Source organism: Pseudomonas sp. No.21, from assembly GCF_054558415.1.
Map to the genome: position 1 here is coordinate 54,765 of NZ_BAAJNO010000013.1, position 55,267 is coordinate 110,031.

Here is a 55,267-nt window from a genome sequence, read left to right on the forward strand (position 1 = left end):
TATTACTCGGACGACGCGCCGAACATCATCGGCGAGGACCAGGACACCCTCTACACCTGGGTCGGCTACGAGACCCGGCTGCCCCTGGAAGTGGGCCTGGAGCTGCGCTACGGGCGCATGGACTTCAAGGACCCGCTGTTCTGGTCGCGCAACGGCACCGGCAGCGAGTCGTACCGCGAGTGGGAAGCCAGGCTGACCCGCGACTTCCTCGGCGTCACCTGGGGCCTCGCCTACGTCGACACCGACCTCTCGGAAAACCAGTGCGCCAGCAACTACGGCTTCACCGACACCTGCAGCGCAACGGTGGTGGCAAGCGTCAGCAAGTCGTTCTAATGGCCCTGTAGGGGCGAATTCATTCGCCCAAGGCGCGCGCAGCGGGCCCGATGACAGCATGGGTTTCGCTGCGCTCTACCCATCCTACGAACCCGGTAGGGCGCAGGCTCTTTTGTAGCCCTGCGGACCAGCGGCCCCACACAAGGCGCAGCCCAGAGGCCTCGCCGAACTGTGCCGCCGATTTGAGCGCAAGGTGTCGATTGCGCCGCCGCCGGGGCGGCGTAAGCTGTGCCGCTCCTGCCTCGGAGCCACCCAATGAAACCCGCCGATCTCGTCCGCCTGTTGAGCCTCGCCGCCATCTGGGGCGCCAGCTTCCTGTTCATGCGCGTGCTGGTTCCGGTGATCGGCGCGCTGCCGACGGCGTTCTTCCGCGTGGCCATCTCGGCCATCGGCCTGGTGGCGATCCTGGCGCTGCTGCGGGTGACCTGGGACTTCCGCGGCAAGCTGGGCAAGATCCTGCTGATTGGCGTGGTCAGCTCGGGCATTCCCGCCGCCATGTACGCGCTCGCCGCCGAGGTGCTGCCGGCGGGCTACTCGGCCATCTTCAACGCCACCACGCCATTGATGGGCGTGCTGATCGGCGGGTTGTTCTTCGGCGAGAAGCTGACCCTGCCCAAGGCCGCCGGCGTGCTGCTGGGCCTGGCCGGCGTGGCGGTGCTGACCGGCGCCGGCCCGGTGGCCTTCGACGCCGACCTGCTGCGCGGTGCCCTGGCCTGCCTGATGGCGACCACCTGCTACGGCTTCGCCGGCTTCTTCACCAAGCGCTGGATCAACGATGCCGGTGGCCTCGACAGCGGCCTCTCGGCCTTCGGTGCCCAGGCCGGTGCGACGCTGTGCCTGCTGCCGATCTTCCTCGCCAGCAGCCACGCCATGCCCCTGGCACCCCTGGCCGAGCCGGGCATCTGGCTGGCGCTGGCCGGGCTGGGGCTGCTGTGCACCTCGTTCGCCTACGTCATCTACTTCCGCCTGATCGCCAACGTCGGCCCGGTGAAGACCATGACGGTGACCTTCCTCATCCCGCTGTTCGGGGTGTTCTGGGGCGCACTGCTGCTGGACGAGTCGCTGTCCTGGGCGCACCTGCAGGGCGGCGTACTGATCGCCCTGGCGCTGTGGCTGGTGCTGCGCCCGACGGTGGCGGCGGTGAAGGTGGAGCAGGCGTCTTAGGTGAGTGGGGCCCGACGCGGGTTGCACCCGCCCTACGCGTTGCCACTCCTGTAGGTCGGGTGAAACCCGACGCTGCGGTGTTGACTGATCGCGGATGAATCCGCTCCCACAAGAACAATGCCCATAAGAAAAACGCCCCGGCAAGCCGGGGCGTTGGTGTTTCAGCGCGGGGTCATTTGCCGGTCTTGACGGTGTTCCAGGTGCGGGTGCGCACGCGGTCGATCTTCAGCGGCATGGATTCCAGGGCGAACAGCTTGGCCATGACGTCGGCCGGCGGGTAGATCGCCGGGTCGGCCTTGATCTCGGCTTCCACCAGCGGTTCGGCGGCGTTGTTGCCGTTGGCGTAGTGCACGTAGTTGCTGACGCCGGCGATCACCTCGGGGCGCAGCAGGTAGTTCATGAAGGCGTAGCCGGCCTTCTCGTCGGGCGCGTCCACCGGCATGGCGATCATGTCGAACCACATCGGCGAGCCTTCCTTGGGCGTGGAGTACCTGATCTCGACGCCGTTGCCGGCCTCCTTGGCGCGGGTGGCGGCCTGGAGGATGTCGCCGGAGAAGCCGACGGCCACGCAGATCTCGCCGTTGGCCAGGTCACCCACGTACTTGGAGGAATGGAAGTAGCGCACGAAGGGGCGGACCTTGAGCAGCGCGGCCTCGGCGGTCTTGTAGTCCTCCGGCTTCTTGCTGTGGTGCGGCAGGCCCAGGTAGTTGAGGGTGATGGGCAGCAGCTCGGGGCCGTTGTCGAGGATGGCGACGCCGCACTTGGCGAGCTTCTCCATGTTCTCGGGCTTGAAGATCAGGTCCCAGGAATCCAGCGGTGCGTTGTCGCCGAGCACTTCCTTGACCTTGGCCGGGTTGTAGCCAATGCCGGTGCTGCCCCAGAGGTAGGGGAAGCCGTGCTCGTTGCCCGGGTCGTTGACTTCCAGGGCCTTGAGCAGCGCCGGGTTGAGGTTCTTCCAGTTGGGCAGCTGGCTCTTGTCGAGCTTCTTCAGCGCACCGGCCTGGATCTGCTTGGCCATGTAGTGGTTGGACGGGACGACGATGTCGTAGCCGGATTTGCCGGTCATCAGCTTGCCGTCGAGGGTCTCGTTGCTGTCGTAGACGTCGTAGGTGGCCTGGATCCCGGTCTCCTTGCTGAACGTGGCGACGGTGTCCGGCGCGATGTAGTCGGTCCAGTTGTAGATCTTCACCGTGTCGGCGGCCTGTGCAGCTCCGGACACGGCGAGGGTCAGGAGCAGAGGCGCGAAGGAACTTCTCATTGTCTTTGTTTCCTGGCTGCGAGTTGGGAATCGGGGCACGGCAAGCGTAGTCGATACCGGCGTTGCGCCAGCTTTACCGCGGTGGCCGGGCGAGACAATCACACCAAAGTCCCAGCGGACCCGCGAGGAAGAACGCCACTGGCGAAAACCGCCGATCCGGCCTTTGCCCACCGGGGCGGTGTCTACACTTGCGCGGTAACCAGGGACCGGCGCCCATGGCCCGGTCCGGCCTCGCAAGGAACCCCGCATGCTCCAGTCCGTATCGCCGAAGAACGACCTGCCGCGCACACCCGGATCCGAGGAGCCGCCCAAGAGCGGCCTGTTCAGCCCCTTCACCATCACCGCGTTCCGCATCATCTGGATCGCCAACCTGTTCGCCAACCTGGGCACCTGGGCGCAGTCGGTGGCCGCCGCCTGGGTGGTGACCGAGGCCCACGCCAGCCCGCCGACGGTGGCGATGATCCAGGTCGCCGCCGCGTTGCCGCTGGTGCTGCTGTCGATCATGTCCGGGGTGCTGGCCGACAACCACGACCGGCGCAAGATCATGATGGCGGGCCTGGCCTTCGAGATGAGCGGCGCGACCTTCCTCACCGCCATGGCCTTCTTCGGCTACCTGGACCCGCTGCTGCTGATCGTCTCCATCCTGTGGATCTCCATCGGTGGCTCCATCACCATCCCGGCCTGGCAGGCGGCGGTGAACGAGCAGGTGCCAGCGAAGATGGTGGGCGATGCGGTGCTGCTCAACAGCGTCAACTACAACGTCGCGCGCGCCGCCGGCCCGGCCATCGGCGGGCTGATGCTCAGCGCGGTGGGGCCGGCCTGGGTCTTTCTGTTCAACTGCCTGTGCTACCTGGGGCTGATCTGGGCCATCTGGCGCTGGCGCCGCGTGCTGCCGGCGCGCAGCCTGCCGCCGGAGCGGCTGATGGAGGGCGTGGTCGCCGCGCTGCGCTTCACCCAGTACTCAAGCGTCACCCGCCTGGTGATGTTGCGCTCGTTCTCCTTCGGCATCTCCGCCTCCGCCGTGTGGGCGTTGCTGCCGCTGCTGGCGCACCGCAACCCGGACGGCGACGCGGCGGTTTACGGCTACATGCTCGGCGCCCTGGGCGTGGGGGCGATCCTCGGCAGCCTGGGGGTGAACCTGGCACGAAGACGCATCGGCACCAGCCGCCTGATCAGCTTCGGCGGGCTGCTGCTGGGCCTGGTGCTGCTGGCGCTGGGCTCGCTGGACAGCCTGTGGGTGATCTTCCCGGCGCTGGTGCTGGGCGGCGCCTGCTGGATCGCGGCGGTGGCCAGCTACAACTCGGCGGTGCAGATCCTGGTGCCGGACTGGGTCAAGGCGCGCGCCCTGGCGCTTTACCAGACGGCGCTCTACGGCGGCCTGGCGCTGGGCTCGTTCCTCTGGGGCCACCTGGCGGAAACCATGGGGGTGAAGGGCGCGCTGTTCGCCGCCGGCTGCCTGATGATCGCCTGCGCCTTCCTGCTCTATCAGTCGCGCCTGCCGGAGCTGGACGCCACCAGCATCGCCCATGCGGTGACCACCCTGCCCGGCCAGCCCACCTTCGTCTTCAACCCCGGCCGCGGCGCGGTGCTGGTGACCATCGAATACCGCATCCCGGTGGAGCGCACCCGCGACTTCGTCCGTGCCATGCAGATACTCCGCCGCCTTCGCCTGCGCAACGGCGCCGACCGCTGGGCGCTGTACCGCGACACCAGCGACCAGGAGAACTGGCAGGAAATCCTCCTGGTGGACAACTGGCTGCAGCACCTGCGCATGCTCGACCGCCTGACCATCGCCGACAAGGCGATCATCGACAACGTGACCATGCTCCACGAGGGCGAGGAGCCGCCACGGGTGAGGCACGGGGTCAGCTACGAGTCGGGGAGTTATGAAACCAAGGCAGCCAAGAGCTAGAAGCTGGAAGCTGGAAGGGAGACGCGCCTTGTAGGATGGCGTAGAGCGAAGCGAAACCCATGCTGCCAGCGACCGCCTCGCGCTCCCGGGCGAATGAATTCGCCCACACTAGGGGCGCATGCCCCCAGCGAGCCGGGGGCATGCTGGCAGGCCTTACTGCTGCAGTTCCTGCTCGGTGAACAGGCCGTCGAAGAGCATGGTGGAGAGGTAGCGCTCGCCGGAGTCGGGGAGGATGACGACGAGGGTCTTGCCCTGCATCTCCGGCTTCTCGGCCAGGCGCACGGCGACAGCCATGGCGGCGCCGCCGGAGATGCCGCAGAGGATGCCTTCCTCGCGCATCAGGCGCAGGGCCATCGCCTTGGATTCGTCGTCGGTGATCTGCTCGACGCGGTCGACGATGGACAGGTCGAGGTTCTTCGGCACGAAGCCCGCGCCGATGCCCTGGATCTTGTGCGGGCTGGGCTTGACCTCCTCGCCGGCCAGGGTCTGGCTGATCACCGGCGAGGTGACCGGCTCGACCGCCACCGAGAGGATCGGCTTGTTGCACTGCTGCTTGATGTAGCGCGACACGCCGGTGATGGTGCCGCCGGTGCCGACGCCCGCCACCAGCACGTCTACCGCGCCGTCGGTGTCGTTCCAGATTTCCGGGCCGGTGGTCTTCTCGTGGATGGCCGGGTTGGCCGGGTTCTCGAACTGTTGCAGCAGCAGGTACTGCTCGGGGTTGCCGGCGGCGATCTCGGCGGCCTTCTCGATGGCCCCTTTCATGCCCTTGGCCGGCTCGGTGAGCACCAGCTCGGCGCCGAGCGCCTTGAGCACCTTGCGACGCTCCAGGCTCATGGAGGACGGCATGGTGAGGATCAGCTTGTAGCCACGGGCGGCGGCGACGAAGGCCAGGCCGATGCCGGTGTTGCCGGAGGTGGGCTCCACCAGGGTCATGCCGGGGCGCAGGCGCCCATGCTCCTCGGCGTCCCAGATCATGTTCGCGCCGATGCGGCACTTCACCGAATAGGCCGGGTTGCGCCCCTCGACCTTGGCGAGGATGGTCACGCCCTTCGGGCCGAGCCGGTTGATCATCACCAGCGGGGTGTTGCCGATGGCCTTGGAGTTGTCTGCGTAGATACGGGTCATCGTCCTGTCCTTAGAGGTGGCGGGCGGTTGGAAGGCGACCAGCCTATGCCCGCGCGCCAGTGCAGTCCAGCCGAACTCATTGCAGTGGGCGGCAGTCCATGAAAGAGAATCGCCCCCGGCGGATGCCCCCATGAAAAGACGCTACAGCCTGCCCCTCGGGGCGCTCCTCACCCTCGTCCTGCTGCTGGTGGTGGCGCACTTCGCGCTGCCCTGGCTGATCCGTGACTACCTCAACGGCAAGCTCGCCGACATGGGCGAGTACCGCGGCCATATCGCCGATGTCGACCTGGCCTGGTGGCGCGGCGCCTATCGCATCAACGGCCTGTCCATCGTCAAGGCCGACGGCGCGATCCCGGTGCCGCTGCTGGACGCCCCGGGCATCGACCTGGCGGTGAGCTGGCACTCGCTCTGGTACGACCACAGCGTGGTGGCGCGGGTGATCTTCGAGGCGCCGGAGGTGAACTTCGTCGACGGCGGCAAGAACAGGCAGGACTCCCAGACCGGTGCCGGCACCGACTGGCGCGACCAGTTGAACAAGCTGCTGCCCATCACCCTCGACGAGGTGCGCGTGGTGAACGGCCGCATCGCCTTCCACAACTTCAGCTCGACGCCCAAGGTGGACATCGATGCCAGCGAGGTGAACGCCAGCCTCTACAACCTGACCAACGTCGCCGACGACAGCGGCGAGCGCGTGGCGCGCTTCGAGGGCCGCGCGCAGCTGCTCGGCCACGCGCCGCTGGAGGTGGAGGCGCGCTTCGACCCGTTCAAGAACTTCGAGGACTTCGAGCTGCGCCTACGCGCCCGCGACGTCGACCTGCCCCGGCTCAACGACTTCTCCCGCGCCTACGGCCGCTTCGACTTCAAGGCCGGCAGCGGCGACCTGGTGATCGAGGCCCGTGCCGATAACGCCCTGCTCAGCGGCTACATCAAGCCGCTGCTGCGCAACGTCGACGTGTTCGACTGGGAGCAGGACGTGGAGAACGACGACAAGGGCTTCCTCCGCTCCCTGTGGGAGGCCCTGGTCGGCGGCGGCGAGACGGTGCTGAAGAACCAGCAGCGCGACCAGTTCGCCACCCGCGTGGAACTCAGCGGCAACGTGCATCGCCAGGACATCAGCGCCTTCCAGGCCTTCCTGTCGATCCTGCGCAACGCCTTCATCGAAGCCTTCACCACCCGCTTCGAACGCCCGCCGCCGGAGAAGAACGACTGAGGGCGACAGCCGGGCGAGCCCCGGCGCCCCTCCCAGGGGGCGCATGGCTGTTGCCGAAGGTGACAGCCGCCCGCCTGCCAGGCCCGTGCTTGAGCCACCGCCCATCGCAGGTCGGGGTACGCGCCGGGCCGGGAGTGTCTAGGCTGGAAGGAGAGTGACCGCCCATTCAGTGACTGAATGCCCCGTCTGCGTTCACAGTGCGCCGGGCCGCGCGTTATAGTCGGCCTTTCCGTAAATACTGAAGGCCCCGGCCGAGCCGGGCGTTACCGTTCGAGGATTCCCTGATGAAGTTCGAAGGCACCCAGTCCTACGTCGCCACCGACGACCTCAAGCTTGCGGTCAACGCCGCCATCACCCTGCAACGCCCACTGCTGGTCAAGGGCGAGCCGGGCACCGGCAAGACCATGCTCGCCGAGCAACTGGCCGAGTCCTTCGGTGCCCGCCTGATCACCTGGCACATCAAATCCACCACCAAGGCGCACCAGGGCCTGTACGAGTACGACGCGGTCAGCCGCCTGCGCGACTCGCAGCTGAACTCCGAGAAGGTCCACGACGTTCGCAACTACATCAAGAAAGGCAAGCTGTGGGAGGCGTTCGAGTCCGAAGAGCGCGTGATCCTGCTGATCGACGAGATCGACAAGGCCGACATCGAATTCCCCAACGACCTGTTGCAGGAACTCGACAAGATGGAGTTCTACGTCTACGAGACCAACGAGACGATCAAGGCCAAGCAGCGCCCGATCATCATCATCACCTCCAACAACGAGAAGGAACTGCCGGACGCCTTCCTGCGCCGCTGCTTCTTCCACTACATCGCCTTCCCGGATCGCGAGACCCTGCAGAAGATCGTCGATGTGCACTACCCCAACATCAAGAAGGACCTGGTCGCCGAGGCGCTGGACGTGTTCTTCGACGTGCGCAAGGTGCCGGGCCTGAAGAAGAAGCCCTCCACCAGCGAGCTGGTCGACTGGCTGAAGCTGCTGATGGCCGACAACATCGGCGAAGCCGTGCTGCGCGAGCGCGACCCCACCAAGGCCATCCCGCCCCTGGCCGGCGCCCTGGTGAAGAACGAGCAGGACGTGCAGCTGCTGGAACGCCTGGCGTTCATGAGCCGTCGCGCCAGCCGCTGAGGCTGCGATGGACATCGAGCGGATCAGACGCAAGCGCCAGAAGAACGTTCAGGAGCAGTCCCTGCTCCGGCGTGAAGGCCTGCGACTGACCGCCGAGTACTACCGCAACCAGCCAGACGAATTGCCTCGCGTGCTCCTGCACCACCCGCAGGCACTGGGGATCGACTGGAGCCGCACCATCATGGTCGACCTGCATATAGAGCAATACGGCGGTCATTCAGTCAGCGGCCTGCTGCTGACCCAAGACTGCCGGTTCATTGAGTTCGACCTCGATACCAACGAGGACTACTCCAAGCTGGATGCCAAAGGCCGCAACCTTTGGCATGACGTGACAGAGCAGACCTCGACCTCCCGCCATAACCGCGGGACGGGTGTCAGCGACGGTGCCTGGGCCCTGGAAGTCCAACGCCAGCTCAACGGAGAGGCCAGCGACAATGCATAACGGCAGCTGCCTGTGCGGCGCGGTGAAGTACCAGATCGACGCGCCCATCGAATCCGCCACCCATTGCCATTGCAGCCAGTGCCGCAAGGGCCATGGCGCCGCGTTCGCCAGCTACGGCAACGTGCGCTGGAGCAGCTTCCGCTGGACCGCAGGCGAAGATCGGGTGACCCGCTATCACTCCAGCCCCGGCGTCACCCGCAGCTTCTGCCGGCAGTGCGGCGCCACCCTGCAGTGGTACAGCGACAAGGCCCACCCCAACTGGGTGTCGATCGCCCTGGGCACGCTGGACTCGCCCCTGGGCGAGATCCCGCAGAAACACATCTACCCCGAATCCAAGGCCGACTGGTACGCCATAGCCGACGGCCTGCCCCGGGAACCCCGTTCCTGAGGCCAACCAGCAAGAGGGCGCAGCCATGCTGCTCAACCTGTTCAACGAAATGCGCGCGGCCAAGGTGCCGGTCTCCGTCCGCGAGCTGCTGGACCTGATCAACGCGCTGAAGCACAACGTGGTGTTCGCCGACATGGACGAGTTCTACTTCCTGTCGCGCACCATCCTGGTCAAGGACGAACGCCATTTCGACAAGTTCGACCGGGCCTTCGGCGCCTACTTCAAGGGCCTGGAAAACCTCAACCAGCACATCGAGGCGCTGATCCCCGAGGAATGGCTGCGCAAGGAATTCGAGCGCATGCTGACCGACGAGGAGCGCGCGCAGATCCAGTCCCTCGGCGGCCTGGACAAGCTCATCGAAGAATTCAAGAAGCGCCTGGAAGAACAGAAGGAACGCCACGCCGGCGGCAACAAGTGGATCGGCACCGGCGGCACCAGCCCCTTCGGCTCCGGCGGCTTCAACCCCGAGGGCATCCGCGTCGGCGACGCCGGCAAGCGCCAGGGCAAGGCCGCCAAGGTGTGGGACCAGCGCGAGTACAAGAACCTCGACGACCAGGTGGAACTGGGCACCCGCAACATCAAGGTCGCCCTGCGCCGCCTGCGCAAGTTCGCCCGCCAGGGCGCCCAGGACGAACTCGACCTGGACGGCACCATCGACCACACCGCCCGCGACGCCGGCCTGCTCAACATCCAGATGCGCCCCGAGCGCCGCAACAGCGTGAAGCTCCTGCTGCTGCTGGATATCGGCGGCTCCATGGACGCCCACGTGAAGGTCTGCGAAGAACTCTTCTCCGCCTGCAAGACCGAGTTCAAGCACCTGGAGTACTTCTACTTCCACAACTGCGTGTACGAATCGGTGTGGAAGAACAACCTGCGCCGCACCTCCGAACGCACCTCCACCCTGGACCTGCTGCACAAGTACGGCGCGGACTACAAAGTGGTGTTCGTCGGCGACGCCGCCATGGCCCCCTACGAAATCACCCAGGCCGGCGGCAGCGTCGAACACTGGAACGAAGAGCCGGGCTACGTCTGGATCAAGCGCTTCATGGAGAAGTACAAGAAGCTCATCTGGATCAACCCCTACCCCAAGGACACCTGGAACTACACCGCCTCGACCAATATCGTGCGCGAGCTGATCGAGGACCAGATGTACCCGCTGACATTGAGCGGGCTGGAAGACGGGATGAAGTTCCTGTCGAAGTGACAAGAAAAACGGGCCCGGAAGGGCCCGTTTCATTTCCTGGATGCTCAGCTCCCGGCAGCCCTTCGGGGCCGCTTATTTTGGGTTCGGCCCTTCCTCGTAGATCACCTCGATCTCGCCGACGATATTGTCGTTGAGGGCCTCGAGGTCCTCGGCCGGGATCCACCATTCGGTATGGCGGCTGCCGCCGACCTGCTCGATCCGATACTTCTCGACGAACTCGCGCCGCACCCTGAAGCGGGTCACGTAACCCTTCTTGAAGTCCGTGACGTTCCACTTGTTGATCTCGATGGCGTAGGCCTCGTTGGTCACCGGGTAGAAGATCGGCTGCCCCGGCAGCCTGGGCGGCCAGCGCTTGAACCCGCTGGCGGCAACCAGGGCAAGCTCCTTCTCGCCGCAGGGGCGGTACATGGTAATAAAGTCATCCGTGGTCATTTTTTATCCTTCCTTGAACTATGAATCGCCATTGAGGCGCGGCAGATTCTGGGGCTTTTGCTCGCCTGGTAAGCCTTCATTTGGGTTGGTTGCGTAGTTTCGGCAGTATCAGAGCGCTTCAGCAAGCTACAACCTGCCCCGGGCTGAAGCCCGGGCTACGATCGAGGACCGGAGGCACCGGCTTGCATTGAGGGGCTGGAGGACAGGATGAAGTTCCTGTCAAATTGACGAGGAAATGGGTCGAAAGCGATCCGTTGAGTTTTGAGGCCAAGGATGCGCGAAATAAAACTTCCAATCTCCTTCGAGCGGATTCGCGGTTTCACCCGGATCGTCGATGGGGTATTCCACATCGTGAATTACGACGAAGTTATCCGGGTGACTCTCGGCGAACCTCCCTCTGCGCAAGACACCGATGACGACCCCTACGCGTTCGAAGATGACCACCACGAAGACTTCTACGGTGTAACCGACAAACGCCCTCACCTGGCAAATGGCACCCATGAGGTCAGCTATGACTTCATGCCCTCCCAGAACGAAACGACCGTAACCGTCAGAGCACCGAGTGGGACGCATGACATCGTGTTTCCGACGCGTTCCGGGGACTGGTTCGTGGCGACATTGGAGGACGAAGGGCGGTACCTGGTGATTGCAGAGCCTTGGTCCTTGCGTCTCTATGAGCTCCAGGAATAAATGCTCCGGGACATCGGAAAGCCAACATTGATGCCCCCGAACGTCATTGGACTCAGTGAATGATTACATTGATCAAAGAGCTGCCAGGCAGTTTGCTGGGCAAGCGCGAATGGTGGCAAGCCGGCTCATGGACAGTGTTGGTAGCCCATGGCAGTGGTCGCTGTGGGCTTTCTGTTTGCGACGCAGAACGACGTGATGTAACCGCGGCAATTGCACTTCAAATGCAGAACCATGTGGGGCAGCCCGTGCAACTAACCCAGACCATAGATGCCTGGATGATTACTTCTCCGCCAGAAGACATCATGTTCCTGCTTCAAACAATAGAAAGCATCACGACGCTCGACCGTTGAGGAATTGGGTATCTGCCCCCCTCATTTGGCAAAGCCGGTGCCGCCCCCTCCCCGCTCCGGGAGGGGGCTTGCCGTTAGAAGCGGTAGTCCACCGCCATCATCAGGTTCCGCGGTGCGCCGTAGTTGCTGTAGTAGCCGGCGTAGCTGTAGTACTCGCGATCCAGGGCGTTGCTGAGGTTGAGCGAGACGTCCATCTGCGGGGTGAGCGCGTAGCGGGTCATGAGGTTGACCAGGGCGTAACTGCCCTGGTCGAAGCTGCGCAGGTCGCTGCCCACCTTGTTTTGCCAGTTGACCCCGCCGCCCAGCGTGAGCGGGTTGAGGGCGCCGTCGAGGCGGTAGCTGGTGAAGGTCTTGAGGCTGTGACGGGGCAGCGCGGTGTTGATGTGCTGGTCGTCGGCGTTGGTGGTGACGACGTAGCCGGCCGAGGCTTGCCAGCCTTCGGCGAGCTGGCCGTCCAGGATCAATTCCAGGCCGCGCGCGGTGGTGTCCTGCTCGGCGCGGTAGACGTTGCTGCCCGGGTATTACGCCTGCTAGATGGCGAGGTTGTCCCGGTGCATTTCGAATAGCGCGACGCTGCTGTTGAGCTGGCCGCCGAGGTGGCTGCCCTTGAGGCCGACTTCGAAGCCTTCGCCTTCCATGGAGTCGAGCGGTTTGTTCTGTCCGTCGCGGACCCAGGACTCCTGCGGGTTGAAGATGCTGGTGTAGCTGGCGTAAGCGGCCCATTGCTCATCGAGGTTGTAGACCACGCCGATGTAGGGGATGAACACGCCGGTCTCCCGCGAGCGGGTGTCACTGGCAGTGCCCGCGTAGGGGCGGTCTTCGGTGTCGCGTTTCCAGTCCACCAGGCGCCCGCCGAGGATCAGGCTGAGGTCGTCGGTGACGTGGAAGCGGCCGATGAGGTAGCCGGCGTACCGGCTTGGGGTTATTGCCGCTGTAGTTTAAGAGGTTGGGGATGGCGCCATCCGGGGAGCTGGAGTAGTCGTAGCGCCAGCCGCCGTAGCTCGGGGTGTGCTCGCGGTAGCGCGACAGGGTGAGGTCGCCAATCAGCTCGTGCTCGCGGCCCAGCAGGCTGAAGGGGCTGGAGGAGGGAATGCGATTTAAGAAAGGGCCCGGAGGGCCCTTTCTCGTTACTTAAAACTTTAACTAGCCAGGCAGCTTAGGCAATCCCCACCCGCCCTTACCATCCAGAGACATTATCGACAGTAGATAGTTATCAATTTGTCTCAGCGAGAATTTCTCATTTTGCGTATCTGCCAAATGCCCTTGAAGTTGAATGACTCTCTCGCACCATGCGCCATAGTGAGAAACCTTTCCGAACATCCTCCATCCGCGATAACTCAATCCCAACGCATCCATTACCCAAGACCATCCTTCCCGGACGTAGGAATCAACTATTGGAAAGAAGTGCGGACGATGAAAATGCAAGTACTTGGAGGCTAGACTGCTATTCTCTCGGCCATTTGCCTTGGCTAATGCACCGGCCAGTTCAAGGTGAACCTCTACCGCAAAGGGAATGCGCTCAAGGGTAAGGCTTTCATCCAATGACAACTCAGAGAGCAGCGCTTCAAGCTTTGACTTCGAGATAGCATCTGCTGCCTCAATCACTACCACCAACGCTTGCCGCTCATCCTTCTGATCGCCATTGGTTTTTCTCCGTTCTACGGACGCTGAATATGTCCGACCAATCAACATCAGCTTCCCAATAATCTGAGAGCGATCCGTATTGCTAGGATTCTTCTCAACAGATTCGTAAAGCATTTGATTGAGGACATCAAAGGGAGGGCAACCAAATTCGTTGCCAAGCCACTCGACCTTAGGGGGATACCACGAAAGATTTTGACTCATTCAACTACCACCGACGAATCAGATACATAGACTGAAGATCATTCACCGGACTTTCGCCCACGCGAAAAATTCTCGTCCTTACGGCAGAACTCCAGGCTATCGGCAAGAATCCCTCTGATCCTTCTCAGATTTTCAGGTTTGTCGATTAGGATTTGATCCCCCGCCCCGACTTCCAGGCCAGCCCGATTTATTTCCGCCCGCTGCTGCTGATCAAGATCAACAATAAACTTCACCGAAGGTCTCTTTTTATCTCCCCAATAGCGAAGCAACCAACGGTTTGTCTTACCCTGATAAAGGCAGGAGTAATAGCCCTCGTTATCTTTCCCGACGACCTCTGCTTCTTCACCCAGCAACTCCTGAACAATCCGCAACACCTCGCGCTCAGCGGCGGTGGTAACGATATTGGGATTTTCCGGATCAACAATTTCACGACTATCGGCAGTTAGAACATCAGCTTCACTCTGAGCCTGCTGAAGAGTAGGTGCAGGAGCTGACGGAGCAGAAAGCCCGCTTACCACCATTTCGCTGACAGCGCGTTCAACAGCGGTACGTACCAAAGGAGTGATTAATTCAAGAAAACGAGCATTGAGTTGTCTATTAATATTTGACCGCCCAGCGACATAGCGAACAAAATCAATATCAACCTCGCGAAGACTTGAACTAATAGTCTTCTTGAAGGCATGAAGGTATATATTTTCTTCCGCTAGCGTACGAAGTTGATCCGGCTGAAATTCATCGTGCCGGAAATTGTAAAGATGAGCAAAATCATGAACTGGACCTTCCACCAAATCAATCTTCAGGAATGGCTTCTCATCCATTATATTTTTCTCCACCAAATCGGTGAAGAAACGCCACTCTTGACCATTGGTTATTACAGCCATTGTGACACTTGGAGTCGCATTAAAATAACGAGCCAGTTGCGGACAATGGTTATTGAGCTTTTCGGAGTGAGCCTTGGCCTCAATAAACATAACCGGAGTTCCATTGCTGAACAGCGCATAGTCCACCCGTTCAGATGCCTTTACACCGGGGAAGTCTGAGGCAAACTCTGCCCGTACCTTGGTTGGGTCGTAGGGACTGAAGCCCAAAATATCAAGCAGCGGTAGGATGAGCGCCTGCTTGGTTGTCTCTTCACCAGAACAATGCGGCGCAACTTTCTTGACGTGTTCAACGTGGGCATTAATGCGAGAAAGAAATTCTTGCATGCTGAGGTCCCTCTCATGTGGTGGCAGTTTGCCGACATTGCTCGTAACACCCGTCAGCGTCAAGTAGGACAAAGCGCCAGCTTTACCGTCCTCTTTCCTGGGCGATCTTTGAATCAGCCAACCTGAGAGCAAATACGAGGGCTGTGGCAATCAAGAAGTCAGGCGCCAAGCTGATCCGACTCTTCAGGACCTTGCAACCGGCCTTTTCCCGCCTCTCTCCCGAATCGGAGAGGAGTGCAAGTCATGAGCGCACGCAATGCTGATGCCAGTCGTGAGTGATGGGGCGGGGACAATGCCCCTTCAGAAGGCCGAGTGGAATCGGCGTGGAAGGGGTTGAGCGACATGGATGTCGCGAGAGCGCTGTCGGGCCAAGGAGGGCCCGTCAGCGCGTACCCCTGGAGCGACGATGTAGCGAGGGAACCCGACGCAGTCGGGCCGTATGCAGGGGCGAGTTTTTTGGTTCCTTTTCAACGACTGGAAAAGGGACTCGCCCGGGAGGGCGAAACAAAAAGTATCCGCAGAACTCGATAACCAGCTTGGCTTCTCCACCCCGTCGGCACGCCATACCCGGCCTGGGGCGTTGGCCATGCCCCTTGCCCTCCCTCCCCCACCTCCCTATCCTCCCCGCGTCGCGGTCAATCCCGTGGCCGGGTTTGGCGACCCGAGAGTTAGTAGGCGCGATGGCGCCGAGGTGCTTGCGAGAACGGCGAATGTTCTTGCAGGCCCCCGCACGCATGCAGTCATGCACTGCTCTGCGTTATGGCAGATCGCGCGGGGAGACCTCCGGGTCTGCCGGTGCCTACTAGCCGGTTCGCCAACCCCGCGTGGTCTGCCACCCTCGTTTGGCGACGTGGGGGGCAGCTCTTCCGACCTAGTAGGAGCTCCGCCATGCACGACGCATACATCCCCATCGTTTTCCAACGCCACAACCTTTTCCTGCGCACCGTGATGATCGACAACCAGCCCTGGCTGGTCGCGATCGATTTCGCCCGCCTCATCGGCGCGCTGCGCCCTAACCGGATGCCACGCCTGGTGGACCCGCACCAGCGCCGTGCCGTCGTGCTGCGGCATGCCAGCGGCGGCAGCGAAGAGGTGATTGCCATCAGCGAGGCCGGTGCGTACCGGCTGCTGTATCGCTTCGCCCATCCGGAACACCGCTGTATCAGTCGCTGGCTCAGCGAGGAAGTCGTACCAGCGCTGTACGACCGCCACCGCGACGCCGAGGCGACGCCCCGGAGGGCCCATATGAGCTGGGCCAATCAGCGGATCGGCATTCTGAAATGGCAGGGGGATATCTGGATCGCCCGGCAGGATCTGCCGGTCTTCCTCGCCAGCCGGGACGACCCGGCACTCAGCGATGAGCCGAGCTGGAGGCGGATGCCCTTCACCGATTGGTAATACCTGTAGGGTCGAATTCATTCGCCCAGGGAGCGCGGAGCGATCCCCCGTTGCAGCATGGGTTTCGCTTCGCTCTACCCATCCTACGAGCGGTGGGAGTGGATTGGCCCGACCACCGGCTCGCACAAACGCGCACTGGTTTCACAATGCCTTCGAGGCGTTCGGCTAAGGTGCCGCCATCCGCCCCACGGGGCTTAGCCAACAGATCGGACGACAGCATGGAAACCCTCCGCGACGGCATCGACGCCTATAACCAGACCTACCTCGAGATCAACGGGGAAGGGGACGAGCTCTACACCGAAGGCCCCGCGTCGGAGGAGGATATCGAGCAGCTGGCCGCCCTCACCGGCCCGCTGCCGGCAGAGCTGCAAGGCTTCTACCGCACACTCGGCGCGCTGAAGAACCAGACCGAATCCGAGTCCCACTGCTTCTGGATTCCCGCCCCCGCCGAGCTGGCGGACTGGCTGCAGGAGCAAGGCGGCTCGGCCGGGATCATCGACGTGATCCGCGCCCATTGGGGCGGGGACCGCCCGGAGTTCGACGCGGGCCGCCACTTCAGCGCGGAAGAGATCGCGGCGCTGAATGAGCGCTTCATCGGCTACGGCTGGTACAGGGTGGCGGACATCCTCGAAGGCGCCTATTTCCTGTTCTTCGACCGCGAGGGCCGCTTCGGCAGCCTCTACTACCACCAGGACGATTTCGCCGGCGCCAAGCAGGCGCTGAAGGAGATGCTGCGCGACGGCATCCCGGGCCAGCCGCTGGTGCAACTGCTGGGCGAGGCCCTGGAGGAAGTGCGCGCCAGCATGGAGGAGTTCGGCTGACGCCGACACCCCTCCCCGCTTCCGCCCCGTAGGGTGGGCCGGGCGGCGCTCCGCTTCAGCCAACCGCCCCCCTGCGCCACTCAGGCCATGTCGCTGCCGGCGAACTCTTCGCCGAGGAAGTCGATCAGCGAGCGCACCGAGGGCAACAGCCCGCGCCGCGACGGGAAGATGGCGTGGACGATGCCGCACTTGGGCGAGAAGCCCGGCAGCATTTCCACCAGCGTGCCGTTGGCCAGGTCCTCGCGTACCGCTACCCGTGGCAGGTGGGCGATGCCGACCCCGCCCAGCACGCCGTTGCGCAGCGCCATCAGGTCGTCGGTGACCATGCGCGGGCGATGCGGGATGGTCAGCCGCGCCCCATCCGGGCCGAACAGCTCCCATTGGTAGTCCCGCTGCGCGCCGCCCCAGTGCAGGCTCGGCAGGCGGCCCAGTTCCTCGGGCGCGAAGCCTGCCGGCAACCGGGTGAGGAAGTCCGGCCGGCCCACCAGGCACTGGGTGCTGTCGGCGAGCACCTTCATCACCATGTCGGTGTTTTCCAGCGGCGGGAAGCGCACCCGCAGGGCGATGTCGAAGCCCTCGTGGAGCAGGTCCACCCGGCGGTTGGTGCTCTCGATGAAGAGCTCAACCAGCGGGTACTTGAGCATGTAGCGGGTGAGCATCGGCCCGACCCAGGAGTTGAGCAACGTGGTCGGGCAGGCGATGCGCACCAGGCCGCGCGGCTCGCAGCGGTTGCGCTCGATCACCTCCGCCGCCCCTTCCGCCTCCACGCGCATGGCCACGCAGCGCTGGTAGTACTCCTGGCCGATTTCGGTGAGCGAGCAGTGCCGGCTGGTACGGTGGATGAGGCGCACGCCGAGGCGCTCCTCGAGCTGGGCGATGCGTCGGCTGAGCTTGGACTTGGGCATGTCCAGCGCGCGGCCGGCGGGGGCGAAGCCGCCGTGCTCCACCACCTGGGTGAAGTAGTAGAGGGTGTTCAGGTCTTCCACGCTCGTTCTCCATATAGAACGCTAGAGGCAATTTTCGCAGTCTAGCGGATCAAGGGTGCCAAATTTAATCTTTCCTCCATGCAGTCAGCCACTGCAGCGAAGCAGAGAACACCCGCGCCGAACCGGCACCCATTATCGAAAAGCGAGGAACGCACCATGACCCACTTCACCTACAACCGTCTCGATAAAGACAACGCCGTCGTCCTGCTGGTCGACCACCAGGCCGGCCTGCTGTCCCTGGTCCGCGACATCGAGCCGGACAAGTTCAAGAACAACGTCCTGGCCCTGGCCGACCTCGCCAAGTTCTTCAAGCTGCCGACCATCCTCACCACCAGCTTCGAAACCGGCCCCAACGGCCCGCTGGTACCGGAACTGAAGGCGCTGTTCCCGGACGCGCCCTACATCGCCCGCCCGGGCCAGATCAACGCCTGGGACAACGAGGACTTCGTCAAGGCGATCAAGGCCACCGGCAAGAAGCAGCTGATCATCGCCGGCGTGGTGACCGAGGTCTGCGTGGCCTTCCCGGCCCTCTCTGCCCTGGAGGAAGGCTTCGAAGTGTTCGTGGTGACCGACGCCTCCGGCACCTTCAATGAAATCACCCGCGATGCGGCGTGGAACCGCATGAGCCAGGCCGGTGCGCAGCTGATGAACTGGTTCGGCGTGGCCTGCGAGCTGCACCGCGACTGGCGCAACGACGTGGAAGGCCTGGCTGCCCTGTGCTCCAACCACATCCCGGACTACCGCAACCTGATGACCAGCTACGCGGCGCTGACCGGCAACAAGTAACGAGTCGGACGCAAGCTGAAACGAAAACGGGAGCCTCGCAGGGCTCCCGTTTTCGTGTGCGTCGCGGCCATTCGTGAAGCGCGTCATGCCCGCATTTCCGGCGAACGCTACGCTTTGCGCAAGGGTCATAGACATCAGGTAGGGCAACCGGCCAGCCTGGTCAGACGGGGGTCGCTTGAGGTCGATACTGTTCATCTTCTGGCTCTGCTGCTGCGCGACGCTGCAGGCCGAGCAGAGGGAAATCCTGCTCTACAGCTACCAGCAGAAACCGCCCTACGTGGTGGACGCCGGGCGCCGCAAGGGCCTGTATTTCGACCTGGCCGAACGCCTCGAAGCGCAGATGCCGGACTATCGTTTCACGGTGCAGGAAATCCCGCGTCGGCGGCTGGACCTGTTGCTGCAGCAGGGCCAGCTCGACGGGCTGGTGGTGGGCGTGAGCCCGGACTGGTTCGCCGACGCCTCCCGCTACCGCTGGAGCCATGCCTTCATCGACGACGGCAACCTGCTGGTCTCGCGCCGCGAGGGCAAGGTGAGCAGGCTGGGCATCGACGACCTCGAAGGCAGGCAACTGGGCCTGGTCGGTGGGCACGCCTACCCGGAGCTGCAGGCGCTGCTGAAGAGCGGCAAGGTCGCGCGGCAGAACGCCAACAGCGAGCTGGCCAACCTGGAGCGGCTGCTGCGTGGCTGGATCGACGCCACGGTGGTGGGCATGCGCACCCTGGACTACCAGGAGCGCCAGCAGCCCGGGCTGCGCGAACGAATCCATGTCGCCGAGCCGGTGCTCTACCACTACCAGCGCCAGCTGCTGGTGCCGGCCCGGTACGAGAAGCTGCTGCCGGCGCTGGACAAGGCCATCGATGCCCTGCCCCGCGACCCTGTCTGGCAGGCGCGGCAGGCGCACTACTTTCCCTAGTCGAGCGCGCCAGCCGGCGCCTTGGGTACAATGCCGCGCCCTCCTCCATCACGAACCCATGACCATGAGCGATGCCCCCCTCGAACTGCTGCAGACCGGCCCCGAGCAGGCCGAGCTGATCCGCAACCTGTATCAGTTCTACGCCTACGAGTCCTCGGATTGGGAGGAGGAAGACGTGGAGGCGGACGGGCGTTTCTACATTCACGAGGAGCACCTGGCGCGTTACTGGCAGGAACCGCAATGGAGCGCCAACCTGATCCTGGTGGATGGCTTCATCGCCGGCTTCCTGCTGATCGAGCGCAGCGAGTTGCCGGGCATCGACGCCCTGGAGCTGGCGGACCTGTTCATCCTCAAGCGCTACCGCAGGCAGGGCATCGGCCGCCTGCTGGCGACCCAGGTGCTGATGGAGGGCGACCACAACTGGCTGGTGCGCTTCTACCGCGAGGACCAACCCGCCCAGGCTTTCTGGAGCGCGGTGCTGGACGGCTTGCCGAAGCCGGTGCGCACCATCGACCCGGGTGATGACCCGCAGTTGCTGACCTACCTGGTGACCCGGGCGCTGCACTGAGGCCTGCTTTCCCGGGCTGGAGCCCGGGCTACGGGGCGAGTGGATGCCACACGTCGGTCAACTGCGTAGGGCGGATGAAACCCGCGTGGCTCTTGCATCGACGATATCGGATTGCACCCGACCTACCTGCACCGCGCCGTAGGTTGGTGCCGGGCGCAGCGAGGCCCAACGTGGCAATGCCCAATTTCGTGCTCCTCCGCCAACACCGCTGGTGGACGAAAAGAGCGCCGTCCAACCTATGCTCCGTGCTACGAAATGATGGGTTTCGCTCCGCTCTACCCATCCTACGAATGCGGCCCCGTAGGATGGGTAGAGCTTTGCGAAACCCATGCTGTGCAGCTGCACGAAGTGCCCGGCATGCCCCCTTTGCCGCTCGACCACCCGTCTCGCTTGCGGGGCCATGAGTGAACTAGGCGGGGTCGCGAACTGTCAGTTCGCTGTCGGCTTGAGCCGGGTGGATGGCGTGGCCATTCGCCACCCGGAAAGCGGAAGCAGCGCAGGCTTCACCCTCGATGATCGCGATGCTCGCCTGGCCGGCGCTTATCACGCCCGCACTTCGGGTTCCGTTCCATTGCCATGTGAAGATTGCCCCATGCCCCTGACCCGTCATCTGCTCGCCCGTGTTTCCTCGCTCTCCCCCCGCGCCCTCGGTGCCGGCCTGTTCAGTGGCCTGCTGTTGCTCGCCTCGCCCGCGCCGGCCGAGGAGAAGGCCGACAATGCGCGCTGGGTCAGCGACAGCCTGAGCACCTACGTGCGCAGCGGCCCGACCGACGGCTACCGCATCGTCGGCACCCTCGTCTCCGGGCAGAAAGTCGAGCTGCTCGGCACCCAGGGCGACTACAGCCAGGTGCGTGGCGAGAACGGCAGCGCGGTGTGGATTCCCACCCGCGACCTGCAACAGGTCCCTGGCCAGGCCGAGCGCCTGCCGCAACTGGAACAGAAGGTGAGCGAGCTGAGTGCGGAGCTGGAGGGCATCGACCAGACCTGGAAGACCCGCGTGCAAGGCATGCAGGAGACCATGGACTCGCGCAAGGCGCTGATCGACGAAGCCCAGGCCGCCCGCGCGACACTGGACAGCGAACTGAACCAGGCCCGCTCCGAGCTGCGCGAAGTGCAGGCGCAATTGGGCGACGAGAACAAGCAGGTGCTGATGCGCTACATGGTCTATGGCGGCAGCATCGCCGGCGCCGGCCTGCTCCTGGGCCTGATCCTGCCGACCATGCTGCGGGTCAAGCGCAAGCGCAGCGACCAGTGGGTGTGATGGCCACCGCCGCCCTGCCCGCCCGCCCCCTGTTGCTAGTGGATCCCCGCGTTCGCGGGGATGACGGTGAGGGGATGGGAGTGTTGCGGTTCACGGGCCCCACGAGCGCAGGGCAGTCGTAAAACGGGTGAAGCCCGCCCCGGTTCGCGATGCGCGTGACGATCATGCCCAGCACGCCCCACCGCTCACCTTCCCCGCGAACGCGGGGGCCCACCCAAAGAACGCCACCTAGGCGAAACGCAAGGTCACGCGGCGGTTGTGGCGGCTCTTCTTCTCGATCTTGTCGCACACCACCTGGCCGATCTCGCGGGTGTTGCGCACGTGGGTACCGCCACAGGGCTGGATGTCCACGCCGGGGATATCGACCACGCGCACCATGCCCTGCAGCACCGGCGGTGCCACGGCCTGGGTGCGGGTGATCTCCAGCACGGTGTTGTACTCGTTGGCCGGCAGCATGTGGGTGCGTACGTCGAGGGCGCCTTCGATCAGTTCGTTCAGCGCGTGGGTCAGGCGCTCCTTGTCCAGGGTCGACTCCGGCAGGTCGAAGTCCAGGCGGCCCTTGTCGGCGGCGATGCTGCAACCGGTGACCGGCGCATCGATGATCGAGCACAGGAGGTGCAGGCAAGTGTGCATCTTCATGTGCTGGTAGCGGCGCTCCCAGTCCAGGCAACCCTGCAGCTCGATACCGGCGGCGACCGGTGCGGCGCCCTCCTCCAGCTGGTGCCAGATCATCGAGCGCAACAGGGGGTCGCGCTGGGTGCCGACCACCGCAACCACCGAGCCATCGGGCAGCAGGAAGTGGCCCTGGTCACCCGGCTGGCCGCCGCCAGTGGGGTAGAACAGCGTCTGGTCCAGCGCCACGCCCTGGTCACTCACCGCGAGAACGCGGGCGGTGAAGGTGCGTTGGTAGGGCGCCTCGTCGAACAGGGCGCGGGTGTGCATGGCGAATACGGACATTTCAGCCTCCGATGCTCAGGAAGTAGGGTTGCAGCTGGGAACGCACCAGGGCGCTGAGCCCGGGCGGGTCGAGAAGGGTGATGTCGTGGTCGGGACCGATGATCCGCAGGTGCAGCGGGTAGCGCGGAGCCGGCAAGGCCAGGCCGATGCTGCGCAACCGGTACTGGCGGTGGTTGCGTTCCTGCACCGTGCACTCCAGGGCCATGCAGCCGAAGCGCCGGTGCTCGGCGTCCAGCACCAGCACCTCGCCACTCTCGGGCAGCTCGCCCACCAGGTGTACGCGCTCGTTGAGGGCGAAGGCACCGAGATAGCCGCAGTTGGACGACATCGACGCGCGCTGCATCTGCAACTGGTTGACGATGCTCACCTTGGTGTTGGCCGGCACGTCGCGGGTGATCACGCACGCGGGGCTGATGAATACGTTGTCGCCGATGCTGATGGGCCCGAGCAGGCGCGCCCCGGCGCCCACCTCCACCTGGTTGCCCAGGCGGGGATGGCGTTTGCCACCCGGGTTGTCGGCGATGCCCGAGGCACCGAGGGTGACGCCGCTGAGCAGGTAGCAGTCGTCGCCGATCTCGCAGGTCTCGCCGATCACCGTGCCGAAGCCGTGGTCGAGCACGAAGCGCTTGCCGATGCGGGCAGCCGGGTGGATCTCTGCGCCGGAGAGCAGCTTGCCGGTGCTGGCCAGCTTGTGCGCCATGGCCTCGCGCCCTTCCACTGCGCCCCGCATCCACACCTGGTGCGCCAGGCGATGGAACAGCACCGCCTTGAAGGAGGCGTAGGAGCCGAGCACGAGGTCGATGCGACCGGCCGTGGCGGGGTCGCGCCGGGCATAGGCCTGGAGGTCTTCGGCCACCTGCTGCACGGCCTCGTCCATGATGCCGTCCAGATGCGGCATGAGCAGGTCCAGGTCCGCCGGCTTGAGTGCATGCACCAACTGATCGAGCAGCTCGTCATAGAGCCGCAACCTGTCGAGATATCCCCACATCCTGTCGCCCTCCCCAGGCTCGTTATTCGAAATGCGGCAGGTAGCCGTCCACACCGTCGTAGATCAGGGTCAACACCCGGCTGCCGCGCGGCAGCTCGCCGGCCAGGCTGGCGATGGCCACCAGGTTGGCGGCCGAGGACAGCCCCAGGCTCACCGCGTCGCTGCGCATGGTGCGGCGCACACGCTCCAGGCAATCCGCCTTGGCCACCTTGAGCATGCCGTCGAGCACCCCGAGGTTGAGGATGCTCGGCACCAGGCCGATGGACAGGCCCTGGATCTCGTGCGGCGCATGGCGATCGGCGAGCAGGTCGCACTGCTCCGGCTCGACGCCGAACACCCGCAGCGAGGGCCAGCGGGCCTTGAGCATCTCGCCCAGGCCGGTGATGTGGCCGCCGGTGCCGATGCCCGCCACCAGGCAATCGAGGGGGCGATCGGCGAAGTCGCGGAGGATCTCCAGCGCAGTAGTGCGCCGGTGGGTCTCGGGGTTGGCCGCGTTGCGCTGCTGGTTGAGCATCACGTAGCCGGGGTTTTCCAGTTGCAGCTCCATGGCTTTCTCGCCATGGGAGTTGTTGCCCAGGCGGCTGTCGGAGAGCACCACCTCGGCGCCGTAGAGGCGCAGCACCTTCTGTTTCTCGGGGCTGTAGTTGTCGGGGATCACCAGGACCACGCGGTAGCCGAGGATGTTGCCGGCGATGGCCAGGCCGATGCCGGTGTTGCCACCGCTGGGCTCGATGATGGTCTGGCCGCTGCCGGGCACGAGGATGCCCCGGGCCTCGGCGTCGCGGACCATGCCCAGGGCGATGCGCGCCTTGTGGCTGCCGCCGGGGTTGAGCGACTCCAGCTTGGCGTACACCTCCAGCCCGGTCTCGGCACTGAAGGCGGCCAGGCGCACCACGGGGGTCTCGCCGATGGCCTGGAGCAGGGATTCGTGGATCATCGCGCGCCTCCTCAGTACAGCGGCATGTCGGTGTCGACATCCCGCGCCCAGGCCTTGATGCCGCCCTGCAGCACCTGGAGCTCGTTGAAGCCGGCGCCGAGCAGCAGCTGGGCCGCGCGCTCGGCGCGGGTGCCGCCGTAGCAGACGATGCACAGGGGGCGCTGGCGATCCAGCTCGTCGAGCCGGGCGTCCAGCTCGCCCAACGGCAGGTTCAGGCTGCCCGGCAGGCGGCACACTTCCAGCTCGTTGGCTTCACGCACGTCCAGCAGTTGCAGGTCGGCACCACGGGCGAGCAGTTGCTGCAGCTCCAGCGCGGTGATGCGGAAATCGGCCGGCAGCGAACTGGATGCGGGGATGCTGGATGTGCATGCCGAAACCTCCTCCTGCAGCGGCTGCATGCAGGTGCGGCCGGGCGAGCAGGAGGGGCAGTCGGCACGGCGCTTGAAGCGCACCTCGTTGAACTTCATCGCCAGGGCGTCGAAACGCATCAGCCGGCCCACCAGGGGCTCGCCGATGCCGAGGATCAGCTTCACCGCCTCGGTGGCCTGGAGCAGCCCGACCACACCGGGCAGCACGCCGATCACGCCGCCCGCGCTGCAGTTGGGCGCGAGTTCGGCCGGCGGGCTCTTGGGAAACAGGCAGCGGTAGCACGGGCCTTCCTTGTGGTTGAACACGCTGATCTGCCCGTCGAAGCGGTGCAGCGCGCCGTACACCAGCGGCCGGCCCAGCAGCACGCAGGCATCGTTGACCAGGTAGCGGGTGGCGAAGTTGTCGGTGCCGTCCACCACCAGGTCGTAGTCGCCCACCAGCTTGAGGGCGTTGTCGGGGGTCAGGGCGCAGTCATGGGCGTCGATGCGGATGTCGGGGTTGAGGTCCAGCAGGCGGCGGCGCGCCGACTCGACCTTGGGCAGGCCCAGGGTGCTGGTGCCGTGCACCACCTGGCGCTGCAGGTTGCTGGCCTCGACACGGTCGAAGTCCACCAGCCCGAGGGTGCCGATACCGGCAGCGGCGAGGTACAGGCTCACCGGGGAGCCCAGGCCGCCGGTGCCGATGATCAGCACCCGTGATTTCTTCAGGCGCAACTGCCCCTGTCGACCGACGTCGGGCAGGGTGATGTGGCGCACGTAGCGACGCACCTCGTCGTTGCTCAGCTCATCGCTGTCCAGGCCGCCGGATGTGGCCAGCATGATGTCCAGCTCGACGCCCGCCTCCAGCGGGCTGTCGCCATCCACCAGCTCGCCGTTGGCGCTGAGCAGGAAGTGCTCCTTGAACTGGTCGTTTCCATAGAACAGGTGGTCACGCAGGCCCGCATGGCGGCTGCATATATCCTCGACCAGCTCGCGTACCGTGGTGCCCTGCCCTTGCAGGCGGGCATCCGGCAATTTGGCGACGCGTGCCAGTACATCCGGGAAGATCACCGTATTCATAGCCAACTCCTTTTATGCAGGTCGTTATGGGGTGCCGGGGTATTCCCGGCTGCAGACGAAGGATTCCCCGCTCCATTCGAACAACTTGGCGCCATGGGCCTGGCCGGCACGCACATCCACCACCAGGTGGGCGACGGGATGGATGGGCTGGCCCATGAACAGCGCCTTGTCCTCGTCCTCGCGGCTGAAGTAGGCGCCTACGTCGGGGTGCGAGTGGTAGATCACCCGCACCGGGTTGTCGCTGCGCAGGCTGCGGTTGAGCAGCAGGGTGTCGGCCACCGCGAAGGTGAAGCCGGTGCTGGCATCACGCCGGAACACCTCGGGGCTGCGCTGGTTGAGCAGGTTCTGGATGTTGCTGCCCAGGTGTACCCGGCCATCGGCGAAGACGAAGCCACAGCACTCCTCGGGGTAGGTCTCGCAGGCGTGCCGGTAGATGGGCTGCAGGGTGTCGCGATCGATCACGTCCATGTGGTCCTCGTTGTCAGGGCTTGCGCGTGAGGAATTTTTCAACGGGCAGCTTGGTGATGGCGAAGCCGGCGAGCAGGATCGCCGAGTACAGCGCCAGGTCGCGGGAGATGGCCTGCCCCTCGTACCAGGAGCCGATGACCACGGCGAACACCGGGAAGATGATGAAGACGAAGGAGAGGATCACCGGGCTCAGGCGCTTGAGCAGGAAGAAATAGACGATGAAGCCGCCGACCGATGCGCACAGGCCGAGGTAGGTCAGCGCCAGCCAGGAGCGGGTGGTGACCTGGGCGAAGTCCGGCTGCTCCACCACCAGCCCGGCGAGGAACAGCATCGCCCCGGCGATCCCGATGGGCAGCGTGTTGTAGGTGATGACGCTGATGCCCTCACCCTTCTGCTTGGTGATCACGTAGCACAGTGCGTGCATCACCGCGGCGGCGAGGATCGCCAGCACGCCGAGGAACTCCGCGTGGTCCAGGCGCAGGCCCTGGCTGCGCAGGATCATGAACAGGCTGCCGAAGCCGATGGCGATGCCCACCACCTGGGACAGGTAGATGCGCTCACGCAGGAACAGCGACGAGAAGATCAGGATGAACACCGGCATGCAGCTGAACAGCAGCGCCGTCAGCCCCGAGGAGACGTGCATCTCGCCGTAGTTGAGCAGGTAGTACGGAATGCCGAAGTAGCTCAGGGTGACGAAGGCGAAGAAGCCCAGCCGCTCGCGGGGGAAGAGGATCGAGTCGCCCCGGACCAGGGCGAAGCAGATGAACAGCGGGAAGGCGATGAGGAAGCGCAGGCCGGAGGAGGTCAGGGGCGGCACGCTCTCCACGGCGATCTTGATGCCCAGCCAGGTGGTCCCCCAGCTCAGGCAGACCACGAGGAACAGCAGGCTGGTGATGAATCCGGCCAACCAGTGCTTTTGCGATTTTCCGGTGTTTTCAATTACGGCGGACATTGGCATGATGGCAATTCATCCTTGCTGCTAAATTGACCTCTAAAACCTGGGTATCAATCACTGATTGACACAGCTCAATCAGGCTATTAGGACGAAAAATGGCTGTCAAACCAATTATTGACACGGTGTCAATTCTGAAATCAGCACTGGATTCCGGCCAGGGCGCGAAATACAAGCGCCTCGCCGGAGCCATGGAAATCAGGATTCTCGAGGGCACCCTGGAAGGCGGCGCCAAGCTGCCGCCGCATCGCAACCTGGCCGACCGCCTGGGGGTGACCATCGGCACCGTCAGCCGCGCCTACGCCGAACTGGAACGCATGGGCCTGGTGATAGCCCGCGTCGGCGACGGCACCTTCGTCCGCCGGCGGGGGCTGGAGCGCAAGCGCGACGAGGGCTTCCGCAACTTCATCGAAGAGGCGCCGGAGCTCTACGACATGAGCCGCAACATGCATATCCCGGGGCATGAGACGGCCTTCCTGGCGCAGAGCCTGCTGGACCTGGCCAACGACCCGCAGACCCTGCAGGACCTGACCCGCTATACGCCGGACACCGGCCTGCCCCGCTACCGCCAGGTGGGTGCGAACTGGCTGGCCCACGGCGACTTCCTGCCCCAGGCCGACCAGGTGCTGTGCGTCAACGGCGGCCAGCACGGGCTGCTCTGCACCCTGATGGGCCTGCTGCGCGCGGGGGACATCCTGGTCACCGAGCAGCTCACCTACCCGGGGCTGATCACCCTCGCGCGGATGCTCGGCATCAAGCTGCTCGGCGCGGACATGGACGAGGAAGGCCTGGTCCCCAGCTCCCTCGACGAGATCTGCCGCAACAACCGGGTGACCGCGCTCTACTGCACCCCGACCATCCAGAACCCGACCACCGGCGTGCTCTCGCACCAGCGCCGCGACGCCATCGCGCGCCTGTGCCGCGAGCACAACCTGCTGATCATCGAGGACGAGGCCCATGCGGTGCTGGTGGAGGATCGCCCGCCGCCCCTGAGCCACTACGCGCCGGAACGCACCATCCTCATCAGCAGCCTGAGCAAGGCGGTGGCCGCCGGCCTGCGGGTGGGCTACCTGCACGCGCCGACTGCACTGGTCAGCCGCATCGCCGCCGCCCTGCGCGCCACCTGCTGGATGGCCACGCCGCTGGCGCTGGAGCTGTCGACGCTATGGATCGAGAACGGCACGGCACAAAAGCTGCTGAGCCAGCAGATCAACGAGATCGGCCGGCGCAAGGCACTGGTGGAACGGCTGCTGGACGGGCTGAACTACCGCACCCATCCACAGAGCCCGCACTTCTGGATCGAAGTGCCGGAAGCCTGGCGCGCCGCCGATATCGAAGCCGACCTGAAGCTGAAGAACTACCTGATCACCGCCGCCGAGGCCTTCGCCGTGGGCCGCGCCACGGTGCCGCAGTTCGTCCGCGCCAGCGTCAGCAACGCCTCCAGCAACGACCAACTGCTCTACGACGGCTTCCTCACCCTGGCCAGTACCTTGCGCGAGGAGGCCAATCGCTTCGGGCTGTGAACCGTTGCCTGAGGGGGCCCGACCTACGCGCTGTATCTGGGCTTTCAAGTGGATCCCCGCGTTCGCGGGGATGACGGTGCGTGCTGAAAGCGCCCCGCCCCCCCGTCACCCTGGCGAATGCGGGGCTCCTGGCCAGCAGGGTGGGCGGGATGCGACCGGAGCAGTCGAGTTGCACCCGACCTGCGCCAATGCGCAGCGCCGCAAGCGTTCAGTGAAACCTGCGTTCGCAGGATGACGGTGCATGCCGAAAGCTCCCCGCCACCTCGTCACCCTCGTAAACGCGGGGCCCACTGGCCAGCGGGTGGGCTTCAGCCCACCCGCGGGTTCAGCGCCAGTGCCGCTGCTGCACGCGCTTGCCGTTGCCCCCTGCCAGCAGGGCGAGGCCGAGGAGCAGGCTCTCCACTACCCAGGCCAGCAGCAGCGCGCAGACGATGCCCCAGGCCATCGCCTCGGGCACCAGCAGCACCTGGTAGCTGTAGGCGTTGGCGGTTTCCAGCAGCAGGTCGTGATCGGCCCCCGTCGCCACGTGCCAGGTGCGTGCGTACCAGGGGCCCTGCATGGCTTGCCACTCGCGCTGCAGCAAGGCATCGCGGTTGACCAGGGTGGCCACGCTGTCGGCGTCGCTGCGCATCACCGGGTCGTTGCTCGCGCGGTAGTGCGCCACCAGCGCCGCGAGGTCGCCGTCGAAGAATTTCTGGGCGGTCTCGCGGAAGCCCTTGAGCCCGGTCTCCGCCTCCAGGCGATGGGCTTCGACGCGCTTGGCATAGTCGTCGACGAACCCGGGCACCTGCACGCCGATCAGCAGGCCCAGGGCGAACAGCGCCAGTCGCAGGTAGCTTCGCAGCATCGATATTCCCTCTCGTTGGTCAGGTCTGCCCGGACGCGAGGCACTCGCCCCGTCGCCACAGGCCCCAGGCGCCGGGCTGGTAGAGCGTCCAGGTCTCGTTGTCGGTCAACGGCTCGGTGGCGATCACCGTGACCACGTCGTCGGGCGTGGTTTCGGACTGGAAGTCCACGGTCAGGTCCGCATCCTTCAAACGCGCCGGGCCGAAGGGTGCGCGCCGGGTGATCTGCGCCAGTTTGGTGGTGCAGAAGCAGAACAGCCAGTCACCGTCGCTGAGCAGGCAGTTGAACACGCCCCGGCTGCGGTATTCGGAGCAGGCCTGCACCAGCACCGGCAGCAGCACTTCGACCGGCACCGGCTCGGGGAAGCCCTGGCGCACCCGGTTGAGCAGGTCGCAGAAAGCCGCCTCGCTGTCGGTATCGCCCACCGGCCGATAGAAGCTGGCGGCCGGATGGAAGTCGGCGAGCTGGCCGTTGTGGGCGAAGCACCAGTTGCGGCCCCACAGCTCACGGACGAAGGGATGGGTGTTGGCCAGGCTGACCTTGCCGACGTTGGCCTGGCGGATATGACCGATGACCGTCTCGCTCTTGATCGGGTAGCGCTGCACCAGGCGCGCCACCTCGGAGTCGACGCTGGCCGAAGGGTCCTGGAACAGGCGCAGGCCACGGCCCTCGTAGAAGCCGATGCCCCAGCCGTCACGGTGCGGGCCGGTGCCACCGCCGCGCTGCATCAGGCCGGTGAAGCTGAAGACGATATCGGTGGGCACGTTGGCGCTCATGCCGAGCAATTCGCACATGGTTCAGGGCTCTCGTTTCAATGCCTGTCGCAGTTGTTCGGCCTCCCGCGCCAGCCGGGCCTGGATGCGGGCGCGGCCGAAGGGCAGGAAGCGGGTGAGGATACGCCAGAGCAGCGCCGCCAGGTCGCCCCGTTGCCGGGGAATCAGGTGCAGGTGCAGATGGGGCACGTGCTGGTTGGAATCGGGGCCGTCGTTGATCAGCAGGTTGATGCCCTGGCGACCATAGCCCGCCCTGCGCAATGCCTCGCCCATGCGCAGGGCCTGCTCCACCAGGCGCTGGCGCGCCGGGGTGCCGAGGTCGGCGAGGAACGGCGCGTGCTCGCGGGCCACCACCAGTAGGTGGGCGGGCCGCAGGGGGAAGATGTCCAGCAGCACCAGGAAGTGCTCATCCTCGTGCAACAGGTGGGCCGGCAGCTTGCCGGCGGCGATGGCGCAGAACACACAATCCATGGGCATTCCTCGTGAGCGCTCGGCGCGCCGCCGGTATCAGAGACGCGGTTCGATGCGCAGGCGACGGTCGCCCCGGTCGTCGAGGCGGGTATCCACGCGCTCGCTCGAATCACGTTCCATCAGTTGGCGCAGGGTCGGCTCGTCCTCTTCCTCGTCCACCGCTGCCGGCTTCTCGCGCTCGGCACGGCGGGCACGGATGGCGCGCTCGATAGGCCAGCGGATGGCGACGAAGATGAGGTAGAGCACCAGGCCGATCATGCCGTACATGGCCAGGTCGGAAACCGCCTTCCAGGCGTTGTTGCCCACCTTGAACACGATATCCAGCGCGGTGACCGCCACCGCCGGCGCGTAGAGGTCGCGACCGGGGTCGACGGGAGTCGGGGTCAGCAGCAGCACGGCGACTATCAGGCGCAGGGGCTCGCGCAGCCAGCGCCACATCCAGCCGGTGGCGCGGAAGCTCACCAGCAGGCAGCCCAGGGCCGCGACGCCATAGGCGCCCCAGGCGAGGAGATAGTCGTGTTCGTTCATGGGCTTCCATGGCAAGGCGGGCAAAGGGGCGCTTATGATAGCGACTTTTCCGAAGCCCGGCGTCCCCGCCGTCGCCCGGCCCGCAACGCCTAGCCGTGAGAACCGCCATGTCCGAAGCCCCCATCGCCCGCATCCAGGCCGGAGCCGATCCCTACCGCTGGCTGGAGGAACGCGACGCACCCGAGGTGCTCGACTACCTCAAGGCGGAGAACGCCTGGCTCGACGAGCGCCTGGCCGACGAAGCGCCGCTGCGCGAGGCGCTGTTCGAGGAAATCCGTGGGCGCATCCGCGAGACCGACCTGTCCCTCGCCACGCCCTGGGGCCCCTACCTCTATTACCAGCGCACCACCGCCGGCGACGAATACCCGCGCCACTACCGCTGTGCGCGCCCGGCCGAAGGCTTCGAGGTGGACGAGGCCAGCGAACAGCTGCTGCTCGACCCCAACGCCCTGGCAGGGGGCGGCTTCCTCTCCCTCGGTGCCTTCAGCGTCAGCCCCGACCACCGCCTGCTGGCCTACAGCCTGGACACCAGCGGCGACGAGATCTACCGCCTCTACGTCAAGGACCTGGTCGAGGGCACCATCACCGCCCTGCCCTTCGACGACTGCGACGGCAGCATGACCTGGGCCAACGACAGCCGCACCCTGTTCTTCGGCGAGCTGGACGACACCCACCGCCCGCACCGGCTCTACCGCCATCGCCTGGGTGAGGCCGACGCCGAACTGGTGTTCGAGGAGGCCGACGGCCGCTTCTTCCTCGGCTGCCACCGCGCCAGCTCCGAGCGCCAGCTGGTGCTGATGCTGGGCAGCAAGACCACCAGCGAGAGCTGGGTGCTGGACGCCGACACCCCCGACGGCGACTTCCGCTGCCTGGCCCCGCGCGAGGAAGGCCACGAGTACTACGCCGACCACGGCCAGGTGGACGGCCAGTGGTGCTGGCTGATCCGCAGCAACCAGACCGGCATCAACTTCGCCCTCTACCAGGCGCCCGAAGCGACGCCCGAGCGCGCCCATTGGCGCGAGCTGATCGCCCACGACCCCGACTGCATGCTCGAAGGCGTGGGCATGAACGCCGGCGCCTTCACCCTCAGCCTGCGCGAGGGTGGCCTGCCGATCATCCAGGTGCACCCACGCGGCGCCGCGCCGTACCGCGTGCAATTGCCGGACGCCGCCTACAGCCTCTATGTGCAGGACAGCATGGAGTTCGACAGCCCGGTGATCCGCCTGCGCTACGAGGCGCTCAACCGCCCGGCCCAGGTCCGCGAGCTGCGCCTGGCCGACGGCGAGCAACGGGTGCTCAAGCAGACCCCGGTGGAGGGCCCCTTCGACGCCGACGCCTACGTCAGCCAGCGCCTCTGGGCCACCGCCGCCGACGGCACCCGCGTGCCCATCAGCCTGGTCGCCCGCCGCGACGTGCTGGGCCAGCCGGCGCCGCTCTACCTCTACGGCTACGGCGCCTATGGCGAGAGCCTCGACCCCTGGTTCTCCCACGCCCGCCTGAGCCTGCTGGAGCGCGGCTTCGTCTTCGCCATCGCCCATGTGCGCGGCGGCGGCGAACTGGGCGAGGCCTGGTACCGCGCCGGCAAGCTGGAGCACAAGACCAACAGCTTCGATGACTTCATCGCCTGCGCCGAACACCTGATCGGCGAAGGCCTGACGACACGCGAACAACTGGTGATCAGCGGCGGCAGCGCCGGCGGCCTGCTGATGGGCGCCGTGCTCAACCAGCGCCCGGACCTGTTCGCCGCCGCCATCGCCGAAGTGCCCTTCGTCGACGTGCTCAACACCATGCAGAACCCCGACCTGCCGCTGACCGTGACCGAATACGACGAGTGGGGCGACCCGAACGAGCCCGAGGTGTTCGAGCGCATCCGCGGCTACGCGCCCTACGAGAACGTGCGCGCCCAGGCCTACCCGGCGCTGCTGGTGGTGGCCGGCTACAACGACTCCCGCGTGCAGTACTGGGAGGCCGCCAAATGGGTGGCCAGGCTGCGTGCCACACGCACCGACGACAACCTGCTGCTGCTCAAGACCGACCTCGGCGCCGGCCACGGCGGCATGAGCGGGCGCTACCAGGCGCTGCGCGACGTCGCCCTGGAATACGCCTTCCTGCTCAAGGTGCTGGGGCTGACCGGCCAATGAAGGTGCAGCGCCTGCTGTTCATCTGCGGACAGAACCGCCTGCGCAGCCCCACCGCGGAGCAGGTGTTCGCCGGTTGGCCGGGAATCGAGACCGACTCCGCCGGCCTCAAGGCCGAGGCCGAAACCCCGGTAACGCCCGAAGCTCTGGCCTGGGCCGACCTGATCCTGGTGATGGAAGGCAGCCACCGGCGCAAGCTGGCCGCGCGCTTCCCCGCCGCCCTCAAGGGCAAGCGCGTGGTCAGCCTGGATATCCCCGACGACTACGCCTACATGGAACCGGCCCTGGTGGAACTGCTCCAGGCCCGGGTGGCGCCGCTGCTGCGCTAGGGCGCAGGCTTCTTCTCACGGCCTCCCAGCCCCTTGCTGTTGCGATCCAGTTGCTCCTGCAGCACGGGAATACGCTCGTCGCGCGGGTCCGCCTGGCGCGTGGTCGGCGGGTTGACCAGGAGCGGCGGGCTGCCCGAACGCGGCGCGGCGGCCGGCAGGCTCGGTGGGCTGGCCTGGGGATAGGGTTGTGGCGTGGCCGTACCGGGCGAACCCGGTGCCGGCGTGCCGGGGGAACGCAGCAACGGCGGCTGTTGCGCCTGGATGCCACAACTGACCGCGACCAGCGCCGCGAATGCGAGCACAATGGCGCCCTTCATATGGACCTCCCGCCTTTCGGCGTCGACGTCCTCAGTCTAGTTGCCGGCCCCCTGCCGGCCGCCCATCCCGACGGAACACCCCATGACCAACAACGATGTACTGCGCAGCCTGCGCTACCTGCTGGATATCAGCGACGCCCGGGTGGTGGAGATCATCGGCCTGGCCGACCAAGAAGTGAGCCGCCAGGAGGTTGCCTCCTGGCTGGTCCGTGACGACGAAGAGGGCTACCACTCCTGCAGCGACAAGCGCCTGGCCGGCTTCCTCGACGGCCTGGTGTACGCCATGCGCGGCAAGGACGAAAGCCGCCCGCCCCTGCCCCTGGAACTGCCGATGAGCAACAACCAGGTGCTGAAGAAGCTGCGGGTGGCCTTCGAGCTGCGCGAGGACGACATCCTCGACATCCTCCACGAGGCCGACCTGCCCATGACCCGGTCCGAGATCAGCGCCCTGTTCCGCAAGAAGGACCACAAGAACTACCGCCCCTGTGGCGACCAGATCCTGCGCAACTTCCTTCGCGGCCTCACCGCGCGCAGGCGCCCGCAGCAGGACTGAGAACAGGTTCCCAGGCGCGTCTAGAATTCATCGGCCAGCCCCCGGAACCTTGCCGGAGGAGCGCCAGTCACACCCTCGATAATCTCAAGGAGTTGCCGATGAAAATCCTCATGGTGCTGACCTCGCACGACCGTCTGGGCGATACCGGCAAGCCGACCGGCTTCTGGCTCGAAGAATTCGCCGCCCCCTACTTCGCCTTCCGCGACGCCGGAGCCGAAGTGGTCCTCGCCTCGCCCCGGGGCGGCCAGCCGCCGCTGGACCCGAAGAGCGACGAGCCCGACGCGCAGACCGAAGCCACCCACCGCTTCCGTGCCGACGAACAGGCCCGCCAGGCCCTGGCCAACACCCTGCCGCTGTCCGGCCTGGTCTCGGCCGACTACGACGCGCTGTTCTACCCCGGCGGCCACGGCCCGCTCTGGGACCTGGTGGACGATCCCTTCTCCATCCGCCTGATCGAGGACCTGCACAACGCCGGCAAACCGGTGGCCGCCGTCTGTCACGCCCCCGGCGTGCTGCGCAACGCCCGCGCCGCCGACGGCAGCCCGCTGGTGCAAGGCTGCGCGGTGACCGGCTTCTCCAACAGCGAGGAAGAGGCCGTGGGCCTCACCCATGTGGTGCCCTTCCTGGTGGAGGACGTGCTGCGCGAGCAGGGCGGCCAGTATTCCAAGGTCGTCGACTGGCAGCCCCACGTGGTCACCGACGGCAAGCTGATCACCGGCCAGAACCCCGCCTCCTCCGAACCCACCGCCGCCGCGCTGCTGCAGATGCTGGGCGGCTGAGCCGAAGCGTGCATTCGCGGGTTCACCCGCCCTATGGTGCCAATGCGGCTGTAGGTTGGGTGCAACCCGGCATTGCGCCTCAGCTCACAGCTCCTGTGCGAGGACCAGAGCTTCGCGAGCAGAGTTCGCTCCTACGGGGTGTGCATAAGAGGGGTCTGAGCAGTGATGGTGGCCACGCAGATCGGGTGCAACCCGAAGCGCCGAAGGGAGCGGGCATCCCCACGAACATGGGGATGCCCTGGAAGGCACCTCAGAAGAATTGCGAGACGCTGAACTTGATGTTGCGGCCCACGCCGGAGACGGCCTCGCCGAGGTAGGGGTAGTACTCGCGGTTGAACAGGTTGTCCACCGCCAGCCGCGCCTCGAATCCCTTGATGTACTTCGGCTGCCAGGTGGCAAACAGGCCATGCAGGGCGTAGCCCTGGGTTTCCGGCAGGCTCCAGCCCGAAGCGAGCGGATCGTCATCCACCGGCGAGCGGTCCTGCTTGCGCACGAAGTTGCCGGTCCAGCCCATGGCCATGTCGATCTCCGGCACCTTCACGCCCAGGGTGGCCACCGCCTTGCGCGGAGGGATGTCCGAAAGCCAGGTTTCCGGGCCCCAGGGGTTGCGCGGCGAGGCGTCGCGCTTGCCGCGGATGTAGGACACCGACAGGCTGCCGAAGATGCGTGAGCTGTCGTAGAAGGATTCGACCTCCACCCCCTCGATGGTGTAGCCGGGCAGGTTGCGGTTGTTGGCCAGCGGCCCCTGGCAGGCACTGTTGCCGCCGGTCACGCTGGCAAGGCAGTAGACGCCGGTGCGCTTGAAGATCTCGTCCTTGCCACGGTTGCGGAACAGCGTGGTGCGGATCTGCAGGTTGTCACCGTCCACCAGCAGCTTGTCGAAATTGAAGATGCTGCCCAGGCGCACCCCGGTGATGCGCTCCGGGTCCAGGTTGCGACTGGTGGCGGGCACACTGCTCGCCGCACTCTGCACCTCGTACAGTTCGTCGATCAGAGGGGCGCGCCAGGTCTTGCTGTAGTCGGCGAAGAACGCCAGGTTGTCGGTGGCGGTCCAGAACAGCCCCAGGCGCGGCGACCAGCCACTGTAGGTGACGCTGCTGTAGTCGTGCCCCACGGCGGGGTCCGGGCTGTTGTAGCGCGGTGCCAGGCTGGGCTCGCCACGGCTGTAGACATGGTCGTAACGCAGTGCCGGGGTGATGGTCACGGAACCGAGGGTGATGGCGTCCTGCAGATAGCCACTGCGGGTTTCCTGCTCGCCGGACGGCATGTAGTAAGGCTGGTAGAGGCCGTAGTTGTAGGTCCTGTCGGTCAGCTTGCTGAGGTCCTTCATCAGCGTGTCGCGATCATGCCCGTGCCATTGCACCCCTACGGTGGCGACGTGGGACAGCAGCCCCGTATCGAAGCGGCTTTCGTTCTTCAGCTCCGCCAGCCGGTCGGTGTAGTTGACCCAGCTCTCGTTGCCCAGCGAAGACGCGAACCCCGCAGACGCGTTGGCTGGCCGCTTGTCATGCTGGTCGGTCCTGGAATAGGCATAGCTGGCGGTGACATTCACCAACGGGTTGTCCAGCGGCGTGTAGTTCCACTTCAGCGAGTAGTTCTCGTCGTCCTGGTCACGGTTCACCAGCTTGCGTTTCCAGGCGCCGTCCAGGCCATAGCGGGCGATCTCCGCTGCGGTGGGGGCAGCCATCTCATCACGCTTGGCGGCGAAGGGCTCCCAGGCCTCGCTGCCGGACTGCATGGCCGACAGGGTGAAGACATGCTCGTCGTTGGGACGGAAGTTGCTCTTGAACAGGAAGGCGTCGAGGCTGTTTTCGGAGTAGACGAAGCGCGTGCCGTCAGGGCGCTTGATGTTGTCGCCCTCACGCCCGGTGAGGAACAGCAGGCCATCGAACATCCTGTCGGTGGTCTGCCCGTACACCGCGCCGCTGTATATCTCCTGGCGGTCGTTGGTGTGGTAGCCGTACTTGAGGAAGGCGCCGGCGTTCTCGCCCTCCTTCAGCAGGTCGGCGGGGTCCTTGGTGTCCACCTTGATCACGCCGCCGAAACCGCCGTTGCCGTACAGGGTGCTGTGGGGGCCCTTGTCCACCTCGACGTTCTTGATCAGTTCCGGCTCGATGAACACCGAACCCTGGCGGTACTTCTCGAAGCCCTTGGGCGCGCCGTCGAGGATGACCTTGACGTCTTCCACATCGCCCATGCCCCAGATGTTCAGGGTCTGGCCGCCAGGGCGGGGCGAGCCGCTGGAGCTGACGCCCGGCAGGGTGTCCAGCAGTTCGGCGATGTTGTCCGCCTGCTTGCGGTCGATGTCTTCCTGGGTCAGGACCGAACGCCCTACCGAGCTGGAATCGATGGCGCTGCCCATGATGTTGGTGCTGCCCAGTTCCAGAACGTTGTCATCGGCGGCGGCCTGGCCGGCACTGGCAACGCGACGGATCACGAACCCGTCCCCCGCCTCCACCAGCTCCAGCCCGGAGCCGGCCAGCAACCGTTGCAGTGCAGCGCGGGCGCTGTAGCGGCCGGCGAGGGCCGGGGCGCGCAGGTCTCGCAGTTGCGACTCGTCGAAGAGGATCTGCAGCTGGCTCTGCTGGGCCAGGGCAGTCAGCGCGCTGGCCATGGGCTGGGCCGGCAGGTTGAAGTCGTGGTCCTGGGCCAGGGCGCTGCCGCTGAGCAGGAAGGTGGCCAGGGCGCCGCCGGCAACGAGACGGCGCAGCGCGAAACGGGTGCTACGGGTGTTCATCCAAATCTCCCCAAGTACTGCAAAACCGCCCTTGCATGAGGCGGACATCAGGAAGACGCAGCGCTCGGCAAAACCCGCATATGCAAATGAAAAATATTTTCACTTGCATCGAAACATCCACGCGACTGGTCTCCGGTGGTGCTCCGGAGGGTCAGCGCGGGTGGATCAGGGCCGTTCCGTCGGCCAGGTACTCGACGCGCACCGGCAACAGCTGCGGCAACGCGGCGAGGAAGGCATCCGGCTTGCCGATGTTGAGGCTGCCGGAAACACGGCGCTCGGCGAGGCTGGCATCGGCCAGGCCCACGGGCGCGTTTCGGTAGTGGGAAAGCTCGTCCACCAGCTGGGCAAGTGGGCGATCACGGAAGATCAGTTGGCCGCGCCGCCAACTGGCGATCTCCTCGGGGCTGCGGTGGCCGAGCTCCAGGTGGCGCGTGCGGTAATCGAAGTCGGCACTGTCGCCGGCACCCAGTTCGGCACGGTGACTGCCGCCGGCCTCCGGGCTCACCGCGACCTTGCCGCTCTCCACCGCCACATCCAGGCGCTCGCCGCCACGGCGAACGCTGAAGCGGGTGCCGAGCACGCGCACGCTGCCCTCCCCGGCCATCACCACGAACGGGCGTCGTTCATCACGGGCGACGGCGAAGAAGGCCTCGCCCTGGAGCAGCTCCACTTCGCGGTGGTCGTCGTAGAGGCGCACGTGCAGGCGGGTGTCGACGTTGAGGTCGATGCGCGAGCCGTCGGCCAGCTCCACCTGGCGCTGCTCGCCCCGGGCGCTGCTCAATTGCAGGTCGACGCCGGGCGCGCGGGCGAACCAGTTCTGCGAGGTGGCCAGGGCGGCGCAGAGCAGCACGAACGAAGCCGCCATGGCACGCGGCAACGTGCGGCGGCCACGGGGCTCGGGCCGGACCAGCGGCGTGGCGAGCACGGGCCGTGGCACGCGATCGAAGTCGGCCCAGATCAGCTGCATGTCGGCGAAGGCCCGGGCATGCGCCGGGCTGGCGGCGAGCCAGGCCTGCAGCTCGGCTTCCTGCTCCGCGCTGAACTGCCCGCTGCTGCGGCGGGCGTACCAGGTGGCGGCCTGTTCGTCGATCGAGGGTCGGGAATCCATCCGGGGGCTCGTGTTCATTGTCCGTCCGCCTGGACCTCGCCCTGCACGCGTTGCTTGCAGTGCAGCAGGGCACAGGCGATGTGCTTTTCCACCATGCTCAGGGAAATCCCCATGCGCGCGGCCACTTCCGCCTGGGACAGGCCGTCGAACTTGTGCAGGACGAAGGCCTCGCGCCGGCGCGGCGACAGATCATCCAGTGCCGAGGCCAGGAGGCGCAAGCGCTGATGGTGTTCTACCCGTTCCAAGGGGCTCGCTCCCTGTTCATCGACCAGGGTCTCCAGCGCCTGTTCAGCTTCTCCATCGAGCGCACCGCGCACCTGCTGGCGGCGCCAGTGGTCACGCAGCAGGTTGCGGGCGATCTGGAAGAGGAAGGCGCGAGGCTGGTGGACCTGTTCGCGCTCGCGCCAGTCCAGCCATTGGGTGAAGGCGTCCTGGGCCAGGTCGGCGGCGTCGGCGGGGCTGCCCAGGCGCTTGCCGAGGAACTTCAGCAGCTCGGCATGGAAGGCGCGGTAGGCACCGGAGATGGAGCCCCGGAACTGCTCATCCACGGGGCTGCCTCCCGTCCGCTCGACTCGCTCGCTGCACGCATGCCCCCGACGACAGGTGGCCAGGCGACGCCGCCGGATGCGACGTGCCAGGACCACCAAATGAGAATGCATATCATTAGATAGCAAGCACCGCAAAGCGGTCAAGACGCCCGGCAGCGGGATTGCCGGAAACCGGGCGGCGGGAGCTTCAGAGGCCGGACTTCAGCTTGCTGAAGGCGCGGGTCAGCGCACGATTGAAGGCCTTGGTGTTGTCGTTCTTGGTGTAGAGCGTGGCGCGTACCGCCGCCGGCGGGTAGGTGCCCGGGTCGGCGAGGATGGCGGGGTCGACGCTGGACGCCGCCGCCGGCACCGCGTTGGCGTAGTGGATGCTGTTGGTGATGGCACCGATGGTCTCGGGGGTCATCAGGTGGTCCATCAGCGCCAGGGCGGCGTCCGGGTGCGGTGCGTCCCTGGGGATGACCATGGCGTCGAACCAGATCAGGGTGCCCTCCCGCGGGATGCGGTAGCGCAGCTTGAACGGCTTCTGCGCCTGCTCGGCCTGGGCGGCGGCGATGGCCACGTTGCCGTTCCAGGACATCGCCAGGCAGGTGTTGCCGTTGGCCAGGTCGTTGATGTTGCGGTCGTTGTCGAAGTAGCGGATCGACGGACGGATCTTCGCCAGGTGCGCCTCGGCAAGCTTGAGGTCGTCGAGGCTCTGGCGGTTGATGTCCAGCCCCAGGTAGCGGAAGGCGGCGGCGAACACCTCGTTGGGGTCGTTGAGGAAACTCACCCCGCAGTCGGCGAAGCGCGCGACCACCGCCGGGTCCATCAGCATCGCCCAGCTGTCGGTGGGGGCGTCGGCCATGCGCGTGCGAATGGCCTCCTCCTGGTAGCCGAAGCCGGTGGTGCCCCAGACATAGAGCCCGGCGTAGCGGTTGCCCGGGTCGAAGCGCGCCATGTGCGCGGTGAACTCCGGGTCCAGCCCCTGGAAGTGCGGCAGCCTGGCCTTGTCCAGCGGCTGCAGCGCGCCGCTGGCGATGGCCCGCTGCAGGTGCTGGCCGGCGGTCAGCACCAGGTCGTAGCCGCTGCGGCCGGTGAGCAGCTTGGTCTCCACCGTTTCCAGGGAGTCGAAGTGGTCGGCCACCACCTTGATGCCGGTCCTCGCCTCGAAGCGGGAGAGCGTGTCCGGTGCCAGGTACTCGCTCCAGATGTACAGGTTGACCCTGGGCGGCTCGCTCGCCGCCTGGGCCGTGCAGGTGCCGAGGGCCAGGCCCAGGGCGATCGCCAGTGTGCGCAGTTGCATCGAAGGCTCCCTAGCCAGCCCGGCTGGCGGCGTATTGCGGCATGGTGATGCAGGCGACGTTGCCGCCCCCCAGGAGGATCTCCCGCGAGTTCTCGATGCCGATGATCCGGTGCCTGGGGAACAGCTCGGCGAGCACCGCACCGGCCGCCCGGTCGTGGGCGTCGCCGAACAGCGGCAGGACGATGGCGGAGTTGCCCGCGTAGTAGTTGATGTAGGAGGCGCAGATGCGCGTACCCGCCTCGCGCAGGTGGGTGCCGTCCACCTGGTCCAGGCCCGCGGCCTCCTCCGCCGTCCAGGTGAGCACGCGGGGCTGCGGCAGCTTGTGCACCTCCAGCGCGCGGCCACGGGCATCACGGGTGCTGCGCAGGATGTCGTAGGCCTCCTGGTAGATCTCCCACTGCGGGTCGTCGCGGTCGTCGGTCCACTGCATCACCACCACGCCGGGGCGGACGAAGCAGGCCAGGTCGTCGATGTGGCCATCGGTTTCGTCGAACTTGCAGCCGCGCGGCAGCCAGATCACCTGCTCGGCGCCGAGGTAGTCGGACAGCCGCCGGGTCATCTCGTCCTTGCCCAGGTGGGCGTTGCGGTTGCGGTTGAGCAGGCACTGCTCGGTGGTCAGCAGGGTGCGCTGGCCGTCGGTCTGGATGCCGCCCATCTCGGCGATGAAGGGCGCGCGGTAGCGGTCGAGCTTCTCGATCTCGAGGATCTTCTGGGCGATCTGGTCGTCCTTGTCCCAGGGGTAGTAGAGGCCGCCATCGAGGCCGCCGTAGGCGTTGAACTCGAAGTCCACGCCGCGCACCTCGCCGCTCTGGTCATTGACCAGGAAGGCCGGGCCGCTGTCGCGGAACCAGGTGTCGTTGCAGGTCATCTCCACCACCCGCACCTGGGCCGGCAGCATGCGCCGGGCGTTGGCGTACTGGGTGGCGGAGGCGCAGACGGTGACCGGCTCGCTGCTGGCGATGGCACTGACGATCTCGACCCAGACCTTCTGCGCGGGCTTGGCGCCGTTGCGCCAGACATCGGTGCGCTCGGGCCAGCCGAGCCAGCAGCCGGCCTTGGGCTCGAATTCGCCGGGCAGGCGGAAGCCGTCGGCCTTGGGGAGGGAAGTCAGGGAACGCGCCATGGGAAACCTCGGAGTGGGGTTGGATGTGCCCTGACGTTAAGCGCGCCGGTGCCCCGGCGACCAATGATGAATATCGCGGAATCCTTGAATTGGATTCAGCTATCGGCCAGCTGATCGCTGAACCATTCGACGAACTGGGCCACCGCCGGCTTGTCCAGGCGCAGCCGTTCGCAGACCAGCGCGTACTGCCCCAGCGATGCCACGCTGGCAGCGAAGGGGCGCACCAGGCGGCCGCTGGCCAGGTCCTCGGCGCTGGTGAGGTTGTCGCCCATGGCCACGCCCTGCCCTTGCGCGGCGGCTTCCAGGGTCAGCCCGGCGTGGCCGAGGTAGAGGTGCCGCGCCGGCTGCAGGTCGCCGGCATGGACGCTGAGCCAGGCGCTCCAGGTCTTGCCGTCCTGGTCGTCATGCAGCAGGCAGTGGCGGGCCAGGTCACGCGGGTGCTTGAGCGGCAGTTGGTTGAACAGGCCGGGGCTGCACACGGGGAAGAACTGCAGGGCCGGCAGCGGCCGCACGAAGTAGGCGCTGGCATCCCCCGGGCCGGTGCCGTAGGTGATGGCGAGGTCGATCTCCTCGCCCGGCAGCGCCGACTCCAGCGGCTGCTCGTAGAGGTGCAGGGTGATGTGCGGGTGGCGCTCGCCGAAGTCCGCCAGCCGGCCCACCAGCCACTTCTGCGCCAGCTCGGCGGTGACGGCGATACGCAGCTGGGCCTGGGAGCCGGGGTCGCGCAGCTCGTCGCAGGCATCGAGGATCAGCTCGAAGGCCTGTTGCAGGCTGTGCAGCAGGCGCCGCGCCTGGGGCGTCGGGCGCACCTGGCGACCGGCACGGACGAACAGCTCGGTGCCAAGCTGCTCCTCCAGCTGGCGGATCTGGTGGCTCACCGCGCTGTCGGTGACGCACAACTCGGCGGCGGCGCGGCCGAAATGGGCATGGCGGGCGGCTGACTCGAAGGTGCGCAGGGCGGTGAGGGACGGCAGGCGGCGCATGGGCGGGCTTCCGGGCAAAGCCGGCATCGTTGCGCAGGTGGGGCGATGGCGTCCAGCGTGGCGTAGCCCGGGCTTCAGCCCGGGGCCCGCGCCGGAAGTCAGGCCCCCTTGGGCAGCTTCAGCAGCGGCGTGTCGAGCACATCGGACTGGCCGCCGAGGACGTTCTCGGCGATCTCCACGAAGTCGCGGGTGCTGACCTTGTCCAGGCGCATCAGGCCGCGGGCGACGTCGTCCAGGGAGCGCTCGCCCTTGCTGGCCTTGCGGATCTCCTCGTCGAGGTCCTGCAGCAGCAGCACCGCGCGTGCGGTGACCGGGCCGGTGGACCGCTCGCCACGCAGGCTCTCGACCTTGCGGCTCCAGCGCTGCAGCTTGGCGCGGACCTTGTGGTAGCGGTCCTCGCTGAGGCCGCCGGCGCGGCGCATCAGTTCGATGGCATAGAACTCGGCGATGCCTTCGCTGATCCAGTCGCTCTGGTCGGTGTCCTTGATGCGGCTGAACACGTGCACCAGTTCGTGCACCAGGGAGCTGGTGCCGTTCTCGCTGACCAGGGGGCGGTCGGCATGCATGAAGAAGGAGTTGGGCGCGGAGAGGCCGCCGCGCCACATCGGGTCGCCGGCACCGACGATCAGCAGCTTGCCGGGGTCGCGCGGGAACACCGCCTGGGCGTGGGGCCAGACGAAGGTCAGCAGGGTGAGGATATCCATGCGGCGCATGCCCTCCCCCATCGGCGCGGCGACCGTGACGTCAGTGTTGCCGAGTTCGGCGCGGCGGCTGCCGAGCTTGCCGGCGATGATCCAGCCGGTGGGGCGGTCGAACAGGCGCTCGGGGTTGTCGATGCGGAAGCGGTTCTTGCCCACGCGGGACCAGCCGGTCTCCACCGTGCTCCAGCCCTTGGGCAGCTCGAACTGGATGCGCGACACCAGCTCGGTGCCGTCCACCAGATCGATGCGCGCAGGCGGCACCAGGTCGTCGCCCCGCAGCAGCGTCCAGTCCGGCGTCATGCGCGCATCGAACTTGCCGTCGCCACGGGGATGGGTGATGCGCACCTTGTAGCTGAGGGTCGCCTTGCCTTCCGCCGGGGTCCAGGTGCCGCGCTCGGCGCTGGCCTGCTGCCATTGGCCGTCGCCCTTGAAATCGCTGTAGTAGCCCTTGTCGCCGAGGTCGAACGCGAGGCTGCGGACCTTCTCGCCGTTTTCCAGCACCAGGCGCACCTCGGCCTGGTCGCTGTCCGGCAGGAAGCGCACCCGGTAGTCGACATCGCTGCGCTTGGCAGCGAGCAGGGGCGCGCAGAACAGCAGGGTGGCGGCGGACAGCAGCAGGGTGGCGCGGTTGGACATGTCGGGCTTCCTCGGAGCGATTTCCCTATGACTCGGCAAGCGGCCGTTCTATCCGTCTAGCCCGCACGAAAGATCATGTAGTCCTCCCAGTCGTCCTCGGCCACCTGGGTCTCGCTGACCATGCGCCCGGACTGGGAGATGCCGGCGTTGTGCACCGCCTCGGTGTCGCCACAGACCAGCGGGTGCCAGGGCGGCAGGTCCTTGCCCTCGGCCACCAGGCGATAGCCACAGGTGGGCGGCAGCCAGCGGAACTCATCGGCCTGGGCCGGGGTGAGCTGGATGCAGTCGGGCACGAAGTCACGGCGCTTGGGGTAGTTGGTGCAGCGGCAGGTCTTCAGGTCGAGCAGCTTGCAGGCGATGCGCGTGTAGTACACGGCGCCATCGTCCTCGTCCTCCAGCTTCTGCAGGCAGCACAGGCCGCAGCCGTCGCAGAGGGATTCCCACTCCTCCTGATCGAGCTGTGCGAGGGTCTTGCGCTTCCAGAAGGGTTCGACTTTGGCGGCCATGGTGCTCTGACTGGGTAACGGGGCGCGGTAGTCTAGTCGCGCCAACCCCGCCGGCCAAGCGCCGCCGACGACGGGACGACCGGCAGCGCCATGTAAGGAAAATCATTCGCAGGACGGCTACCCCAAGGGCTCCTGGGCAACCGGCAGGCGTAGGGGGGGTGACGCTCTTTTCATCCACCAACGATGCTGCCTGGGAGCACGAAAGGTGGACCGGTGAAGCGTGGTCCACCCTACGAAAACCATCGGTGCCGGGATACGAGTGCTGAAACCTGAGGTGCCGCCGGGCGTAGGGTGGATGACGCTCCTTTCATCCACCAAGGGTGTTGCCGGGAGCACGAAAGCCGGCACCGTGCAGGGCCCTCTGAGTCGGCCTCAATAGCCGCGCTGGAAATCCACCTCGCCTCGCAGCGGCTGGCCTGCCTGGAAGCGCGTGAGGTTGTCGATGAACAGCTGCACCAGCAGTTCCGGCAGAGTGGGCGCGGAGCTGTGGCCGGTGAGCAGCAGGCGTGGCGCGGTCCAGAACGGGTGCGCGGGCGGCAGCGGCTCCTCGCGGCAGACGTCGATCACCGCACCGGCCAGGTGCCCGGCCTGCAGGCTGGCGACCAGGTCGGCGTCTACCACCGCGACACCGCGCCCGCTGTTGATGAACAGCGCCTCGGGGCGCATGCGGGCGAACAGCGCGGCGTCGTAGACGTCGCGGGTGGCGGGCGTGTCCGGCAGCAGGTTGATCAGGTAGTCGGCCCAGGCCGCCTGCTCCGCCAGGGCGTCCATCCCCAGCACCTCGGCGAAGGGCGCAAGCGCACGGGGTTCGCGGGCGATTCCGCGCAGCTCGACACCGAACGGCGCGAGGAAGCGCGCGACGCTCTGGCCGATATCGCCGGCGCCGACGATCAGCACCCGGCGCCCGGCCAGGCTGCTGGGCATGCGCGCATCCCAACGCCGCTCCACCTGGCTGGCCAGGCGCGAGAGCAACTGGCGCTCGTGGGCGAGGACGTAGGTCAGTACGTATTCGGCCATCACCTGGCCGAAGATGCCGACGGCGCGGGTGAGGCGGTAGCCACGCGCAAGGTCCTGGGCCAGCAACGGGGTGATGCCGGCCCAGCTGGATTGCAGCCACTGCGGCCGCAGGCCCGCTCGCAGCAACGGGACCACGCGATCCGGGCTGCCCAGCCAGACGGGGCAGTCGCCCGCGAGGCTGTGGAGTTCATCCGCATCGTCGCTGCCCGCCGTCTCCAGCGTGGGGGCCAGGGCGTGCAGCAGCTCGGCATGGCGACGGTGTTTCTCATCGGCGAGGAGGACCTTCATCAGAGGGGGTCGTTCATGCGCAGCAGTTCTTCGGGCAGGTGCTCGATGTATTCCTCTTCAGCCGGCGGCATCTGCAGGTGGTAGCCCTGCTTCTCGAGGTTCTCCAGCACCTTGCCGATGTCCTCGCGGGCCAGCTGGCGCTCGGGGCTGAGCACCAGGTCGAAGGCGTGCTGCGGCGTGCCGAAGGCGGCCAGCAGGGCTTCGGGGACACGGGTCAGGGCGTCGCGCTTCTCGACGTAGAGGTACATCTCGTTCTTGCGCGGGCTCTTGTAGATGGAGCAGATGCGTTTCATGGGGCGTGGTCTCCGGCCAGGGCATCGAGCAACGCCTGGCCCATCAGTTCGCGGCGCCAGCCCTTGAAGCCCTCGGGCAGGCTGTAGGGGCCGTTGGGGTAGCCCGTCTTGAGCAGGGCTTCCAGGTGCTTCTTGCGCAGCATGAGCTCGGGCGCCATGCCCAGGCGCTCGGCCTCGGCCTGGCCGATGGCGCGCAGCTTCTTCAGCAGCGCGGAGGCCTCGGACGGCAGCGGCTCGGGCAGCGGCTCGGGCCATTCGGCCGGGGGCAGCTCGGCCGCTTCGCGGATCATCTTCAGCAGGGTGTTGCCGTCCTGGCGCACGGTGCGCGGGTGCATGTCCTCGACACGGGCCAGGGCGACGAGGTTGTCCGGCTGGAACTTGGCCAGCGGCCACAGGGCGTGCTCGCGGATGATGCGGTTGCGCGGCTGGTCGCGGCGGCGTGCCTCGATGTCGCGCCAGGCGTAGAGCTCGCGCAGCACGGCGAGCTGCTGGCGGGACAGCTTCCAGCCCAGCTTGGCGTCGCGGTAAAGGTCGTACGGGTCCACTTCACGGCGCAGGTTGGCCACCAGCTCGGCGCCGTCTTCCAGCACCCAGGCACGCTTGGTGGCGTCCAGGCGCTCGTCGATGATGCGGTAGATCTCGGCGAGGTGGATGGCGTCCTCGGCGGCGTAGCGCTCCTGCATCTCGGTGAGCGGGCGCTGCAGCCAGTCGGAGCGGGTCTCGTCCTTGGGCAGGTCGATGCCGAGCACCGCCTGGACCAGGCGCGAATAGCCCATGGAGTAGCCGATGCCCAGGTAGCCGGCGGCGAGCTGGGTGTCCAGCAGCGGCAACGGCAGGCTGCCGGTGAGGCGCAGGAAGACTTCGAGGTCCTCGCTGCAGGCGTGCAGCACCTTGGTCACCGCCGGGTCTTCGAGCAGCCCGGCGAAGGGACGCCAGTCCTTGATCAGCAGGGGGTCGATGAGCCAGGCGCTGTCGCCGTCACCCACCTGCACCAGGCCGGCCTTCGGGTAGAAGGTGTCGACCCGCATGAACTCGGTGTCCAGGGCCACGAAGCTGAGGGTGCGCCAGCGGGCGCAATGGGAGGCCAGTTCGGCGTCGTCGCGAATCCAGTGAAAATCGATGGCCACAAGGCTCTCCTCGGTTCAGAGGCGCGAAGTATATATCGCAACCCCATTTCCGCCCCACCCGGTCGTGCCGTGCGGGGCGGCTGCGGCTCAGGCCAGCTCGCTGCGCAGGCGCTGCAGCAAGGCCGGCGAGCTGGGTTGCATGGGGGCGCGCAGTTCGTCGCGGATCAGCCCGCGCAGGGCCAGCAGGCTCTTCACCGGCGCCGGGTTGGGCTCGGCGAAGGCCAGGCGGATCAGCGGCTGCAGCTCGCCGAAGATCGCCCGGGCGCCCTCCAGGTCAGCCGCCGCGACCCGCTCTGCCATGGCCACGAAGCGCTCGGGATGGATGTGCGCGGAAGCCGCGATGGCACCGCTGCCGCCGTGGCAGAGGGTGGCGAAGATCTGCGCGTCCTCCCCCGCCAGCACGTCGAGCTGGCCGTCGGCGATCAGCGCCTGGGTCTTGTCGATCTCGCCGCCGCAATCCTTGATCGCCACGATGCGCGGGTGCCGGGCCAGCTCGCGCAGGGTCTCCAGCTCCAGGCGCACGCCGGTGCGGTAGGGGATGTCGTAGAGGATCACCGGCACCTCGGCACCGTCGGCGATGGCACCGAACCAGGCCAGCAGCCCGGGCTGCGAAGGCCGTATGTAATAGGGCGCGGGCACCAGCAGACCGGCCACCGGGCGCCTTTGCACCTCGCGCTGCAGGGCCAGGACGTCCGCCAGGTTGTTGCCGGCCAGGCCCATCACCAGGCGTTCGCCGGGGACGGTTTCGAGCAGGGCATCGAGCACCGCGAGTTGCTCCGCCTTGCTCAGCGCCGCGGCTTCACCGGTGGTGCCGCACACCACCAGGCCGGCGACGCCCGCCTCCAGCAGGTGCGCGGAGAGCCGGCGCAGGGCGGGGAAATCGATGGCGCCATCGGCGAAGGGGGTTACCAGGGCGACCCAGATTCCAGAAAACACAGGCATTGCAAAGCTCCTTCAGGCTGACCGTCAGAGTCACCGTCGGAGGGGATGCGGGGAGTGTTCGTGCGGATGAGGTTTCGACCTTCGCGCCCACTGTCCTGTCAGCCCATCTGACGGGACAGCGCGCCCCGGTCAAATGAGCGACTGTTTCTTCGATTTACCCGCGACAACGCCAAACGCCAGCGCCGGCAGGGCCGGAACGGAAGCGAGGGAGGCGAAGGTGGCGGGCATGCTGTAGCTCGGTGCGGGAATGCGAGAACGGGATACTGCGAAAATCCCTACAAGGCTGTCAACTGCGACAAGGCCGCATGCCCACCATTCAGCCGGAGGGGGTTTCTGGCATTGCCGGGCCATGGCTGCTAAAAAGCCCTTCCAACAATAACCAGGCCCATGACGGGCCCTCCTCCAGGGAAATCGGACATGAAGAAACTCCTGGGCCTGCTGGTCCTGCTCATCGCCGCTGCGGGCCTCTACCTCGGCATCACCAAGAGCCCCATCGACCCCGTCGCCTGGGACGCCCCCAAGGCGCCGCCCATGACCGGCGTGATGGAGCCCAACGACACCCTGATGAAGGCCGAGCTGCTGGCCAAGGGGCAGATCCACGGCCCCGAGGACACCGCCGTGGACGCCCAGGGCCGCGTCTACGCCGGCCTGCATGACGGCCGCGTCGTGCGCATCGACGCCGACGGCAAGGTCGAGACCTTCGCCACCACCGGCGGTCGCCCGCTGGGCATGGACTTCGACGCCCAGGGCAACCTGATCGTCGGCGACGCCTACAAGGGCCTGCTGAGCATCGACCCCAAGGGCCAGATCAAGGTGCTCGCCACCGAGGCCGAAGGCGGCCCCTTCCGCTTCACCGACGACCTGGACATCGCCAGCGACGGGCGCATCTACTTCACCGACGCCTCCGCCAGGTTCGAGCAGCCCGACTACCTGCTGGACCTGCTCGAAGCGCGCCCCCACGGCCGGCTGATGCGCTACGACCCGGCCACCGGCAAGGTCGAGGTGCTGCTCAAGGACCTGTACTTCGGCAACGGCGTGGCGCTCTCGGCCAAGGAAGACTTCGTGCTGGTCAACGAGACCTACCGCTACCGCATCACCCGCTACTGGCTGAGCGGCGACAAGGCCGGCACCCATGATGTGTTCATCGACAACCTGCCGGGCCTGCCGGACAACCTCCAGGGCGACCGCAAGGGCACCTTCTGGGTCGCCCTGCCCTCCCCGCGCAAGGCCGACGCCGACTTCCTCCACACCCAGCCCTGGCTCAAGGCGCAGATCGCCAAGCTGCCCCGCGCCCTGTGGCCCAAGGCGCAGAAGTACGGCCTGGTGATCGCCCTCGACGAGACCGGCCAGATCATCCGCAGCCTGCACGACACCAGCGGCACCCACCTGCGCATGATCACCTCGGTGAAACCGGTGGGCGACTACCTCTACTTCGGCAGCCTGGACAACGACCGCATCGGCAAGCTGAAGATCCACTGAGACCGAACCCCGCTGCCAGCGAAAAGCCCGCCAAACGGCGGGCTTCTTCATTTCAGGGAGGGGTAACGTCGGCACTCAGGCCGGCACCGTCTCGCGCACGCCCTGAACCACAGGTGCCGGCTGCGGGTGCAGCAGCGCCTGCATCTGCCCGTGGGTCCGTGCCATCAGCTCGTCCAGGCGCTCGACGTCGAACTGTGCGGCTTCGATAGGTTCGCCCACGTGCAGCGACACCGGCAGGCCGAGGTTGAAGCGCCAGGTGCGCGCCGGCAGCACCTGGTGGATACCGCGGATGGCCACCGGGACGATGACCGCGTCGGTGTCCAGCGCCAGGTGGAAGCAGCCCTTCTTGAAGCGCTGCAACTGGCCATCCTTAGAGCGCGTGCCTTCCGGCGCCGCCCACAGCACGATGCCGCTCTCCATCATCTGCCGCGCCCGCTGCAGGTCGGCCAGGGCACGGTCGCGGTGGTGCCGGTCGATGAAGGGGAACTCGGCCGCCTTCATCGCCGCACCGAGAAACGGCAGGCGCGACAGTTCCTGCTTCGCCAGCATGCGGATCGAGCCCGGCAGGGCCACGAAGCTGGCGGGGATGTCGTAATGGCTGGAATGGTTGCAGAGGATCAGGTAGCGACGGCCGTCGTTGAAGTCAGGCAGTTGCCCATGCACCGACAGGCGCACCCGCACCAGGCGCAGCAGGCCGCGGGACCAGGCGCGGGTGTAGGCGTCCACGCGCGCGCGGTCGAGACGCCCGCAGGCGGCACGCCCCAGTACCAGCAGGCAATAGAACAGTGTCAGCAGCAACGACCCGAGCACCACGCCGATGCGGCGGGCGAGGTTGGCGCTCTCGGCGAAGGATTGCAGGCTTGGCATGGACGGCTCTCCCATCACTCATCGATCCGCGCGACGTGACGCGCGGCTGTCCCTATGATGCCCACTGTCATCGATTGGACACAGGAGACCGCCATGCCCCTCGCGCAACTGATCAGCCCCCGGCAACTGGAAGCCCGCCTGGGAGAACCGGGCCTGATCGTGCTGGATTGCCGCTTCGCCCTCGACGATCCCGCCTACGGGCAGCGCAGCTATGCCGAAGGGCATATACCCGGCGCGCGCTTCGCCGACCTAGAGCACGACCTCTCCGGCGTGGTGCAAAAGGGCGTCACCGGACGCCACCCGCTGCCTGCCCCGGAACGCCTGGTGGAGCGCCTGCGCGGCTGGGGCGTCGACAATGACAGCACCCTGGTGCTCCATGACGACGGCCCCGGTGCCTTCGCCGCGCGCGCCTGGTGGCTGCTGGCCTGGCTGGGCAAGCGCGAGGGCGTGTACCTGCTGGACGGCGGGCTCAAGGCCTGGCGCGACGAAGGCCTGCCGCTGGAGGTCGCCGTGCCCCAGGTGCCCCGTGGCCGCTTCAGCGGCGCAGCCGACCCCAGCCTGCTGCGCAGCGCCGACGAACTGCAGGGCCGCCTGGGCGCCGACGACCTGACACTGCTCGATGCCCGCGCCCTGCCCCGCTTCAAGGGCGAGGTGGAGCCCATCGACCCGGTGGCCGGCCATATCCCCGGCGCCCAGTGCGCGGTGTTCACCGACAACCTCGGCGCCGACGGCCGCTTCCTCCCCGCCGAGATCCTGCGCCAGCGCTTCGCCGCCTTCCTCGGCCAGCGGCCGGTGGAGGGCCTGGTCGCCTACTGCGGCTCCGGCGTCACCGCCTGCCACAACCTGTTCGCCCTGAGCCTGGCCGGCTACCCGCTGGCGCCGCTCTACGCCGGTTCCTGGAGCGAATGGATCACCGACCCGGCACGCCCGCTGGCCACGGGAGACTGAGCCCACAAGGCCACGCCGGCCCGTCATCCGCGATGCCGGGCCGGTTGCGAGCGATCATTTTTTAATCACCCTGGGATATATGCGCCAGCCAACGTCGGCTCAAACAGTTTAAAAACAGGCCTTTACAACGATTTCATCGCACTACACTTCAAAACGAGCGGCTAACCCCGCTTCCGGCGGGGCCCTTTCCGAGAACGAGAAGCTGCCAGACGCCCCCGGTCCCGCCGGCACCTTTCTCGCGAGGGCACCATGGGAATAGCCGCCAGCGACCTCTGTGAACACGTCATCCGCCCTACCCTGCTCTACCTGCAGCGCCCCTCGCCCATGGCCGAGTCCCTGCTGCTGGGTGCCGCGGCCTGCCAGTCGGCCCTCGGCAGCGCCCTGGGCGACCAGGCGGGCTACGGCCTCTATCACATCAGCGAGGAACACCACCGCTGCCTCTGGGACCAGCACCTGGCGCGCGACCCGGAACTCGCCAGCCTGGTGCGCGGCCTGGCCAGCCAGCACGCCTTCCTCGCCGCGCCGCACCTGGAACTGACGGTGAACCTGCGCTACGCCACCGCCATCGCCTGGCTGCTGATCGAAACCGAAGTGCTGGTGATGCCCGCCGCCGACGACTGGATCGGCATGGCCGCCATCTGGCGCCAGGTGTTCAATCCGCAGGGCACGCCTCACCAGTACCTGGATGCCTGGCAACGCTGGGTGGGCCCTGCGGCAAACGTGGCGTAGGCGCGATCCGCTCACTGACCGACCAGTCAGGAACGAACGTCCAAGGCAATATGCACGATCAACGAAGTTGCAGGCATTTTGATGCCATAAAGCCCGATAAAGCGCTCTATTACGGGAACTCCCCGAAGCTGGCAGGGGTCTGGAAATCCTGATAGTTTCCGCCACCTGTCTGAAAGTCCCCAGGAGTCACCCGTGATCAAAAGAGTCTTCAAGACCAGCCTCGCAATCGCCATCAGCGCTGCATCCAGCTACAGCCTCGCCGGCGGCTTCGCCATCAACGAACAGAGCGTCAGCGGCATGGGCACCGCCTTTGCAGGTCGTTCCTCGTCCGCCGACGACGCCACCACCGTCTTCGGCAACCCGGCCGGCATGTCGCGCCTCAAGCGCGAGCAGGTCAGCGGCGGCCTCGCCCTGCTGGACGCCAAGACCGATATCGACGACCACAGTGGCACCTTCGGCGGCAGCAACGACGGCGACATGGTCCCCTTCATGGGCGTACCCATGGGCTACTACGTCAAGCCGATCGATGACAAATGGACCTTCGGCCTCGGCATGTACGTGCCCTTCGGCCTGATCACCGACTACGAGTCCGGCTTCCAGGGCCGCTACTACGGCGATCGCAGCGAAGTCCGCGTGATCACCCTGCAACCGACCATCAGCTACAAGATCACCGACCAGCTCTCCGTCGGCTTCGGCCCGACCATCAACCGCATCGACGGCGAGCTGACCTCCGCCACCCTCAACGCCGGCACCCCCGGCCGCAACGACGGCAAGGTCAAGGTCAAGGGCGACGACACCGCACTGGGCTACAACGTCGGCGTGCTGTTCGAAGCCACCCCCAGCACCCGCTTCGGCCTGACCTACCACTCGATGGTCGACTACAAGCTCAAAGGCGATACCCAGATTTCCGGCACCGGCTTCGGCCCCTTCTCCGGCAACGAGTACGACGCCTCCCTGAAGCTGAAGACCCCCGAATCCGTCGACTTCTCGGTCACCCATGACCTGAACGCCGACTGGACCCTCTATGCCGGCAGCACCTGGACCCGCTGGAGCCGCCTGAAGGACATCACCGTCAACAACAAGGGGGTTCCGGCGCTCCTCGGGGGCTCGGCAGGCCCCATCGGCACCATCACCGAGGAACAGGACTGGCGTGACGTGTGGTCCTACGCCGTGGGCGCCTCCTACAAGCTGAACCCGCAGTGGACCCTGCGCGCCGGCCTGGCCTACGACCAGACCCCGACCCGCAACGAGCACCGCTCGCCGCGCATCCCCACCGACGACCGCAAGATCCTCAGCCTGGGCGCCGCCTGGAGCCCGAGCGACGACTGGACCGTCGACGTCGCCTACTCCTACCTGAAGGAAGACGATGCCGAAGTGAACCAGACCAGCGCCACCAAGGGCCGCTACACCTCCACCTACAAGAACAGTGCCCATGGCCTGGGCGCGCAGGTGACCTACCGCTTCTGATCCCGGGTCGCGGCAAGTGAAAAGCCCGGACCTGGTCCGGGCTTTTTCGTATCCGCCATCCGTACCCCGCAGTTGTAGCCCGGGCTCCAGCCCGGGAAAGCCGCCAGGCACGCGCCCCCTGAAAGCCACCCAATAAAAAGCCCGGACAGGTCCGGGCTTCTTTCATTCACTGGACGTCATTCACTCGACGATCTTGGGCTTGTCGTCCTTGTTCATGTCCATCACCGTCGCCGCCGGCTCGCTCACCACCACGGGCTGCGGCTCCGGGGTCGGCTGGGGCTGGGCCTCGGTGGGTGCTTCCTTCTTCTTGCCGCGGATGCGGTTGATGATCCAGGCACCGATGGCCAGGGGCACGAAGAAGAACTTCTTCAGCAGCACCAGGAGCATGGCGAACAGGCCGGCCTTGGCGGCGACCTTGCCGGCGATCAGAGCGCCCAGGCCATAGGCCGCGACCTTGTCCAGCTCGGGGTCGAAGTCGGCGTAGCGGTTGCCCGGGTTGAACTCGGTCATGGCCAGCACCGCCGGCAGGTTCTGCTCGATGGTCGGCAGCTGGTCCATGTTGGCGATGAAGTTCAGCACCAGCACGCCCTTGCGGCCCAGCACGCGGATGTTGTAGTTCAGGGTGTGGGTCTCGGCGTCGCCGAACTTCAGCTCCTTGGCCCAGTGCAGCTTGCGGCCGTCGGCGTCATAGCGCGGCTGGGCGGCCCAGCCGATCAGCTCGACGGCCTCGTAGCCGTTCTCGGCGCGCCACTTGTTATCGGCCTTCGCCTCTTCCTTCATGTCGTCGAGCATTTCGGCGTAGTCGATATCGGCGGCGTCTTCGTCGGAGACATAGCCGTTCTCCTCGTACTCCACCGTCACCGCCCAGGACTCATCGGCCAGCGGCGAGATGCCCTTGGGCAGGATCATGCCCAGCGGCAGGACCTCGTCCGGCGGGTTGCCCCAGGCGTCGGTCAGCACGCGCTCGGCGTCCTCGCCGGCGAGGAAGACGAACTGCTCGGGAATATCGAGGGTGGCGAGGTTGTCGCCGATCACCACCTTGCCCTGCTGGAAGTTCAGGCTGGCGAGGAACTCCT

Annotated in this window: 54 protein-coding genes and 2 pseudogenes (2 of these 56 only partly in view); 25 read left to right on the plus strand and 31 right to left on the minus strand. The window is 66.3% G+C overall.

The window, feature by feature from the left end; genetic code table 11:
• Both ACYJSS_RS24755 and ACYJSS_RS24760 read left to right on the plus strand, forming a co-directional pair.
• Positions 1 to 333, plus strand: partial view of a TorF family putative porin gene (locus ACYJSS_RS24755; protein WP_236206354.1) — the 3' portion only. It extends 411 nt beyond the left edge of the window; only the last 333 of its 744 coding nucleotides appear in the window; its start codon lies off the left edge, out of view; its stop codon occupies positions 331 to 333.
• Positions 334 to 588: 255 nt separating this feature from the next.
• Complete coding sequence (locus tag ACYJSS_RS24760) at positions 589 to 1,497, plus strand: DMT family transporter (RefSeq protein ID WP_021220268.1); 909 nt, start codon at positions 589 to 591, stop codon at positions 1,495 to 1,497.
• A gap of 172 nt (positions 1,498 to 1,669) precedes the next feature.
• On the opposite strand, the gene ACYJSS_RS24765 is transcribed toward ACYJSS_RS24760, so the two are convergent.
• Positions 1,670 to 2,755: a polyamine ABC transporter substrate-binding protein gene (locus tag ACYJSS_RS24765; protein ID WP_236206353.1), complete on the minus strand. Its 1,086-nt coding sequence runs from the start codon at positions 2,753 to 2,755 to the stop codon at positions 1,670 to 1,672.
• A gap of 247 nt (positions 2,756 to 3,002) precedes the next feature.
• On the opposite strand from ACYJSS_RS24765, the gene ACYJSS_RS24770 reads away from it, so the two are divergent.
• Positions 3,003 to 4,667 (plus strand): MFS transporter, encoded by a 1,665-nt coding sequence (locus ACYJSS_RS24770; protein WP_236206352.1) that lies wholly within the window; start codon positions 3,003 to 3,005, stop codon positions 4,665 to 4,667.
• Positions 4,668 to 4,820: 153 nt separating this feature from the next.
• On the opposite strand, the gene cysK is transcribed toward ACYJSS_RS24770, so the two are convergent.
• Entirely contained in the window at positions 4,821 to 5,795 is a 975-nt protein-coding gene (gene cysK / locus ACYJSS_RS24775; RefSeq protein WP_111263522.1) for a cysteine synthase A, read from the minus strand.
• A gap of 130 nt (positions 5,796 to 5,925) precedes the next feature.
• On the opposite strand from cysK, the gene ACYJSS_RS24780 reads away from it, so the two are divergent.
• The 5 genes from ACYJSS_RS24780 to ACYJSS_RS24800 all read left to right on the plus strand — a co-directional run bounded on the left by ACYJSS_RS24780 (position 5,926) and on the right by ACYJSS_RS24800 (position 10,169).
• Positions 5,926 to 7,005, plus strand: coding sequence for a DUF748 domain-containing protein (locus ACYJSS_RS24780; protein WP_236206351.1), 1,080 nt, complete (start codon positions 5,926 to 5,928; stop codon positions 7,003 to 7,005).
• Positions 7,006 to 7,289: 284 nt separating this feature from the next.
• Positions 7,290 to 8,135 (plus strand): AAA family ATPase, encoded by an 846-nt coding sequence (locus tag ACYJSS_RS24785; protein ID WP_173178893.1) that lies wholly within the window; start codon positions 7,290 to 7,292, stop codon positions 8,133 to 8,135.
• A 7-nt stretch (positions 8,136 to 8,142) separates the two neighbouring features.
• A complete protein-coding gene (locus tag ACYJSS_RS24790; RefSeq protein ID WP_111263519.1) occupies positions 8,143 to 8,577 on the plus strand; it encodes a hypothetical protein in 435 nt (144 codons plus the stop codon).
• Entirely contained in the window at positions 8,570 to 8,965 is a 396-nt protein-coding gene (locus tag ACYJSS_RS24795; RefSeq protein ID WP_111263518.1) for a GFA family protein, read from the plus strand. The genes ACYJSS_RS24790 and ACYJSS_RS24795 overlap by 8 nt, the downstream gene beginning before the upstream one ends.
• A 25-nt stretch (positions 8,966 to 8,990) precedes the next feature.
• Positions 8,991 to 10,169: a vWA domain-containing protein gene (locus tag ACYJSS_RS24800; protein WP_111263517.1), complete on the plus strand. Its 1,179-nt coding sequence runs from the start codon at positions 8,991 to 8,993 to the stop codon at positions 10,167 to 10,169.
• 72 nt (positions 10,170 to 10,241) lie between these two features.
• On the opposite strand, the gene ACYJSS_RS24805 is transcribed toward ACYJSS_RS24800, so the two are convergent.
• Positions 10,242 to 10,601 carry a hypothetical protein gene (locus ACYJSS_RS24805; RefSeq protein WP_111263516.1) on the minus strand — a complete coding sequence of 120 codons (360 nt, stop codon included), beginning with the start codon at positions 10,599 to 10,601 and terminating at the stop codon, positions 10,242 to 10,244.
• A gap of 273 nt (positions 10,602 to 10,874) precedes the next feature.
• Here ACYJSS_RS24805 and ACYJSS_RS24810 point away from each other — a divergent pair, with 273 nt between their 5' ends.
• Positions 10,875 to 11,291, plus strand: coding sequence for a hypothetical protein (locus ACYJSS_RS24810; RefSeq protein WP_236206350.1), 417 nt, complete (start codon positions 10,875 to 10,877; stop codon positions 11,289 to 11,291).
• Between the two features lie 59 nt (positions 11,292 to 11,350).
• Positions 11,351 to 11,641, plus strand: coding sequence for a hypothetical protein (locus ACYJSS_RS24815; RefSeq protein ID WP_146603057.1), 291 nt, complete (start codon positions 11,351 to 11,353; stop codon positions 11,639 to 11,641).
• 74 nt (positions 11,642 to 11,715) lie between these two features.
• On the opposite strand, the pseudogene ACYJSS_RS24820 reads toward ACYJSS_RS24815, so the two are convergent.
• The 3 genes and pseudogenes from ACYJSS_RS24820 to ACYJSS_RS24830 form a co-directional block, all read right to left on the minus strand.
• A pseudogene (locus tag ACYJSS_RS24820) lies at positions 11,716 to 12,567 on the minus strand (TonB-dependent siderophore receptor).
• Between the two features lie 217 nt (positions 12,568 to 12,784).
• Entirely contained in the window at positions 12,785 to 13,486 is a 702-nt protein-coding gene (locus ACYJSS_RS24825) for a hypothetical protein (RefSeq protein ID WP_236206349.1), read from the minus strand.
• Positions 13,487 to 13,524: 38 nt separating this feature from the next.
• Positions 13,525 to 14,691 (minus strand): type I restriction endonuclease, encoded by a 1,167-nt coding sequence (locus ACYJSS_RS24830; protein ID WP_111263546.1) that lies wholly within the window; start codon positions 14,689 to 14,691, stop codon positions 13,525 to 13,527.
• 888 nt (positions 14,692 to 15,579) lie between these two features.
• Here ACYJSS_RS24830 and ACYJSS_RS24835 point away from each other — a divergent pair.
• Together ACYJSS_RS24835 and ACYJSS_RS24840 are read left to right on the plus strand one after the other, a co-directional pair.
• The gene (locus ACYJSS_RS24835; protein WP_236206669.1) at positions 15,580 to 16,089 is read left to right on the plus strand and encodes a BRO-N domain-containing protein; all 510 of its coding nucleotides are present in this window, start codon (positions 15,580 to 15,582) and stop codon (positions 16,087 to 16,089) included.
• A 218-nt stretch (positions 16,090 to 16,307) separates the two neighbouring features.
• On the plus strand, positions 16,308 to 16,910 hold the full coding sequence (locus tag ACYJSS_RS24840; protein ID WP_236206670.1) for a hypothetical protein: 603 nt from the start codon (positions 16,308 to 16,310) through the stop codon (positions 16,908 to 16,910).
• Positions 16,911 to 16,990: 80 nt separating this feature from the next.
• Here the strand turns inward: ACYJSS_RS24840 and ACYJSS_RS24845 are convergent, their stop codons facing one another.
• Entirely contained in the window at positions 16,991 to 17,896 is a 906-nt protein-coding gene (locus ACYJSS_RS24845; RefSeq protein WP_111262104.1) for a LysR substrate-binding domain-containing protein, read from the minus strand.
• A 156-nt stretch (positions 17,897 to 18,052) separates the two neighbouring features.
• Here ACYJSS_RS24845 and ycaC point away from each other — a divergent pair, with 156 nt between their 5' ends.
• From ycaC to ACYJSS_RS24865, 4 genes are all read left to right on the plus strand, one after another.
• Positions 18,053 to 18,682 carry an isochorismate family cysteine hydrolase YcaC gene (ycaC, locus tag ACYJSS_RS24850; RefSeq protein WP_175384284.1) on the plus strand — a complete coding sequence of 210 codons (630 nt, stop codon included), beginning with the start codon at positions 18,053 to 18,055 and terminating at the stop codon, positions 18,680 to 18,682.
• A gap of 175 nt (positions 18,683 to 18,857) precedes the next feature.
• Entirely contained in the window at positions 18,858 to 19,595 is a 738-nt protein-coding gene (locus ACYJSS_RS24855) for a substrate-binding periplasmic protein (RefSeq protein ID WP_236205725.1), read from the plus strand.
• 64 nt (positions 19,596 to 19,659) lie between these two features.
• Positions 19,660 to 20,163 (plus strand): GNAT family N-acetyltransferase, encoded by a 504-nt coding sequence (locus ACYJSS_RS24860; protein ID WP_236205724.1) that lies wholly within the window; start codon positions 19,660 to 19,662, stop codon positions 20,161 to 20,163.
• Positions 20,164 to 20,755: 592 nt separating this feature from the next.
• Positions 20,756 to 21,424 (plus strand): TIGR04211 family SH3 domain-containing protein, encoded by a 669-nt coding sequence (locus ACYJSS_RS24865; RefSeq protein WP_111262101.1) that lies wholly within the window; start codon positions 20,756 to 20,758, stop codon positions 21,422 to 21,424.
• 228 nt (positions 21,425 to 21,652) lie between these two features.
• On the opposite strand, the gene ACYJSS_RS24870 is transcribed toward ACYJSS_RS24865, so the two are convergent.
• The 5 genes and pseudogenes from ACYJSS_RS24870 to ACYJSS_RS24890 all read right to left on the minus strand — a co-directional run bounded on the left by ACYJSS_RS24870 (position 21,653) and on the right by ACYJSS_RS24890 (position 27,153).
• Positions 21,653 to 22,381: an alanyl-tRNA editing protein gene (locus ACYJSS_RS24870; RefSeq protein ID WP_236205723.1), complete on the minus strand. Its 729-nt coding sequence runs from the start codon at positions 22,379 to 22,381 to the stop codon at positions 21,653 to 21,655.
• A 1-nt stretch (position 22,382) separates the two neighbouring features.
• A complete protein-coding gene (locus tag ACYJSS_RS24875) occupies positions 22,383 to 23,369 on the minus strand; it encodes a serine O-acetyltransferase (RefSeq protein ID WP_111262099.1) in 987 nt (328 codons plus the stop codon).
• Between the two features lie 22 nt (positions 23,370 to 23,391).
• Positions 23,392 to 24,306 (minus strand): PLP-dependent cysteine synthase family protein, encoded by a 915-nt coding sequence (locus tag ACYJSS_RS24880; protein ID WP_111262098.1) that lies wholly within the window; start codon positions 24,304 to 24,306, stop codon positions 23,392 to 23,394.
• Positions 24,307 to 24,317: 11 nt separating this feature from the next.
• Positions 24,318 to 26,201: pseudogene (moeB, locus tag ACYJSS_RS24885) on the minus strand (molybdopterin-synthase adenylyltransferase MoeB).
• Positions 26,202 to 26,214: 13 nt separating this feature from the next.
• Positions 26,215 to 27,153: a DMT family transporter gene (locus ACYJSS_RS24890; RefSeq protein ID WP_111262097.1), complete on the minus strand. Its 939-nt coding sequence runs from the start codon at positions 27,151 to 27,153 to the stop codon at positions 26,215 to 26,217.
• A 98-nt stretch (positions 27,154 to 27,251) separates the two neighbouring features.
• Between ACYJSS_RS24890 and ACYJSS_RS24895 the strand changes: the two genes are divergently transcribed.
• Positions 27,252 to 28,676, plus strand: a complete 1,425-nt coding sequence (locus ACYJSS_RS24895) for an aminotransferase-like domain-containing protein (protein ID WP_111262096.1) — start codon at positions 27,252 to 27,254, stop codon at positions 28,674 to 28,676.
• Positions 28,677 to 29,001: 325 nt separating this feature from the next.
• Here the strand turns inward: ACYJSS_RS24895 and ACYJSS_RS24900 are convergent, their stop codons facing one another.
• The 4 genes from ACYJSS_RS24900 to ACYJSS_RS24915 are packed head-to-tail and all read right to left on the minus strand — an operon-like array spanning position 29,002 to position 31,294.
• Complete coding sequence (locus ACYJSS_RS24900) at positions 29,002 to 29,523, minus strand: DUF2937 family protein (protein ID WP_236205722.1); 522 nt, start codon at positions 29,521 to 29,523, stop codon at positions 29,002 to 29,004.
• Between the two features lie 19 nt (positions 29,524 to 29,542).
• Positions 29,543 to 30,316, minus strand: a complete 774-nt coding sequence (locus ACYJSS_RS24905) for a class II glutamine amidotransferase (RefSeq protein WP_111262094.1) — start codon at positions 30,314 to 30,316, stop codon at positions 29,543 to 29,545.
• Positions 30,317 to 30,319: 3 nt separating this feature from the next.
• Positions 30,320 to 30,766 carry an HIT family protein gene (locus ACYJSS_RS24910; protein ID WP_111262093.1) on the minus strand — a complete coding sequence of 149 codons (447 nt, stop codon included), beginning with the start codon at positions 30,764 to 30,766 and terminating at the stop codon, positions 30,320 to 30,322.
• Positions 30,767 to 30,802: 36 nt separating this feature from the next.
• Positions 30,803 to 31,294 (minus strand): MFS transporter, encoded by a 492-nt coding sequence (locus ACYJSS_RS24915; RefSeq protein ID WP_111262092.1) that lies wholly within the window; start codon positions 31,292 to 31,294, stop codon positions 30,803 to 30,805.
• Positions 31,295 to 31,401: 107 nt separating this feature from the next.
• Between ACYJSS_RS24915 and ACYJSS_RS24920 the strand changes: the two genes are divergently transcribed.
• Together ACYJSS_RS24920 and ACYJSS_RS24925 are read left to right on the plus strand one after the other, a co-directional pair.
• The gene (locus tag ACYJSS_RS24920; protein ID WP_236205721.1) at positions 31,402 to 33,435 is read left to right on the plus strand and encodes a S9 family peptidase; all 2,034 of its coding nucleotides are present in this window, start codon (positions 31,402 to 31,404) and stop codon (positions 33,433 to 33,435) included.
• Between the two features lie 2 nt (positions 33,436 to 33,437).
• Positions 33,438 to 33,761 carry a low molecular weight protein tyrosine phosphatase family protein gene (locus tag ACYJSS_RS24925; RefSeq protein ID WP_218281325.1) on the plus strand — a complete coding sequence of 108 codons (324 nt, stop codon included), beginning with the start codon at positions 33,438 to 33,440 and terminating at the stop codon, positions 33,759 to 33,761.
• On the opposite strand, the gene ACYJSS_RS24930 is transcribed toward ACYJSS_RS24925, so the two are convergent.
• The gene (locus ACYJSS_RS24930; protein WP_111262089.1) at positions 33,758 to 34,078 is read right to left on the minus strand and encodes a hypothetical protein; all 321 of its coding nucleotides are present in this window, start codon (positions 34,076 to 34,078) and stop codon (positions 33,758 to 33,760) included. The two genes, ACYJSS_RS24925 and ACYJSS_RS24930, sit on opposite strands and share 4 nt — an antisense overlap.
• 82 nt (positions 34,079 to 34,160) lie before the next feature.
• Between ACYJSS_RS24930 and ACYJSS_RS24935 the strand changes: the two genes are divergently transcribed.
• Together ACYJSS_RS24935 and ACYJSS_RS24940 are read left to right on the plus strand one after the other, a co-directional pair.
• Positions 34,161 to 34,631, plus strand: a complete 471-nt coding sequence (locus ACYJSS_RS24935; protein ID WP_236205720.1) for a YehS family protein — start codon at positions 34,161 to 34,163, stop codon at positions 34,629 to 34,631.
• Between the two features lie 98 nt (positions 34,632 to 34,729).
• Positions 34,730 to 35,410, plus strand: coding sequence for a type 1 glutamine amidotransferase domain-containing protein (locus ACYJSS_RS24940; protein ID WP_236205719.1), 681 nt, complete (start codon positions 34,730 to 34,732; stop codon positions 35,408 to 35,410).
• 250 nt (positions 35,411 to 35,660) lie between these two features.
• Here ACYJSS_RS24940 and ACYJSS_RS24945 read toward each other — a convergent pair whose 3' ends face one another.
• The 12 genes from ACYJSS_RS24945 to dapA form a co-directional block, all read right to left on the minus strand.
• Positions 35,661 to 38,147, minus strand: coding sequence for a TonB-dependent receptor (locus ACYJSS_RS24945; RefSeq protein ID WP_236205718.1), 2,487 nt, complete (start codon positions 38,145 to 38,147; stop codon positions 35,661 to 35,663).
• Between the two features lie 151 nt (positions 38,148 to 38,298).
• The gene (locus ACYJSS_RS24950) at positions 38,299 to 39,255 is read right to left on the minus strand and encodes a FecR family protein (RefSeq protein ID WP_178082967.1); all 957 of its coding nucleotides are present in this window, start codon (positions 39,253 to 39,255) and stop codon (positions 38,299 to 38,301) included.
• Positions 39,256 to 39,269: 14 nt separating this feature from the next.
• Complete coding sequence (locus tag ACYJSS_RS24955) at positions 39,270 to 39,803, minus strand: sigma-70 family RNA polymerase sigma factor (protein WP_111262084.1); 534 nt, start codon at positions 39,801 to 39,803, stop codon at positions 39,270 to 39,272.
• Positions 39,804 to 39,990: 187 nt separating this feature from the next.
• Entirely contained in the window at positions 39,991 to 41,085 is a 1,095-nt protein-coding gene (locus tag ACYJSS_RS24960; protein ID WP_236205717.1) for an extracellular solute-binding protein, read from the minus strand.
• Positions 41,086 to 41,095: 10 nt separating this feature from the next.
• Positions 41,096 to 42,208 (minus strand): agmatine deiminase, encoded by a 1,113-nt coding sequence (gene aguA, locus ACYJSS_RS24965; protein WP_111262082.1) that lies wholly within the window; start codon positions 42,206 to 42,208, stop codon positions 41,096 to 41,098.
• A 95-nt stretch (positions 42,209 to 42,303) separates the two neighbouring features.
• Complete coding sequence (locus ACYJSS_RS24970; protein ID WP_111262081.1) at positions 42,304 to 43,191, minus strand: LysR substrate-binding domain-containing protein; 888 nt, start codon at positions 43,189 to 43,191, stop codon at positions 42,304 to 42,306.
• Positions 43,192 to 43,289: 98 nt separating this feature from the next.
• A complete protein-coding gene (locus ACYJSS_RS24975; protein WP_236205716.1) occupies positions 43,290 to 44,528 on the minus strand; it encodes a M61 metallopeptidase family protein in 1,239 nt (412 codons plus the stop codon).
• Positions 44,529 to 44,584: 56 nt separating this feature from the next.
• The gene (locus tag ACYJSS_RS24980) at positions 44,585 to 45,034 is read right to left on the minus strand and encodes a YcgN family cysteine cluster protein (RefSeq protein ID WP_111262080.1); all 450 of its coding nucleotides are present in this window, start codon (positions 45,032 to 45,034) and stop codon (positions 44,585 to 44,587) included.
• Between the two features lie 372 nt (positions 45,035 to 45,406).
• A complete protein-coding gene (locus ACYJSS_RS24985; RefSeq protein WP_111262079.1) occupies positions 45,407 to 46,339 on the minus strand; it encodes a D-2-hydroxyacid dehydrogenase in 933 nt (310 codons plus the stop codon).
• Positions 46,339 to 46,632, minus strand: coding sequence for a YcgL domain-containing protein (locus tag ACYJSS_RS24990; protein ID WP_111262078.1), 294 nt, complete (start codon positions 46,630 to 46,632; stop codon positions 46,339 to 46,341). Before ACYJSS_RS24990 ends, ACYJSS_RS24985 begins: the two co-directional genes overlap by 1 nt.
• A complete protein-coding gene (rnd, locus tag ACYJSS_RS24995; RefSeq protein ID WP_236205715.1) occupies positions 46,629 to 47,759 on the minus strand; it encodes a ribonuclease D in 1,131 nt (376 codons plus the stop codon). Before rnd ends, ACYJSS_RS24990 begins: the two co-directional genes overlap by 4 nt.
• Positions 47,760 to 47,846: 87 nt before the next feature.
• Positions 47,847 to 48,701 carry a 4-hydroxy-tetrahydrodipicolinate synthase gene (dapA, locus tag ACYJSS_RS25000; protein WP_236205714.1) on the minus strand — a complete coding sequence of 285 codons (855 nt, stop codon included), beginning with the start codon at positions 48,699 to 48,701 and terminating at the stop codon, positions 47,847 to 47,849.
• A 417-nt stretch (positions 48,702 to 49,118) separates the two neighbouring features.
• Between dapA and ACYJSS_RS25005 the strand changes: the two genes are divergently transcribed.
• Positions 49,119 to 50,180, plus strand: a complete 1,062-nt coding sequence (locus ACYJSS_RS25005) for an SMP-30/gluconolactonase/LRE family protein (protein ID WP_236205713.1) — start codon at positions 49,119 to 49,121, stop codon at positions 50,178 to 50,180.
• A 75-nt stretch (positions 50,181 to 50,255) separates the two neighbouring features.
• Here ACYJSS_RS25005 and ACYJSS_RS25010 read toward each other — a convergent pair whose 3' ends face one another.
• A complete protein-coding gene (locus tag ACYJSS_RS25010) occupies positions 50,256 to 51,047 on the minus strand; it encodes a lysophospholipid acyltransferase family protein (protein WP_236205712.1) in 792 nt (263 codons plus the stop codon).
• Positions 51,048 to 51,140: 93 nt separating this feature from the next.
• On the opposite strand from ACYJSS_RS25010, the gene ACYJSS_RS25015 reads away from it, so the two are divergent.
• The 3 genes from ACYJSS_RS25015 to ACYJSS_RS25025 all read left to right on the plus strand — a co-directional run bounded on the left by ACYJSS_RS25015 (position 51,141) and on the right by ACYJSS_RS25025 (position 54,191).
• The gene (locus ACYJSS_RS25015; RefSeq protein WP_236205711.1) at positions 51,141 to 51,995 is read left to right on the plus strand and encodes a sulfurtransferase; all 855 of its coding nucleotides are present in this window, start codon (positions 51,141 to 51,143) and stop codon (positions 51,993 to 51,995) included.
• Positions 51,996 to 52,244: 249 nt separating this feature from the next.
• Positions 52,245 to 52,724 (plus strand): hypothetical protein, encoded by a 480-nt coding sequence (locus ACYJSS_RS25020; protein WP_236205710.1) that lies wholly within the window; start codon positions 52,245 to 52,247, stop codon positions 52,722 to 52,724.
• 192 nt (positions 52,725 to 52,916) lie between these two features.
• Entirely contained in the window at positions 52,917 to 54,191 is a 1,275-nt protein-coding gene (locus tag ACYJSS_RS25025) for an OmpP1/FadL family transporter (protein WP_236205709.1), read from the plus strand.
• A gap of 180 nt (positions 54,192 to 54,371) precedes the next feature.
• Here the strand turns inward: ACYJSS_RS25025 and ACYJSS_RS25030 are convergent, their stop codons facing one another.
• Positions 54,372 to 55,267, minus strand: the 3' portion of a protein-coding gene (locus ACYJSS_RS25030) for a DUF2167 domain-containing protein (protein ID WP_236205708.1). It continues 163 nt past the right edge of the window; 896 of the gene's 1,059 nt are visible here — the last part of the coding sequence; its start codon lies off the right edge, out of view — the gene reads right to left on this strand; it ends in the stop codon at positions 54,372 to 54,374.

Coding starts and splice junctions, on each gene's coding strand:
- ACYJSS_RS24760 (WP_021220268.1), top strand. CDS start 589: ATGAAACCCGCCGATCTCGTCCGCCTGTTGAGCCTCGCCGCCATCTGG.
- ACYJSS_RS24765 (WP_236206353.1), bottom strand. CDS start 2,755: ATGAGAAGTTCCTTCGCGCCTCTGCTCCTGACCCTCGCCGTGTCCGGA.
- ACYJSS_RS24770 (WP_236206352.1), top strand. CDS start 3,003: ATGCTCCAGTCCGTATCGCCGAAGAACGACCTGCCGCGCACACCCGGA.
- cysK (WP_111263522.1), bottom strand. CDS start 5,795: ATGACCCGTATCTACGCAGACAACTCCAAGGCCATCGGCAACACCCCG.
- ACYJSS_RS24780 (WP_236206351.1), top strand. CDS start 5,926: ATGAAAAGACGCTACAGCCTGCCCCTCGGGGCGCTCCTCACCCTCGTC.
- ACYJSS_RS24785 (WP_173178893.1), top strand. CDS start 7,290: ATGAAGTTCGAAGGCACCCAGTCCTACGTCGCCACCGACGACCTCAAG.
- ACYJSS_RS24790 (WP_111263519.1), top strand. CDS start 8,143: ATGGACATCGAGCGGATCAGACGCAAGCGCCAGAAGAACGTTCAGGAG.
- ACYJSS_RS24795 (WP_111263518.1), top strand. CDS start 8,570: ATGCATAACGGCAGCTGCCTGTGCGGCGCGGTGAAGTACCAGATCGAC.
- ACYJSS_RS24800 (WP_111263517.1), top strand. CDS start 8,991: ATGCTGCTCAACCTGTTCAACGAAATGCGCGCGGCCAAGGTGCCGGTC.
- ACYJSS_RS24805 (WP_111263516.1), bottom strand. CDS start 10,601: ATGACCACGGATGACTTTATTACCATGTACCGCCCCTGCGGCGAGAAG.
- ACYJSS_RS24810 (WP_236206350.1), top strand. CDS start 10,875: ATGCGCGAAATAAAACTTCCAATCTCCTTCGAGCGGATTCGCGGTTTC.
- ACYJSS_RS24815 (WP_146603057.1), top strand. CDS start 11,351: ATGATTACATTGATCAAAGAGCTGCCAGGCAGTTTGCTGGGCAAGCGC.
- ACYJSS_RS24825 (WP_236206349.1), bottom strand. CDS start 13,486: ATGAGTCAAAATCTTTCGTGGTATCCCCCTAAGGTCGAGTGGCTTGGC.
- ACYJSS_RS24830 (WP_111263546.1), bottom strand. CDS start 14,691: ATGCAAGAATTTCTTTCTCGCATTAATGCCCACGTTGAACACGTCAAG.
- ACYJSS_RS24835 (WP_236206669.1), top strand. CDS start 15,580: ATGCACGACGCATACATCCCCATCGTTTTCCAACGCCACAACCTTTTC.
- ACYJSS_RS24840 (WP_236206670.1), top strand. CDS start 16,308: ATGGAAACCCTCCGCGACGGCATCGACGCCTATAACCAGACCTACCTC.
- ycaC (WP_175384284.1), top strand. CDS start 18,053: ATGACCCACTTCACCTACAACCGTCTCGATAAAGACAACGCCGTCGTC.
- ACYJSS_RS24860 (WP_236205724.1), top strand. CDS start 19,660: ATGAGCGATGCCCCCCTCGAACTGCTGCAGACCGGCCCCGAGCAGGCC.
- ACYJSS_RS24865 (WP_111262101.1), top strand. CDS start 20,756: ATGCCCCTGACCCGTCATCTGCTCGCCCGTGTTTCCTCGCTCTCCCCC.
- ACYJSS_RS24870 (WP_236205723.1), bottom strand. CDS start 22,381: ATGTCCGTATTCGCCATGCACACCCGCGCCCTGTTCGACGAGGCGCCC.
- ACYJSS_RS24875 (WP_111262099.1), bottom strand. CDS start 23,369: ATGTGGGGATATCTCGACAGGTTGCGGCTCTATGACGAGCTGCTCGAT.
- ACYJSS_RS24880 (WP_111262098.1), bottom strand. CDS start 24,306: ATGATCCACGAATCCCTGCTCCAGGCCATCGGCGAGACCCCCGTGGTG.
- ACYJSS_RS24890 (WP_111262097.1), bottom strand. CDS start 27,153: ATGTCCGCCGTAATTGAAAACACCGGAAAATCGCAAAAGCACTGGTTG.
- ACYJSS_RS24895 (WP_111262096.1), top strand. CDS start 27,252: ATGGCTGTCAAACCAATTATTGACACGGTGTCAATTCTGAAATCAGCA.
- ACYJSS_RS24900 (WP_236205722.1), bottom strand. CDS start 29,523: ATGCTGCGAAGCTACCTGCGACTGGCGCTGTTCGCCCTGGGCCTGCTG.
- ACYJSS_RS24905 (WP_111262094.1), bottom strand. CDS start 30,316: ATGTGCGAATTGCTCGGCATGAGCGCCAACGTGCCCACCGATATCGTC.
- ACYJSS_RS24910 (WP_111262093.1), bottom strand. CDS start 30,766: ATGGATTGTGTGTTCTGCGCCATCGCCGCCGGCAAGCTGCCGGCCCAC.
- ACYJSS_RS24915 (WP_111262092.1), bottom strand. CDS start 31,294: ATGAACGAACACGACTATCTCCTCGCCTGGGGCGCCTATGGCGTCGCG.
- ACYJSS_RS24920 (WP_236205721.1), top strand. CDS start 31,402: ATGTCCGAAGCCCCCATCGCCCGCATCCAGGCCGGAGCCGATCCCTAC.
- ACYJSS_RS24930 (WP_111262089.1), bottom strand. CDS start 34,078: ATGAAGGGCGCCATTGTGCTCGCATTCGCGGCGCTGGTCGCGGTCAGT.
- ACYJSS_RS24935 (WP_236205720.1), top strand. CDS start 34,161: ATGACCAACAACGATGTACTGCGCAGCCTGCGCTACCTGCTGGATATC.
- ACYJSS_RS24940 (WP_236205719.1), top strand. CDS start 34,730: ATGAAAATCCTCATGGTGCTGACCTCGCACGACCGTCTGGGCGATACC.
- ACYJSS_RS24945 (WP_236205718.1), bottom strand. CDS start 38,147: ATGAACACCCGTAGCACCCGTTTCGCGCTGCGCCGTCTCGTTGCCGGC.
- ACYJSS_RS24950 (WP_178082967.1), bottom strand. CDS start 39,255: ATGGATTCCCGACCCTCGATCGACGAACAGGCCGCCACCTGGTACGCC.
- ACYJSS_RS24960 (WP_236205717.1), bottom strand. CDS start 41,085: ATGCAACTGCGCACACTGGCGATCGCCCTGGGCCTGGCCCTCGGCACC.
- aguA (WP_111262082.1), bottom strand. CDS start 42,208: ATGGCGCGTTCCCTGACTTCCCTCCCCAAGGCCGACGGCTTCCGCCTG.
- ACYJSS_RS24970 (WP_111262081.1), bottom strand. CDS start 43,191: ATGCGCCGCCTGCCGTCCCTCACCGCCCTGCGCACCTTCGAGTCAGCC.
- ACYJSS_RS24975 (WP_236205716.1), bottom strand. CDS start 44,528: ATGTCCAACCGCGCCACCCTGCTGCTGTCCGCCGCCACCCTGCTGTTC.
- ACYJSS_RS24980 (WP_111262080.1), bottom strand. CDS start 45,034: ATGGCCGCCAAAGTCGAACCCTTCTGGAAGCGCAAGACCCTCGCACAG.
- ACYJSS_RS24985 (WP_111262079.1), bottom strand. CDS start 46,339: ATGAAGGTCCTCCTCGCCGATGAGAAACACCGTCGCCATGCCGAGCTG.
- ACYJSS_RS24990 (WP_111262078.1), bottom strand. CDS start 46,632: ATGAAACGCATCTGCTCCATCTACAAGAGCCCGCGCAAGAACGAGATG.
- dapA (WP_236205714.1), bottom strand. CDS start 48,701: ATGCCTGTGTTTTCTGGAATCTGGGTCGCCCTGGTAACCCCCTTCGCC.
- ACYJSS_RS25005 (WP_236205713.1), top strand. CDS start 49,119: ATGAAGAAACTCCTGGGCCTGCTGGTCCTGCTCATCGCCGCTGCGGGC.
- ACYJSS_RS25010 (WP_236205712.1), bottom strand. CDS start 51,047: ATGCCAAGCCTGCAATCCTTCGCCGAGAGCGCCAACCTCGCCCGCCGC.
- ACYJSS_RS25015 (WP_236205711.1), top strand. CDS start 51,141: ATGCCCCTCGCGCAACTGATCAGCCCCCGGCAACTGGAAGCCCGCCTG.
- ACYJSS_RS25020 (WP_236205710.1), top strand. CDS start 52,245: ATGGGAATAGCCGCCAGCGACCTCTGTGAACACGTCATCCGCCCTACC.